We start from the raw sequence: 57671 nt of genomic DNA, 5'->3' as shown, positions 1-57671 counted from the left end.
GGAACACCTCGTGCAGGGCGGTGGCGATGTGCGGCGCGAACAGGTGCTCCCGGGTACGCGCCTTGGCCAGGTCGGTCAGCGTGCGGCACAGCGTACGGAGCACCACCGCGGAGATCTCCAGGGTGTCCAGGCCGGTGCGCAGCACGACACGGAAGAGCGTGCCCTCCTTGACGCGGGGGTTGAGCCGCAGACTGTCCTCCGCCTGCCGGAGCGCGGCGTCCACCTGCACGATGTCGTGGTCCAGACGGCGCGCCTCGTGCAGCCGGGCCGCGGCCTCCGAGACGGGGGTGTGCCCGCCCACCTCGTCCCCGAGGCACACGAGCAGCCGCCGCATCCGGCTCGCCAGGTCCTCGATGGCCGCACTGGCGGGCTGCACCCACACCGGCGGAACGAACAGGACGTTGAAGAGCAGCCCGACGACGGCACCGATCAGCGTCTCCAGCACCCGGTCCCAGGCCGTCTCGGCCACCCGGGTCACGCCCAGCACCAGCATGGCGCTGATCGCCACCTCCGGCACGAACTCACCGGCCCGTACGAAACGGCCGATCACCAGCGCGGCGAGGATGATCAGGCCCAGACTCCACCAGGTCAGCCCCACCAGCGCGCTGAACCCGATGGCGATCAGCACGCCCACCACGACCGCGTTGACCCGGCGCATCCCGGTGGTGAGCGTCGCGTACAGCGTGACCTGGACGACCAGCAGCGCGGTGAGCGGCGCGGTCAGCGGCGCCGGCTCGCTGCTCAGCACCAGGGCGACGACGTACGAGATCACGGCGGCCACGGTCGACCGGACGGTCTGGACGACCACCGGCTCACGGCGCCGCCGGACGAGGTCCAGCAGAGGGTCGGTAACTTCAGCCACGTTTGGCTTGTTCCCACTCTTGCGCACCACAGGCACCATCGGGCGCCCGATCACCGGTCTGCTCGTGACGGCACGTCAGGCCATGGACGGTGCCGGGTGGAGCGCCGGGGAGGGCATGAGCATGTCGAACGAGGTCGCGGCGAACCGGATACGGGCGTCGGCGCGGCGCAGCGCGGGCAGCCGCGCCGACCACTCGGCCACCCGCAGGGAGGCGGCCGCCGGCCGGGCGCTGAACCGTGCGGTGGCGACCGTCCGCACGCCGTCGAGAGAGCCGAAACCGGTCATCGGCAGGCGGAGGCGGGGGAGCGGCGGGCGCCTCGTCGCCACATCCAGGACGACGACCGGTCCTTCACCGTCCTGGACGCGTACGCGTGAGCCCTCCCAGCGGAACTCGGCCAGTTGCTTGGGCACACCCCAGATACGGCGGCCGCCCCACAGCGACCGTTCGTCGTCCACCCAGATCCACTGGATGCAGAGGCCGACCCGCCGGCCACGGCGTACGGGCGTGCCGACGATCAGCTCGTCGTAGCGGAGGGTTCCCGCGCGGTACCGGATGAGGAAGACGGCCAGGGTGCGCGGCAGCAGGCGCGAGAGGTCCGGGGGAGGGACCGGGACCGACTCGGCGGGGAACAGGCCACCCCACAAGTGGCCCTTCAGATGCCAGGGTGGGGGCGGATATGGGCCCGGAATCGGACCGGTTCCGGGCAGGTGTTCCGGGACGTCCACCGAGGCTCCTTCCTGCGCAGGACCGTAGGGCGTGCCCGCGCGGGTACCCCGTGGAGACCGCTCCGCACACCCGGCGCCCGTGGGCGGCAGGCCGTAGGGCAGGTGGCGTCCCTGTCAGCCGGTACGGGCACATCGTCGTTGACCTGGCCGAGCGGCGCGGGCTGCGGGCCCGGGCCCTGATCAACGCGCAGGCCTCTCCGCAGGCGCTGGCTCACCGGGCCGTGGCACGGTAGGCCCGGGGCGTGCTGCCGGTCGCTGTTCGGAAGTGCCGGCGAAAGCTCGCCGACGACGTGAACCCCGCGCGTGCGGCGATGTCCTCGACGGTGGCCTCGTCCTCTTGCTCCAGGAGGCGCCGGGCGAGGTCCAGCCGGGCGCGCAGCAGGTACTGGAGCGGGCTGAATCCGGTGTGCGCGCGAAATCTGCGGTTGAGCGTGCGCACGCTGAGCCGGGCGTGCGCGGCGATGTCGGCGGGCGTGAGCGGGCGGTGCAGGGACGCCTCCAGCCACCGGACGGTCGGCTCCAGGCCCGCGGTCCCCGCGACCGCCCGGGCGAGTTCGTCCCGGGCGGCGTCGGCCTCCTCGCGTACGGGCAGCACGAGCCGCCGCGCGACGTCGGCGGCCACCGCGGGCCCGTGGTCCTCCGCGACGAGCCGCAGCCAGAGGTCGAGCCCGCCGAAGAGCCCGGCCGATGTGCAAAACGGCCCGTCCACGACGAGCGTGCCCGCCGGGTCGACGTCCACCGCCGGGTACCGCTGGGCCAGTGCGGGCACTTCGCTCCACCCGGTGGTGGCGCGGCGGCCGTCCAGGAGACCGGCGGCAGCCAGGGTGAACGCGCCGGTGCCCACGGCAGCGATCCGGCAGCCCCGGGCCGCCGCGTCCCGCAACGCCCCGGCCACCCCCACCGGCGGCTCTCCCCGGAACCCGTCGTGTCCGGCCACCGCCACGGTGTCCGCTCCGTCCAGTCCTTCCAGTCCCTGATCGGCGGTGACCGTCAGCGCGGCGGGCTCGGCGGTGGTGACGGTGCGGGGGACGGCGCAGATCCGCAGCTCGTACGCGTCGCCACCGGGGGCCCCGTGGGCGAGGGCCTCCAGGACCAGGCCGGGGGTGGTGAGCTGATGGGCGGGGACGCCGTCGAGGACGAGCAGCGCGATGACTGACATGCAGGGATTATCCGCTCCTGCCCTGCCTGTCCTGCCTGCCCGTGCCGCCCGCGGTCACCCGCCCGGTTCGGCTCAGCGGTGGGCGGCGACAGTCCTGTCGATCCAGCCCTTGTAGGAGGCTATGGAGGTGTAGATCCCGCGTCCGCCCCCGCACTTCGGGTCGACCCGCGCTTCCCCGTCACCCGATGTGGTGCCGACGAGCTGCCAACGTCCGCCGACGCGCTGGATCTGCGGCCCCCCGGAGTCTCCCATGCACGCCATGGCGCCGGGGACCTGGCTCTGGGTGCACAGTTCCTTGCTGCCGTTGATGTCGAGGCACTTGGCCGTAGGGGCCCTGAGGGTGTCCAGTTGCTTGAGCCGCTCGGGGAACTTCCAGTCCTTGGGGTCGGAGGCGTCGACGGTCGTACCGAAGCCGAGGAGCCGGGTGTGCGCGCCGATCCGTGGCGCGTGCGCGGCCATGCGGATGGGGGCCTGCCGGGTGACGGGACGGTCCAGGCGGAGCAGCGCGATGTCGTGGAAGGAGCGCTGGTTGCCACTGATGTCGTACCGGGGGTGGATGACCTTCTTGACGATGGTGCGGACGGTGCCGCCGGAGTGCTGCCGGTCGCTGCCGATCCGCACCGTGCCGGCCGGCACGGCCGCGTAGTCGTCCTGGGCGCAGTGCGCCGCGGTCACCACCCACTGCCGGTCGATCAGGGCTCCGCCGCACACGCCTGACAAGCGGGGGCCGCCCTCCTGCTTCACGGTCATGGGGATCGACACCATGAAGGGGTACTCCTCCGTGGAGTTCTTCCCGCCCACGATCGCGTGCGCGCTGCCGCTCATGCCTGCGGCGCACAGGACCGTGACGGCGCCGACGGTGCCCGCACCGGCGAGCAGCCGCCGGACGCGGCGGCCGGATGTTCCGGGTGTGCCGGGTGTTCCGGACAGGGAGGTGCCATTCGAGAAGGTCATGGAAGTGATGCCCTTTGCGCAGTTTCACGGACGGATGGAGGCACGGATGTGGGGTTACATGGCCACATGCGCCGCGGTGCTACGGACGAATACGGAGCGCCGCTGACGGCCTGTCCTCATCTTCCGTGGGCCGGACAGGCCGGAAAAAGCGGCCCAATGCCACCTTGGGTTAAATTCTGGCCATGTCAGTGGTCGCGCTGCTCGCGCTCGACGGGATCCCCGCGCAACACCTCTCCACCCCGGCGCTGCTGTTCGGTGCCGCGTCGCGGATGTTCTACCGCCGTCCGCCCTATGAGCTGCGGGTCTGCGCGGCGACGCGCACGGTGCGGACCGCGGGCCCCGGTGCGGTGACGGTGCTGGCCGACCGGGACCTGGACGGCGTGGAGGAAGCCGACACGGTGATCGTGCCGGGCTACGGCGACTGTCCGGACCCGCCGCCGGGGCCGGTGCTCGATGCCGTGCGGGGGGCGGTGGGGCGCGGTGCCCGCGTGGTGGGGATCGGTACGGGTGTCTTCGCCCTGGCCGGAACAGGTCTCCTCGACGGCCGCAAGGCGACCACGGCCTGGACGCACGCCGCGGAACTGGCCCGCAGGTATCCCGGGGTCGACATCGAACTCGGCGACTGGGCCGTGGCGGACGGCCCGTTCCTCACGTCGGCGGGGGTGCTCGGGGGGAAGGACGCCTGTCTGCGGATGATCGAGGAGGACCATGGGGTGCAGGTGGCCCGGGAGGCGGACCGGCATCTGTTCTTGATGCTCCCGGACCCGTCACAAGCCCTCCGCGCCGACACCTCACCGTTCTCCGGCGCCCCCTCTTCCCCGCCCTCGCCTTCCCCCTCCTCCGACCTGGCGCCGCCACCCGCCGACTTCGCCACGGACCCCACCGCGCAGTGGCTGGAGGCCAACTTGCACCGCCCACTGACACTGGCGGACATCGCGGCGCACACGGGGACCAGCGTCCGTACCCTCACCCGCCACTTCCGCACCCGTACGGGCTTGACGCCGCTGCAGTACCTTCTGCGTGCCCGGGTCCACCGGGCCCAGTGGCTCCTGGAGCACACGGACACCCCCGTGGAACAGCTCCCGTCCCGCACCGGCCTGGGCACCCCCGCGAACCTGAGGCACCACTTCCACCGTTTCAACGGCACCACGCCCAGCAGGTACCGGGAGTCGTTCCGCGCCCTGGTCGCGGTTTTCGCCCCTGAACCCACCGGCCGCGCCGAACGCAGCGGCCACTGAAAGGGACTGATGCCGAGTACCTTGGTGAACCCTTTCGTCCCCGGTTCGCGCTGCACGAGAACGCCCAGTCAGGTCTTGTCCCGCTCCGCCTCCTCCTCGCGCTCGCCCTCAGCCTGGGAGGGGGTGGAGCGAGGCGTGTCCTCGCGGCCGCGGGAGGTGCCCCGCCGGTCCGCGGTCTCCTGGTCGTCGTCCCGTTCGCCTTCCGCCTGTGACGGTGTCTGATCGCTCATCTGTCGTGCCTCCAAGGCCTCGAAGATCATCTGCGGTGCGCTGACTACCCGCAACAAACGCTGGCAAACACCGACATTCGGTACGCGCTCCGGATGGCCTACGGCCGTACGGGAGGCACGCCGCACCACACACCGGCACGGACGCGGGGAACAGCGGGCGCACGGATCAGGGGTACGACACGACCTTCGACGGGACGGTGTCCGCGCCGGAGGTGGGGGCGCCGTGGTCGTTGACGACGTGGGCGTACTGGCCCTTGCCGCCGAGGGAGACCACGAGCAGATCGTGGAATCTCACCCCCGGCCTGCGCGGCGCGGCGAAACCGTGGTCCTGCACGATCGTCGGGGCGTCCTTGTAGTAGCAGTAGCTGCCCAGGCCCCAGCCTTCGTGCGCGGTGACGGAATCGGCGACCTTGTAGGCGGCGAAGCCGCGGACGGACCCGTCCTGGACGGCCGCCTGATCGGGCGCGTCGTACGCCTTCTCGTTCTGGAAGAAGACCGTACGGCCGCGCTCGCCGTTCCACCGCACGTCGTACTTGTTGAAGTGTTCCACGAACAGCCCGGTGGCCAGTACGTCGTCGCCGTTGACGACCATCCCGAAGTCGGCCCGGTTGGTCTCCCAGCCGACCCCGTCTCCGTGGTCGGCCCGCCAGATCCAGGTGTGGTCGACAATCGTGTGGTTGCTGTTGACCACCAGGCCGGCGGTGGCCTTCCCGGCGCCCGCGCCACCGATACGGACGAACACGTCCTGCACCGTGATCGGGTCGGCGGCGTGCCCGGCGGACGCGCCCGCCGGGCCGATCTCCACCAGGACCTCGGAGTTCCGCGGTCCGGCGTCGACGAGCAGACCGGCGAGCCGTACGCCGTCCACGTCCGCGACCCGCAGCGCGCTGACCCCGCCGTCCGGCACGATCGTGGGATACCCGAGGCCGAGGACCACCGTGCCGGCCCGGGTGATCTCGATCGGCCGGTCGACGTGGTAGACGCCGGGCGTGAACAGCAGGTGCAGCCCCTGCTCGACCGCGGCGTTGACGGTCGCCGCGCTCGCCCCCTCCTTGACCACGTAGAACCGGCTCAGCGGGAGCGACGTGCCCTGCGGCGTGCCCCGGCCCCAACTCGTGCCGCGGGCGCCGGTGCGCAGCGCGGGCAGGAACACCCTGTACTCCCCGCCGTCCAGGTACAGGAACGGCTTCTCGCGGGAGACCGGTGTGGTCGGCAGCGTCGTGTACGGCGGGTCGGGAAAGGACTGGGCGGGGGCGCCCTCGACACCGGAGAAGACCATGTTCCACACGCCGTTGAGCCAGCCGCCGACGGCGCTGTCGCGGGTGTACCACTGCTGCTGGGAGTACGGCTGCACGGTGCCGTCGATCCGGCTGTCGGCGATGTACCCGCCGCTCGCCCACCCGTAGCCGTCCGGCGCGAGGTTGAGGTTTCCCTTGACGTGCATACGCCGGAACGGCGACGCCTGGGAGACGGCGAAGCGGTTGGTGCCGCTGACCGGGTTGAGCGCGAGATTCTCCGCCGAGCGCCAGAAGTTCTGGGTGGCGTTGCCGCCGAACCAGCCGGCGTCGACCGTCACATCACCGTTGATGAGCGTGTCGTCGGGCGACAGGCCCAGGCCCATCACCGAGGTGTAGAAGCCCAGTTGGGCATTGAGCCCGTGGTACGTGCCCGGCTTGAAGAGCAGCGCGTAGCGGCCCTTGCCGAACTGGTCCGACTCCTGCCGCTTGAAGATCTCGTCCAGCTTGGCCTGGATGCCGGAAGTGGCGGGATCGAAGACGATCACGTTCGGCCCGAGGTCGCCGCCGCTGGGCAGCGGGGCGGCGGGGGACCGCGCCGCGGACACCGCTGCGGGCGCCGCGGAGGCCGTTCCGGCTCCGGAGAGCAGGCCGGCGGCGGGGAGAGCGGCGGCGGGCAGGGCGGCGGCCGCTGTGGCGAGGACTCTTCGGCGCGAGGGGGATGGGGTCATGACAAGTCTCCTGGGTCATCGGCTCGTTCGAACGTGGGCTCGTTGAGCGAGATGTGCCTTGGGGGGAGGAGATGGAGGAGCTGGAGGAGATGCGGGTACGGCGGATCGATCGGTCCGCCGGTCCGCCGGTCCGCTCGGGCTTCAAAGAACGAAGGCTCGTGCGGCTGAGAGCGCTCTCTTGCGTGAGGATGGTGGCGCCAACGGGGTGGGGCGTCAAGGGAATGTGCGCGATCGGGGTGGAAAAGCGCTTGAGGCGCCGACGAGAGTTCAGGAGGTGACGACAGACGGCCGGGGACCGGCTGGGCGCGGGTCGGGCGGAAGCAGTCGCGCCGGAGCCTCCGGCAGCAGCGCGAACGCCCGCGGGCCCCGGACGGAACCGCTTCCGTCCGGGGCCCGTTCGGGGCGTCCAGCTTTCAGGCGTCAGCCCTTCGACGCCACCGCCGCCAGCCGCTCGACGCCGGCCGCGAACTCGTCCGGCTCGAAGGACTGGAACGGCAGCCGCAGGAAGACCTTGCCCTCCGGCGGCGCCGCGTCGGCCGGGTAGAAGCCCGAGCCCCGGGTCAGCTTCAGGCCGTCGGCAGCCGCGGCCTTGAGGAACGTGCTCTCGTCCGTGGCGACGGGCAGGTGCACGCTCACGTAGTAGCCGCCGTTCGGTACGGCGAGGAGCGCGTCCTCGCCCAGCAGTTCGCGTACGGCCTTGACCGCGCCGTCGTGCCGGGGACCGAGCAGCTCGCGGACCCGTGCCACGTTCTCCTGGGCGAGGCCCGCCTGGAGCGCCTGCGCGGCGACCGCCTGGAGCAGCGGCGCGGGCGAGAGGTAGGTGCCCTCCGCGAGCGCGGCCAGGGCGCCGAGCGTGGCGGCCTCGCCGATGACGTACCCGACGCGCAGCCCCGGGCTGAGGATCTTGCTCAGCGAGCCCATGGTGAGCACCCGCCCGGCCGGTGCCAGCTCGAAGAAACCGGCGGGCGCCGTGCCGCCGTACCGCAGTTCCCGGTAGGGGATGTCCTCCAGGATGAGGAAGTCGTGGGTCTCGGCGAGCTGTACGAGGCGGCGGCGCTTGTCCTCGCTCATGGTGACGCCGCTCGGGTTCTGGAAGTCCGGGATGACATAGACGAACGCCGGCACCCGGGTCGCCAGCCGCGCTTCGAGGGCGTCCAGGTCGAGGCCGTCGTGCTGGAGCGTGACGCCGGAGACCCGCCCGCCGTGCCGCTCGAAGATCTGCACCGCGCGGTCGTAGGTCGGCGCCTCCACGTACACGTCCTTGCGGTCGCCCGCGAGGAGGTGCGCGGCGAGCAGGTCCAGCGCCTGCAGGGAACCGTTCGTGACGAATATCTGGTCGGCGCCGACCGAGTGGAACGCGGCGAGCTGCTCCCGCAGCGCCGCGTCACCGGTGTGGTTGCCGATCGGCGCGTACTGGAACACCCGGTCCTCGTGCTCCCGCAGGACGGCCGCGGTGTGCTCGGCGATCTGCCGCGAGGGGATCGCCTCCTGCGGGGGAATGCCACGCGAAAAATGGAACATGGTGGGTCTCCGTTCTCGGAAGGTCGTCATGTCGGTATGGGGTGGGGAAGGCGGATCGCTCACAGCGGGTGGGATCGGAACCTGTCAGGTGGTACGGGGCGTCCGGGACAGGCCGTACGGGCGGGTGCGCGGCGCGCGGCCTCTCAGGCCGCCCCGGTGCCGGTCCGGGCCACGAAGTCCGGCCCCAGCTCGCCGACGTCCGCGGCGCCCAGCTGCCGGAGTGTGTCCTCGATCTCCCTGCGCAGGAGTCGCAGCACCGCCTCGACCCCTTCGCGCCCGGCGAGCCCGAGGCCCCACAGGTACGGCCGGCCCAGGCAGACCGCGTCGGCGCCGAGGGAGAGGGCCTTGACGACGTGGACGCCGGAGCGGATACCGCCGTCGACCAGTACGGCGCACCGGCCGGCGACCGCGGCCGCCACCTCGCTCAGGGCGATCACGCTGGGCACCGCGCCGTCCAGCTGCCGCCCGCCGTGGTTGGAGACGATGACGCCGTCCGCGCCGCTGTCCAGGCAGCGCCGCGCGTCCTCGGCCCGCAGCACGCCCTTCACGAGGAGGGGGAGCCGGGTCCGTTCGCGGATCCACAGCAGGTCCGACCAGCTGAGCGCCAGCCGGTCGATGCGGGCCCCGGCCGGCACCTCGCCCTCCAGGATGCCGAGCGCGCGCAGCGTGCCGAAGTCCACATGGCCCGGGGTGGCGAACCCGGCGCGCTGGGCGTGCACCCGCAGCGCGGCGTGGCTGGCGTCGACCGTGACCACCAGGGCCGACGCGCCGGCGGACTCGGCCATGTCGAGCGTCGCGGCGATGTCGTCCCGCGACCGGTAGGCGTACAGCTGGAACCAGCAGGCCCCGCCGGACGACTTGGCGATCTCCGGGAAGGGGACGTGGCTGTCGGTGCTGACGACGGGCACGACCCCGGCGGCCTCGGCGGCGAGGGACGTGGCGATCTCCGCGTCCTCGTGCAGCAGCCGCTGCGGACTCGTCGGCGCGAGCAGGACGGGCATCGTCATGCGGTGCCCGAGGACGGTCACTTCGGTGCGGGGCTCGGTCGTCGTGCTGGCGAGGACCCGCGGTCGGAGCCAGATGTCGTCGAACGCCGCGATGTTGGCGCGCACGGTGCGGTCGGTGCCGGCCCCGCCGGCCACGTACGCCCGGCAGCCCCGGTCGAGCACCTGATCGCTGGCGGCTTCGAAATCCGGCAGGGTCAGCAGTTCATCGAGATTCCGTACGGTGTCCAAGGCTGGCCTCCGGTCTCTCGTCACGTGTGTGGCGGATGAGTTCTTTTGTGGTTCCCATCAAGTTCTGGACGTGCTGAATTGCTGGCGGTTCGGAATTGCTTGCGGTGTGGAATTGCTTGCGGTGCGGAAATGCTGGTGGTACGGAATCGCGGATGGTGCTGGGGATTTCGTACGTACGGAACCGCCGCAGGTACGGCGGCGCCCACCCCAGCCCTCACGCGAACTGGTCGAACGCCATCTTCGTCACCATGCCGATCACCACGAGCACCAGCACCGTCCGGACGAATCCGGACCCCTTTTTCATGGCCATGCGCGAACCGATCATCGCGCCGGTCACATTGCCCACGGCCATGCCCAGCCCCAGTGCCCAGAGCACGTTTCCCTGGAGGGCGAAGACGAACAGGGCGCCGAGGTTGGACGAGGCGTTGATGACTTTCGACATCGCCGCGCTCTCCAGGAACTGGGTCGCCAGGAGTGTGGTGAAGGAAATGATGAGGAAGGTGCCCACGCCGGGCCCGAACAGCCCGTCGTAGAAACCGACCACGCAGCCGCCGAGGAGTACGGCGGCGACGCGCCGCCGCCGGGTCACCTCGCGCGCGAGCTGCTGGGTGCCGAAGTTCGGCCGCAGGGCGACGAACAGGGCGACCGAGATCAGCAGCACCATGATGACCGGCCGGAAGTACGCCGTGGGGACGGTGGCCGCGGACAGGGCGCCGAGTGCCCCGGCGGGCACCGCGCAGGCGGCGGCCGGCACGAGGATCTTGCGGTCCAGTACCGTCCGCCGTGCGTACATGGCGGCGGCGGTCGCCGTCCCCGTGATCGCGGCGATCTTGTTGGTGCCCAGGGCGGTCGCCGGGGGCAGGTGGGGGAAGCTGAGCAGCAGAACGGGGATGAGCAGCACCCCGCCCCCGCCGACCACGGCGTCCACCCATCCGGCGGCCACGGCGGCGGTGAGCAGCCCTATGACGTCGAAGATATCCACGGTGTTCCGGTCCTCAGTCAAAGACGACGCGCAGTCCGGGGCGGCTGCGCGGGCAGGGCGAATGCGGAGCGGTCGGCCGCCTGCATGGGGGAGCGGCCGCGCTCGGCGGGGTGCCGCGATCACGCGGGGAGGGGGTTCGCCTCAGAGGACGCCCTGGATGTCCTCCATCGTCGGGATGACGCGCTGACGGGTCATCATGTGCTGCGTCCAGCCGAGGATGGAGCGTACGGAGTAGAACCGGCGCAGCCAGCGGTCCCGGCCGTCGTAGCGCGGGACGAACGCGCTGCGGCCGTGCGCCGCGACGTGGTTGTCCACCACGACCAGGTCGCCGGGCTCCAGTACGACGTTGTGGCAGACCGCCTCCAGCGCCTCGGACAGCGCCTTGAGGGCCACCGTCGCCTCGGCGTCCGCGGCGTGCGTGGTGTGCGAGTTGAAGCGCATGAACGGCCGGTCCTCCGGACCGAAGATGGCGGGGTGCGGGCCGGAGCGGGGTACCGGGCCGGTCCGGCCGCGGGTGAAGGAGGTCGGGTAGGAGCTGTAGAACTGCGGAGTACGCAGGACCGCCACCTGCTCGGGCGTCAGGTGCCGGACCGCCTCGCGCACCGAGGCGACGCGGGTGGCCGCCACCCCCTCGTGGTCCTGGCGCAGGCACAGCAGGCCCAGGTAGTCGGGGCGCAGCGGGTGGTGGACGTTCTCCGTGTGGAAGTCGAAGGCCACCGACCCGCTGTTCTCGATCCGCTTCTCCTCGCCGGGCACCGCGTGCACGTCGTGGATGAGGGCCCCGTCCTTCTCGTCCTGGTAGCCGACGAGCGAGCCGAGCAGGTCCGCCACCAGTGTGAGGGTGCCGTCGGTGGGGTGGCCGCGCAGGGCGCCGGAGTGGTGGACGGCGGGGGTGGCGGGAAGCTCCCCGAGGGTCACGCCGCGCAGCAGGAAGAAGCCGGAGTCGCCGCTGCCCTCGGCGAATTCCAGCAATGCGGTGCGGACGGCTTTCGGCAGATCGAGAAGGAGACCGGAAAGCGCCAGCGCGGACGCCTCGGAGGCGCCGGCGGCGAGCCGGGAGAGTTGCCAGAGCTTCTGCGTTTCGGCCTCGGACAGGCTGAGGGTCTGCTGCGCGGCGGGTGCGGCGAGTGCGGGGGTCACCGTTGCTCCTTCTTCTTGAATGCTGCGTTCGAATCGCGTGTTCAGGCCGTTCAGGGACGGAAAACCGGCCGGCAAACTTCGGAAAACGTGCGCACGTGCAAATGGTGAACGGTGTATTACCGCTCACTATCAGCTGAAAGGAGGTAGTGGTCCGGTATTTGCGCGTAACAGTAAAGAGTTGATTTATAGAGTGTCAACGAATGGTTTTGGTCAGCGTTGAGCCCCTGGTGAGCCGGCTTCGGTCAATACCGCTTGTCCTCTTGTGGTACGGATCGGAAGGTACGCCGACTTTGTCCGTCGTAGAGGTTGTGGAGGACCTGTGGTGTTTCTGTGACGCCTGCTGGGGCTGGGGTGCGGGCGTCCGGAGGGGGTGGCGGGGGGTCTGTCTCACCCACTGGACAGCGCCGGTGCGGCCGAGTTGTGACGGCTGCTTCGCGCCACCGCGGACGCATCGCTTTTGGTCACTGCGCGCACAATCGGCCAAACAGGATGGCCGGAATTGCGGTACTCGCTGTCCGGGACGCCGATGGCCGCCTCCGCAGAGGGAGACGGCCATCGGACGACCGGTCCGGAAGAGTGGCTTCCGGTCACCGGCTTCCGGTCACCGGCTTCAGCCAGCGGCTTCGGTCAGTGGCTTCCGGTCACCGGCTTCGGTCCGCGGCTTCGGTCACTGGCTTCCGGCGAGTTCGCCGCTGAGCCTGCCGTGTAGCCGGGCGCTGGGCCCGTTCAGCCCGATGATCTCCACGGTCTTGCCGCGCTCGGCGTACTTGACCCCGATCGCGTCGAGAGCGGCCACGGAGGAGGCGTCCCAGACGTGGGCGGCGGACAGGTCGATGACGACCCTGGCCGGGTCGGTGGCGTACGAGAACCGGGTGACCAGATCGTTGGAGGAGGCGAAGAACAGCTCGCCGGTGACCCGGTAGACGACCTGGGTCCCGTCCGGGTCCACCACTGCCGTCACACCGGTGGCCCGGGCGACGCGCCGGGCGAAGACCGCCATGGCGGTGACCGTGCCGACCACGACGCCGATGGCGAGATTGTGGGCGGCCACCACGACGGCGACGGTGAGCACCATGACGCCGATCTCCCCGGCGGGCATCCGCCGCAGAGTCCCGGGCGCGAGGGAGCGCCAGTCGAACGTCGCGAACGACACCATCACCATCACGGCGACCAGGGCGGCCATGGGGATGTCGGAGACGACCGGCCCGAAGGCGATGCACAGCACCATCAGGAACGCGCCGGCGAGGAAGGTGGACAGCCGGGTACGGGCCCCCGAGACCCGTACGTTGATCATGGTCTGGCCGATCATGGCGCAGCCGCCCATGCCGCCGAAGAAACCGGTGACGATGTTGGCGATGCCCTGGCCGACGGACTCCCGGGTCTTGCTGGAACGGGTGTCGGTGATCTCGTCGACGAGCTGGGCGGTCAGCAGCGACTCCATCAGGCCGACCAGCGCCATGGCGAGCGCGTACGGGGCGACGGTGGCCAGGGTGTCCAGTGTGAACGGCACGTCCGGCAGCCCCGGCACCGGGAGGGACGACGGCAGGTCGCCCTTGTCGCCCACGGTCGGCACCGCGATGCCGGCGGCCACGGTGATGACCGTGAGGACGGTGATGGACACCAGCGGGGCCGGCACCGCCTTGGTGACCTTCGGGAACAGCACCAGCAGCGCGAGCCCGCCGGCGAGCAGCGGATAGACCGGCCACGGCACACCGGTCAGCTCCGGCACCTGCGCCATGAAGACCAGGATGGCGAGGGCGTTGACGAAGCCGGTCATCACGCTGCGCGGCACGAACCGCATCAGCTTCGCCACCCCGAGCGCGCCCAGGACCACCTGGAAGACGCCGGCCAGGATGACGGCGGCGACCAGGTATCCGAAGCCGTGCTCCCGGTTGAGCGGGGCGGTCACCAGGGCGACCGCCCCGGTCGCCGCGGAGATCATCGCCCGCCGACCGCCGACGACCGAGATGGTCACGGCCATGGTGAACGAGGCGAACAGACCGATCGCCGGATCCACCCCGGCGATGACCGAGAACGAGATCGCCTCGGGAATCAGGGCGAGCCCGACGACGAGCCCGGCGAGGATCTCGGTGCGCCACACCCTCGGGTCGGACAGCCAGTCGGGCTTCAGACCGCGCAGCCGCGCGGCCGGGGAAACGGCGGGGGAAGCAGGCAAGGGAAGCGGAACCTGTCGTGGTCGGGCACGCCCGGACGGCGCGGAGCGTGCGGCAAGGCGCGGGCGGGCCGGGGCGGCCCGCCGCGGGGCCCGCCCACCGGCGGACCGAAGTCAGGGGATCATCAGGCGAGAAGTCCGCCCGGCGGGCGCTTCTCGGAGGTGGATCAGAGGCGGAGGGCCGGATGCGGGCTCACGGCGGGCAGGCGGCGGCGCGGGGCTGCATGGGCATCCGCTCGCTCTTTCCTGCCGGCGTGATCGTCTTCATCAGGGGGCGTCGTGGCCCCACGCGTTCCGGTACGGCTACGGATGTCCCGTGTCCCGCGTCATGGGCCGCGGTACCGCACAGCCGTCCCCGGCGCTCCGGGCAACTCTACCCTAACGTTACGGTAGAGATCGAAGCCGTGCCGCCCTGGCCACGGCGCGGACGAGGAAGGCAGGCGCGTGAGCGGCGAGCACATGCAGATCGGCGAGGTCGCCGCACGGACCGAGCTGTCGCTGCGCACCATCCGGCACTATGAGGAGACGGGCCTGGTCACCCCCTCGGCCCGGTCCCAGGGCGGCTTCCGCCTCTACACCGAGGCCGACGTCGCCCGCCTCATGGTCATCCGCCGGATGAAGCCGCTGGGCTTCAGCCTGGACGAGATGCGCGACCTGCTGTCCGCGACCGACCGCCTCGACTCCGGCGACGACCTGCCCGCCGCCGAACGCGAGGAACTGCTGGGCCGGGTACGGAGCTTCGAGGAGGCCGCCCAACAGCGCGTTGCCGACCTGCGGACGCAACTCGCGCGAGCCGAGGAGTTCGCGACCACACTGCAGGAGCGGCTCACCCGCACCCCGGCCGACTGACGCACGCCCGGCGGCTGGCTCCCGTCGATTCAGAAAGGCACAGCCAGCCCCGCCTCGCGCAACTTCAGCAGCGCTCTGCCCATGCACTCCGCGACCGAGCCCCGTCAGCCCTCATTCCCACAGACAGCGGCCCGCCACTCGCAGCGACGTCCACGGTTGCATGAGGCCTGATCACGAGCGGTGCGGAAAGGCGTTCTTGAAAAGGCAGGCTCAGCTTGTTCCGCACCATCTGTGCTTCCCAGAGCCCGCCACACGTACCCTGCCGTGATGACGAATGGGCTGTACCCACGGCTGGCGGAAGTGTTCCCGGCACTTGCTGCTGAGATCGCTGAGCTGCTGCGTGCTGAGGGTGAACCGCTGGCCGAGGTGGTCGCCGGTCTGCCCTACCGCGGCCCGTGCACCTGTACCGCGACATGCGTCAGCCTGCTGACCGCGCCGCCCGGTTCGTCGGGTTCCTCGATGATCCGACTCGGACGTGACGGCATGGACATCATCTGGCTGAGTCTGGATCCCTCCCGGACCACTGTCACCGACATCGAAGTTCTGGACGGACGCGACCTCGGCCCAAGCGCCCGGCGAACCGACTGACAGCGGTGGCAGCGGGGCGATCGCTACGGCCCTGTTCGCGCCCCCTCACCCCGCAAGCGCGCGGATATTCCCCCTGCCCGCACCGGCACCCGCACCCCCCGGCCCGCTCCCCTCCCGTTCGGCTGCCGAGTTACCGTCCGGGCCCAGCGGTCCCGCGAGCGCTGCCGCCTCCGTGAAGCAGCGGCGGGCCTCCGCTTCGCGGCCCAGGGACTGGAGGGCCTTGCCGTAGGTGTCGAGGAGCAGTGCCCGGCGTTCGTCCGAGGTCTGGTCCGGGGCGAGGGTCAGGGCGTGTTGGCAGTGGGGCAGGGCCTCGTCGGGGCGGCCGACGGTGAGGCAGTGGGCGGCCAGGTGGTAGAGGGCCAGGGTTTCGGTGTGCGGGTGTCCCAGGGCGTGTGCCATGCGTGCGGCCTGTTCGCGCCGGGTTCCGGCGCCGGAGAGGTCACCGGCGCGCTCAAGGGCCGCCGCCCAGTTGATCAGTGCGATCACCTGGCCGCGCGGGTCCTTGGCCCGTACGGCCAGATCCGGTGCGCGCCGCAGGTGTTCCAGCGCCGCGGCGTGCTGCCCGTTCTCCGTGAGGACCCAGCCGAGCAGCGAGCACAGCCGCGACTCGGCGTCCGGATCGTCCAGCGCGGTGGCGGCGGCCAGGGCGCGTTCCAGGGTCGGCTCCCAGCCGTCGTGCACCTGCCGTACGACCAGCGGCCACAGCTGTACGGCGATGCGCCAGGCGAGATCCGGGTGCCCGGCGTCGGCCGCCGCGGCCACGGCGGCGGTGAGGTTGGCGCGCTCGGTGACATACCAGGTCATCGCCTCGGCGCGGTCGGCGAAGACCGGCGGCGCGGCGGGCGGGGGCACGCCCGGGGGCAGCGCGGCGCAGGGCTGGCTGCCGGGTTCGGCCGCCGCCGCGGCGGCCTGTCCGGCGGACAGGTAGTGCACCAGCAGGCGCTGCAGCCCCGCCGGGTCGGCCTCGGCCGCGCAGGACCGGGCGTACAGCCGGGTCAGGTCGTGCATCAGATACCGGTCGCCGGTCCACTCCTCGACGAGGTGGGCGGCGGCCAGTTCGTCCAGGGCGGTACGCGTCTCGACGGGCGACAGGCCGCTGAGCGCCGCCGCGGCAGCGTTGTCGAGTTCGGAGCCGACGTGCAGCGCCAGTTGGCGGAAGAGCAGCGCGCCGGCCGGCGGCAGCTGCTGCACGCTCAGCCGCAGCGTCGCCGCCACACCGGCGTCTTCCCCGGTCAGCAGGGAGAGCCGCTGGTGTTCGTCGAGCAGGTCGTCGGCCATCGCGCGCAGCGTCAGCCGGGGGCGCGCGGCGAGCCGGGCGGCGGCCAGCCGCAGCGCCAGCGGCAGACCGTCGCAGAGCGCGGCCAGTTCCTCGGCCGCGGCGGGCTCGGCCGCCACCCGGAGGTCGCCGATGACGGTCCGCAGGACCCGTACGCCGTCCACCGGCGCCAGACGCTCCAGCGGCAGCAGCCGGGCGCAGTCGCTGACCACCAGTCCCTCCAGCCGGTTGCGGCTGGTCACCAGCACGGTGCACCCGGGCGTACCGGGCAGCAGCGGACGCACCTGGGCCGAGTCGCGGGCGTTGTCGAGCAGGATCAGGGTGCGGCGGCCGGTGAGCAGCGAGCGGTAGAGGTGCTCCGCGGCGCGCGCGTCGCCCGGCAGGCGTTCCTCCGGTACGCCGAGCGCCTGGAGGAAGTCGTGCAGCACGCCGGGCGGCTGCGGGCCGGTGCCGTCCGGTTCCATGGCGTGCAGATCGGCGTAGAGGATTCCGTCGGGGAAGTCACCGGCGTGCGCGTACGCCCAGTGCACCGCCAGCGAGGTCTTGCCGACCCCGGCCGGGCCGGTGACCACGCTCAGCGGCGGGTTGCCCGACCGCGCGGTCCCGGTGAGCCGGTCGAAATCTTCCGTACGGCCCACGAACCCGGCCGGGGCGCGCGGGAGGAGACAGGGGGGCGGGGGAGCGTCCGGGGCGGCAGGCCGTGGTGCCGGGGCCTCGGGCGGCGTTGCCGGGGCGGTCCGGTCGGCGGCCGGCCGGGTGCGCAGGATGGCGAGGTACGCCTCGGACAGCGCGGCCCCGGGGTCGACACCCAGCTCCTGGGCGAGCAGGCGTTGCGTACGGCGGTAGAGGTCGAGGGCGTCGGCCTGGCGATCGGCGTCGTGCAACGCCCGTACGGTGGCCGCGATCAGGGACTCGCGCAGCGGGTGCCGCTCGGTGGCGGGCCGCAGCAGACCCAGCGCTTCCGCGCCCCGGCCGCAGGCGTGCAGGACCGCGGCGAACTGCTCCAGCGCGGCGAGCCGTTCCTCGGTCAGCCGGTCGGCCGCCGCGGCTATCAGCGGCGTGCCCCCCGCCCCGCCGAGCGCCCGGCCGCGCCACAGTCCCAGGGCCTCGCGCAGCAGCGCGGCCGACTCCTCGCCGGCCGGCCCGCCCGCGGCCCGGCGCACCAGCGCCTGGAACCGCCACACGTCCGCCGACTCCGGCGGCGCGTGCAGCGCGTAACCGCCGCCCTCGGTGGCGACGCGGGCCGCGGGTTCGCTGTGCAGCAGACCGCGCAGGGCGGAGACATGGCCGTAGACGATGGTCCGGGCATGTGTCGGGGGCTCGGTGTCCCACAGCGCCTCGGCGATGCGCTCGGCCGCCACGGGGGCGCCTTCGGCCAGCACCAGCAGTGCCAGGACGGCCCGCCGCTTGGGCGGCCCGAGCGGCACCTGTTCGTCCCCCGAGAAGGCCGATACCGGCCCGAGCAGCCGGAATTCCATCAGCGTTGTCTCCCCTGGCCCAGTGGTCACCGCGAGTAGCTTACGAGGTGAAAGAGCCATGATCACGTCAGAAGCGGAACGAAGGCCGGAAATGCGCCATCCGCCGGAAGCGCCCTATCACCGATTCCGGTTCCACAGCTCGGCCGCGATCCGCGCGAAGGAGCGGACGAGCGGGCTGGTGTCGCCGCTGCGCCACGCGATGACGAGGGGGCTGGGCGGCATGTCGGTCAACGGGACGACGGTGAGCCCGCCGGGCAGGGAGCGGACCAGCGGGGCCAGCCCCACCGTTCCGCTCCACAGCACCGACTGAAGACATTCGTGGACGGTCCGTACGACGGGACCCTCACCGTGGGCGGTGCCCGGACGCCGGGCCCAGTAGGCGTTCCAGACGGGATCGGTTCCCTCGGGCAGCCGGAACCACCGGCGGTCGGCGAGCTCGTCGATGCTCAGACTGTCGCGCCCGGCCAGCGGATCGTCCGGGCGCAGGACCACGCCGACCGGGTCCGAGCGCAGGACCCGGGTGGTCAGGCCGGAGTCCTCGAACGGCGCGCGGGTCAGGGCCACATCGACCAGCCCGGCGCGCAGCCCGGCGGTCGGATCGCTCAGGTCGGCCTCGCGGATACGGATGCATACGTGGGGGTGGCGGTCCCGGTAGGCGGCGGCCAGGCACGTCCCGGCCTCCTCGACGCTGTCGGCGAGGGTGCCGACCGCCAGGGTGGCCGTACCTGCCGCCGCGGCCACCCGCACGCGCGCCCGGTCGGCCTGCGCCAGGAGCGTACCCGCCTCGTCGAGCAGCGCGGCCCCGGCGGCGGTCAGGGAGACCCCGGTGGGGGAGCGGTCCAGCAGCGTGCAGCCGAGGTCGGCCTCCAGCCGGCGGATGGCGCGGCTCAGCGGGGGCTGGGTCATGTGCAGCCGCGCGGCGGCCCTGCCGAAGTGGCGTTCCTCGGCGACCGCCACGAAATAGCGCAGTACGCGTAGCTCCATCCAGCAACGATACCGATGCGGTATCGGGCCGACGGGATCGGTGTTGGACGCCGCGGAGCGCGGGCGGTGGACTCGACGGCGTACCGGATCCGCCGCCGTAGGGGCCGGCGGACCGACATCATCGCAACGCCGAGGAGCCGACATGGCAGAGGTGGCCGCGGAAGCGGGGACGGCGGCCGGGGCGCCGGAAGCGGTCCGGCACGACGGGCCGGAGCCCGTCGTGCGGGTCGCCGGGGCCCGGGAGATCGCCGACGATCTGGTGGTCATACCCGACCAGGGAGTGCAGCTCGTGCCGAACATCGGCATCATCGGCGGCCGGGACGCCGTCCTGGTCGTGGAGACCGGCATGGGACCCCGCAACGCGGAGCGGGTCCTGGAATTCGCGGCGGACCACGCCCGGGGCCGCAGGCTCTATCTGACGACGACACACTTCCATCCCGAGCACGCCTTCGGCGCGCAGGCCTTCACCGGCGCCGCGACCTACCTGGCCAACCGGGACCAGGCCGTGGACCTGGAGACCAAGGGCCCCGGCTACCTGGAGATGTTCCGGCAGCTCAGCGAGTCGGCCGCGCGTCAGCTGGAGGGGGCCCGGCCGGTACGGCCCGACGTCGTCTACGACCGGTCGTACGACCTGGACCTGGGCGGCCGGGTGGTGCACCTGCGGGCCACCGGCCGGGCGCACAGCAAGGGCGACCAGGTGATCGACGTCCCGGACGCTGACGTGCTGTTCACCGGCGACCTCGTGGAAGCGGGACAGTTCGCCATCTTCCCGTGGTTCCCGCCGCACGACACCGATGTCTCCGGCACCCGCTGGCTCGCGGTCATGGAGCGGCTGGCGGCCCGCCGCCCGCGGACCGTGGTGCCGGGCCACGGCGAGGCCGGCGGCCCGCAACTCCTCGCCGACGTGCGCGACTACCTCGCGGAGCTGCGGTACGAGACATGGGTCCGCCGGGACTCGGCGGCCGGCGAGCAGACGATCGCCGACGAGATCGCGGACCTGATGATCCGGCGGCACCCGCAGTGGACCGGCCGCGAGTGGATCGGGAAGGGCGTCGGCTGCCTGTGCGCCGAGCATGCGGCGCACGCGGCGGAACACGCGCACGGCCATACGCCCTGAACTGGTCGAACGTCCTGACTTGCCAGGGTCGGGTGCTCCGGGTCCGCCGCCGACGACGGGCCGCTCGGCCCGGAAGCAGAGCGCCTGAAGACCGCCCCGCGCCCGGCGGACCGGAACAGCCGGGCGCCGGGGCGAGCACCCCGGGCGGCGCATGACATCCTGTGGTCTCGCAACGCGCCGGGCCGGCCCGGCGGACTACAAGGAAGATCGATGAGGCTCTGCTTCCTGGTGGAGGAAAACTACCGTCACGACGGCATGCCCAACGAGGTGATCCGTCAACTGACCGCCTGGGGCCACCAGGTGGACGTGGCGCGGCCGGGCGGTTCCCTGCTGCACATGACCGAGGCGGTGCGGGCGGGCACCCACGACGCGTGGGTGCTCAAGACGGTCTCCGGCGGGCCCGGACTCACCCTGCTCGAAGCGGCGGCCTCGGCCGGGATGACGACGGTCAACGACGCCCGGTCCATCCGGGGCGTACGGGACAAGGCGCTGGCCGCGGCGATCGGCCGCGCCCGGGGGCTGCCGGTGCCCCGGACCTGGGCCGCGGCCCGCCCCGAACTGCTGGCGGAGCTGCCCGCGTCGGAGTACCCGCTGGTCGTCAAGCCCGCCGACGGCAGCTCGGGCCGGGCCGTGCACCTGGTCGCGTCGCCGGACGAGCTGGCCGCGACGGCTCCCGAGCTGGCGCGGGAGGGCATGCTCATCGCCCAGCCATACGTGCCCAATTCGGGCATCGACATCAAGGTCTACTGCGTCGGCGGCGAGCTGTACGCCACCGAGCGCCGCTCCCCGCTCCACCCGGAGCACGCGGCACGGGAACGCCGCGTACCGCTGTCGGCAGAGGTCGCCGCGATCGCGGACCAGGTGGGGGCGGTGTACGGCCTCGACCTGTACGGCGTGGACATCCTGCTGGGGCCCGACGGCCCGGTGGTCGTCGACGTCAACGACTTCCCGAGCTTTCGGCAGGTGCCGGACGCGGTGGCGCGCGTGGCGCGGGCCGTACTGGGGCTGGCACGCGCCGGGCAGGGAGCCGCCTCCGGCCCGACGGAGCAGTGCGGTGCGGGGGAACAGCACGGTGCGGTCGGCGGGCCGTTGCCGGCGGGCCGGGCGCACCCCGATTCCGGCGCCGGCGCGGGGCCCGTGGAGGTTTCTCTTCCCGCGCAGGCCACGGCCTCCGTTCAGATTCCCGCGGCCGCGGGGGAGAGCTCGTGAGAATAGGCCTGATCACGCGCGACCCCGGCCATCCGCTGCTGGCCGCCGCCACCGCCCTGCTCAGCCCCGAGCACGACGTGGTGACGCTGGGCCCGGAGACGGCGGGTGAGGTCCCAGAGCCGTGCGCCGATGTCTACCTGCTGAAGGCCCGTACCTCTCAAGCGCTCGCGCTGGCCCGCGCCCTGGAGGAACGCGGCGCCCCCGTGGTGAACTCGGCCGCGGCGACCGCGCTGCTCCAGGACCGTACGGCGATGGCGCACTGCGCCCGGCGAGCCGGGCTCCCCTTCGCGGGCACCCGTACCTTCGCCACGCTCGCCGAACTGGCCGACGGGCCGCGGCCCACCGGCCCGGTGGTGGTCAAGAGCCGGTACAGCCGCAAGCACGACCTGGTGGCCCGCGTCGACAACGGCGGACAGCTGCGCGCGCTCGCCGCCGCGCATCCGCGGGAGCCGGTCGTGGTGCAGGAATTCGTCCCGAACAGCGGGTGGGACCACAAACTGTGGGCGGTGGGGGACCGGCTCTTCGCCGCCCTGCGCCGCTCGGAACTCTCGCCCGAGGGCCGCGGCCCCACGCTGCCGCTCGCCCTCGCCGACCTGCCGCCCGGCTGGTCCGGCATGGTGCGCCGGGCCGGTGAGGTCTTCGGGCTGGACGTCTACGGCGTGGACGTCATCGACGCGGGCGACGGCTCCCCGCTCATCGTGGACATCAACGCCTTTCCCGGCATCCGGGGCCAGGACGGCGCTCCGGAAGCGCTGGCGGCGCTGGCGCTGCGCCGCGCCGGCCGGCCGTCGGTCGCGGGTGACGGTCTCACCCCCAGGTGAGGGGGTCGAGATGCAGGTAGAACCGCTCGCGGTCCCGGTCGAGGGCCATGCCGTACCGGGCGGCGAACGCCTCCTCCGCGGCCTGTGACCGCCGCTCGTCGTCGCCCCACATCTCGCGGGCGGTGGCGAAGAGCAGCGCGAGGTCGGCGTACGGATCGGCGCGTCCGAGGCGGCCGAGGTCGATGAAGCCCGCCACGGCCGGCGTGTCCGGGTCGAGGATGATGTTGGGCAGGCACAGGTCCCCGTGGCAGACGACGGTCTGCGCGGCCTCCTGGGCGAGGCGCTGTCCGACGTACGGGACGAGGCGCGCGAGCAGTTCGGCACCGGGCGTGTGCCGCTGCTCCCGGGGGAGGAAGTCCGGATTGACCGCTCCCCGCGCGACGACATCGCGGGCCAGGGAGAACATGTCGCCGAGGCCGCGTGTGAACGGGCACCGCTCCGGCGGCAGTTCGTGCAACCGCCGCACGGCGTCCGCGATCGGCTCCCACGCCGCCCGGAGCATCGAGGCCGGGGCCCGATCGGCGGGAATTCCCCGGACGGCGCTGGTCACCAGCCCGGCCCCGGCGGCGCCGACGCGCCAGTCGAGGACCCGCGGCCCGGGAACGTCCTGCGTACCCAGCCAGCTCACCCGGTCCCGCTCCGCCTCCAGCGCGGCGGCCTGGTCGGCGGGGACGCACTTGGCGTAGCGCGAACCGTCGGCCGAACGGAAGACCGCGGCCCCGGACTCGCCGTCCGCCACGGGCTCCCACCCGGCGCCCTCGCCGTCGGCGCGCAGCAGCGTACGGAATGCAGACATCGGATCGATCACGGTCGCCAACCTAGTCAGCGCGTCCGGTACGGCGCACGGCGATTTACCGCGCGGCAGACGGCACCGCAGATCGCAGCACCGAGCAACGAACTTGTTCGTAACGAACATGTTCGCTACGGTGGAGGTATGACCCCACCCAGCCGCCGCGAGCGCCCCGCCAAGCCCGCCCTCACCCACGAAGGCATCGTGGCCACCGCCGTGGCCCTGATGCGGTCCGAAGGGCTGCGGCGGGTGACGATGCGCCGCCTGGCCAAGGAACTCGACACCGGCCCCGCATCGCTCTACGTGTACGTGGCCAACACCGCCGAGCTGCACGCCGCGATCCTGGAGGAACTTCTCGGCGCGGTGGACCTCGGCCCGGCCCGGGCGCCCGGCGACTGGCGCGAGCGGCTGGTGGACGTGCTCGGCTCGTACACCCACACCCTGTTCCAGTACCCGAGCCTCGCGCACTCCGCGCTGGTCGCCCGCCCCTCGGGGCCGAACTACCTGGCGCTGGTCGAAGCGGTCCTCGCCCTGCTGCACGAGGGCGGCGTGCCCGGCGCGCAGGCTGCCTGGAGTGTGGACACCCTGCTCCAGGTGGCCACCGCCACCGCGGCCGAGCAGTCCTCCCGCGACCGCGACCCGGGCGCGGAGGAGGAGCACAACGCGCTGGTCAGCGCGCTGCGGCAGGCCTCGCCCAGTACGCACCCGCGGATCGCCGCCCTCGGTGACGACCTGTTCTCCGGAACCCCCGAACAGCGGCTCGCCTGGACGTTCCGCATGGTCGTCAACGGCGCGGCAGCCACACCCCGGCCATCCTGAACACCTCGCCCCGACTGCCCGGCCCACCACCGAATCGAGGAACCACCATGCGCACCACACACCACCCCGTAGCGATCATCGGCGCCGGTCTCGGCGGTCTGACCCTGGCCCGTGTCCTGCACGTGCACGGCATCGACGCCGTCGTTCTCGAAGGCGAGGCCGACCGACACACCCGTACCCAGGGCGGCATGCTCGACATCCACGACGACGCCGGGCAGGCAGCCCTGCACGCCGCCGACCTCCACGAGCCCTTCCGCGCACTCGTTCTCCCGGGCGGCGAGGCGACGCGCGTGGTCGATCCGCAGGGCACCGTACGGATGGAGGAGACGGACGAGGGCGGCGGCACCCGGCCCGAGGTGGAGCGCGGACAGCTCCGCGACCTGCTGCTGGACTCGCTTCCCGAGGGCACCGTCCGCTGGGGGAACAAGGTCACCGGCGCACGCGCGCTGGGCGGCGGGCAGCACGAGGTGACGCTCGCCGACGGTACGGTCCGCACCACCGGTCTGCTCGTCGGCGCCGACGGGGCCTGGTCCCGCATCCGGCCGCTGGTCTCCCCGGCCACCCCCACCTACACCGGCATCTCCTTCGTCGAGAGCGACCTGCTGGACGCCGACACCCGCCACCCGGACAGCGCCGCCCTCGTCGGCGGCGGCTCCTTCTTCAGCCTCGGCGACGGGAAGGGCTTCCTCGCCCACCGCGAGTCCGACGGCAGTCTGCACGTCTACACCGCGCTGAAGACCGGCCCCGAGTGGCTCGACGCCATCGACTTCGGCGCTTCGGCCACCGACACTGCCAAGAAGGCCGTCCTGGCCCCCTTCGATGGCTGGGACGACCGGCTGCGGGCCCTGGTCGCCGACGCCGACGGGCCGCTCGTCCCGCGTCACATCCACGCCCTGCCCGTGGGCCACCGCTGGGACCGCACCCCCGGCGTCACCCTGCTCGGCGACGCCGCCCATCTGATGTCCCCGTTCGCGGGCGAGGGCGCCAACCTCGCCATGCTGGACGGCGCCGAACTCGGCCGGGCCATCGCTGCCCACCCCGGTGACACCGAAGCCGCCCTCGCCGCCTATGAGCAGGCGCTCTTCCCGCGCAGCGAGGCGTCCGCCGCCGAGTCCGCGGCCAACCTGGACCTGATGTTCGGCGACCGGGGGCTGGAGCGGCTGCTCGACCTGTTCGGCTCCCACCAGGGGTGAGCGGCGAACCGGCCGGCGGCATCCGCCTCAGACGGCCCGGCCGTCCGCGAAGGCGCCCGCGCCGCTGAACGCCAGGCCGGCGAAGCGCTCGCCGATACGGCGGTGGGTGGCGGCGTCCGGGTGGAGCTCGTCGGGCAGCGGCAGCTCGGCCGCGTCCGCAGCACCGTAGAGTTCGCGGCCGTCCAGGTAGTGCAGGTTCGGGTCCTGGACCGCCCGCTGCGCCACGATCCGGGCCAGCTCGTCGCGGATCACGCCCAGCGTCAGCTTCCCGCTCGCGACCTCCGCCGGATCGCCCGTGGCCCGGAACCGCAGCCGGCCGGAGCTGACGGCGGAGAAGTCCGGGGCGCTGGGGCCCGGGGTGTCCTCGTGGATGGGGCACAGGATGGGGGAGACGACCAGCAGCGGGGCGGTGGGGTGGCCCTCGCGGATGGTGTCGAGGAAGCCGTGGACAGCGGGGGTGAAGGCGCGCAGCCGCATCAGGTCGGCGTTGACCAGATTTATGCCGATCTTGACGCTGAGCAGGTCGGCCGGCGTGTCCCGCAGCGTACGGGCGGTGAACGGGTCGAGCAGGGCGCTGCCGCCCAGCCCCAGATTGACCAGTTCGACGCCGCCCAGGGACGCGGCGAGCGCGGGCCAGGTGGTGGTGGGACTCGCGGCGTCCGAGCCATGGCTGATCGAACTGCCGTGGTGCAGCCACACCCGGCGCCCCCGGTCCGGTACGGGTTCGACGGGAGCGTCGGTGCGCAGGGCGAGGAGTTCGGTGGTCTCGTTGTGCGGCAGCCAGATCTCGACGTCCTTGGCGCCCTCGGCCAGGCCGGTGAAGCGGACGGTGCCGGGCGGGCCGGGCCGCTGCTCGGCGGTCCCGGCGGCCATGTCGATGGTCAGGACGTTGCCGCGGTCCGGCACGTCGGCCCGGCCCGCCGGGCGGCCGTCGACGACCAGGTCGTACACGCCGTCCGGCCGGGGCGGGGCGCCCACGTACACCCGCTTGGTGGGCAGCGTGTCCAGCTCGACGGCGGTGGCGCGGGTACGGAAGACCAGCCGCACGCCGGACGGCTGCGACTCGGCCATGGCCAGTTGCCCGTCGAAGTACTGCGCGCGGGCCCACGCGGGCAGCCGGTGCGGCAGCACGCCGTGCTCGGTGCGCTCCAGGTCGAGGGCGCCGCGCAGGAGGTCGTCGGTGATGGGCGTGGTGATCCAGTCGGGATTGGTGTGCATGACCTTTACCTATAGGTGGGTGGAGGGTGTGTTGGGTGAGGGCCCGGCCGGGATCAGGCCGCGGGCCAGTTCCGCAGCAGGGCGTCGAGTGCGTCCAGGACGCGTGACCAGGTCTCCTGCGTGTCGGGAGCGCTGTGGCTGAAGCCGCCGCCCAGCTCCAGGCTCACGTAGCCGTGGAAGACGCTGCCCAGCAGGCGTACGGCATGGGTCTGGTCCGGTTCAGACAGGTCGTAACCGCGCAGCAGGGCCCGCGTCATCTGCGCGTGCCGGACGCCCGCGCTGGCGGCGGCCGTCGCCGGGTCCAGCCTTAGCTGCGCCGCGGCATAGCGGCCGGGGTGCTCCTTGGCGTAGTCGCGGTAGACGTTCGCCAAGGCGGTCAGGGCGTCCTTGCCCGCCCGCCCGGCCAGGGCGTCGGCGGCCCGGTCGGCCAGTTCTTCCAAGGCGAGGAGGGCGATCCGGGTCTTGAGGTCCTGCGAGTTCTTCACGTGCGAGTACAGACTCGCGACCTTCACGTCGAACCGTCTGGCCAGTGCCGAGACGGTCACCTCGTCGAACCCGACCTCGTCGGCCAGTTCCGCCCCGGCCAGGGTCAGACGTTCCGTGGTCAGCCCTACGCGTGCCATGAGCTTCCTTCCGTTTGGCATAATCGAGTATGCAGTTGCCTAAAGGCTTTAGGCAAGCTGAGGTGGAGGTTAGGTAGCTCACGAGCGGGCGGCGGGGCCGAGGCCGCGGGTGGCCGCCCGGCGAACCCGTCCCCCCGGCCCCGCCCATAAATCCGCTACGCCGTTTCCCCGACGCTTGCTAATGTGTGCCACGCGGGGCGGCTCCGCAGCGTGCTTCCTTCTCACTTTCCTCTCTCGAAAAATGAGCGCGTTCACTTCCCGCCCCGCATCAACGTCTTTTCCCCGGCGCCGATCCGAACCCGGCCACCCGCCGCTGACCAGCAGCTCTTCCTGAGCTTGACCCCGCAAAGCGGATGCAGACGGCTTCCCGGGATTGATACGTTCACCGAGGCGCGAAGCAGCGGAATCAGGCGACAGTCCGACCCGCCTTGCGCACGTATTCCGCAAGAATTCACGTGGCACCGGTCGTACGGACCGGCGTCATGCCGGCCCCGGCGTTCCCGCCGGGCGGGGGAGGAAGGCCATGACGCTCACCATCAGCTCGACCCGTACCGGCAGCCGCCGCAGCCTGGCTGCCGTGCTGCTGTCCCGCCGCGGCGCGGTCTACCTGCCGTCGGCCGGAGACGCGGCACGGCCGACGGTGGACGGCCTCGCCGGTGTCTCGCTGCTGGAAGCCGATCTCCTGGAACGCGGTCACCTGCTGTCGGCCGACCTGCGTCAGGCCCTGGCCGTACTGGACACCCGCACGCTGACCACAGCGGGCCGCGCCCTGCTGGAAGACCTCGACCACGCCCTCGGCGCGGACCGCGACCACACCCCGCTCTTCCGCGGCTTCCCGCAGACCACCCACGCGTACTACGTCGACCGCGTGCTGACCCTCCTCTTCCAGAAGCCCCGGCAGCCGTGCGTCCTGTGCGGCACGGACGGGACGGTGCACGCCCTCGCGCCGTGCGCGCACCTGGTGTGCCGGATGTGCTTCGACGGCAAGGACTTCTCCGCCTGCCCGGTCTGCCACCGCCGCATCGACGCCGACGACCCGTTCCTGAGCCCGCAGGAACCGCGCCCGGCCGCCGACCCCGGCCGTGCCCTGCCCGAGCGCCTGCGCGTCCTTGCCCACGGCGGTGACCTGGCCGCCCGTACGGCCGACGCGGGCCGCGAGTTGAGCACCCTCCTCGCCCGCACCGGAGTGCTGAGCCCGCAGGACACCGACGACCTCCAGACCCTCCTGGACACCCGGGACCGCACCGACCTGACCTGGCTGCCGCGCACCGTCCCGGGCCGCGAGACCAAGGCCCGGCTCCTCGCCTGGCTGCTCGCCGACCCGGCCGCGTACGCCGTGACGATCCCCGCGGCCACCGGCCTGACCGACACCGCGACCGATGTGCTGCGGCTGCTCGTGGTGCGCTCCGGCGGCGACGCCGGCCTGGTCGACATACCCCGCTTCGCCCAGGTGCCGCGTCCGCTGCGCCGCGCCCTGCTGTCCGTGCTCGACCGGCTCGAACCGGCCCTGGCCGTCGAGGACATGCGCCGCCACCCGACGGCCTGGAAGCACGCCGCCGAGCGCCTGCACCCCTTCGAGTACGCCGAGCGCTACCCGCGGGCCGCGCTCGCCGTCGCCGTCCTGCGCGAGGTCCGGCTCACCGACGACGCCCTGTCCGAGCGGCTGCGCGCGGCAGCGCGGACCCTGCCGTACGCCGACGCCTCCGGCGACCGCGTCCGGCTGCCGCACTGGCCCGCCCGGGTCGAAGCCGCGCTGGCCGACCGGGACGTACCCGCCGCCGTCGCCCTGCTCGCCCGGCGCCCCGGCGAACTGCTGCGCCGCCTGGACCACTTGCTGCGGCTGGCGGCCGAGAACGGCGACGCAGCCGGCGCGGTGCCGGCCGCGCTGGACAAGGCCGTACGGAAGGTTTCCCCGGCGGTGCTGCTCTCCGCCCTCGGCGAGATCCGGACCCGTACGGCTCCCGAGCAGCACGACCGCGTCTTCTTCCCCAAGGGCGGCAACGCGAAGGCGCACATCGTCGCGGACGAGCGCGGCCCGCTGCCCGCGGATGCCGTCGCCCGTACGGTCGCCGTCCTCACCGGCGAGATACTGCGCCGCGCCGCAGCCCGGCCGCCGGTGGAACTGGCGGTCGTCGACGCCGGACTCAACGGTGTCATCGCGCCGTTCGCGGAGCGCACCGCCGCACGGGCCCTGGTCACCCTGCCGCGCGGCAGTGAGCTGCCGGTGCCCGAAGGCCGTACGGTGCGCCTGTTCCTGCACTGGATGGAGAGCGGGACTTCCGGCCGTACGGACCTGGACCTGAGCGTGGCGCTGTACACCGCGGACTGGCAGCACACCGGCACCTGCGACTACACCGACCTGCGCTTCCGCAAGGACGCCGCGGTGCATTCCGGCGACCTGACCAGCGCACCGGCGCCGCAGGGGGCGGCGGAGTTCGTGGACCTCGACCTGGACCGGCTGGCGGCGGCCGGCGTCCGCTATGCGGTCGCCGTGGTCTTCTCCTACAACAACGTGGCGTTCGAGGACCTGGACGAGGCGTTCGCCGGGCTGATGGTCCGCGACCGGCCGGGGGACGAGGGGCCGGTGTTCGACCCGCGCCAGGTGGAGCAGCGTTTCGACCTGACGGGCCGGGCCCGTGCCGCGGTGCCGATGGTGCTGGACGTGGCGGGCCGTACGATGCGCTGGCTCGACGTGGTCAAGGGCGTCACCGGCACCCACCACGCCGTGCACCGCCACGCGGACGCCCTGGCCACGCTCGGCCAGGGACTGACGGGCCTGTTCGCCTCCGGCGCCCGGGTCGGCCTCGGCGAACTGGCCACCTGGCAGGCCGCCGCCCGGGCGCGCACCGTCGTGGTGCGCCACCACGACGGCTCGGCGAGCACCTACCGGCGTCGCGGCGGCGAGGACACGGCGGAGTTCGCCAACCGCATCGGGACGCCGGCGACGGACGACGGTCCGGGCCGGGATTCCGACGAGGTCCGTACGCCCGCCGGAGCCCCGGCCGCCGGGGCCTGCGACGCCGCCGGAACTCCCGACCTCGGCCGGGCCCGGCTGGCGTATCTGCTGCGCGGCGACCTGCCGTTGACGGGGCAGGCGGAGGTGTTCGCGCTGCACCCGGCGGGGCTCGACGCGGGGGAGGTACGGCTGCTGGCCGCCTCCGACTTCGTCACCTCGCTCGCCGCGGACGGGTAGCTCCCCGGCGGTCCTCCGGGGAGCCACGGACGACCGTCAGTTCCAGCGGACCAGGGACATACGGTGCTTGTCCGCCCCGTCGAGGGGCTGGTCCACGTTCGCGATCTTCACCGGCTGGGCCCCGCCCGTGAAGCCTGCGCGGAACAGCGCCCACTGTCCGCCCTCCCCCTTCGAGAGGAACGCGAAGCTCTTGCCGTCGGGGGAGGGCAACGGCGCCAGACTGACCCGGTCGTTCTTCGGGATCAGATCCTCGGTCTTCACCACCTTCTTGTAGTCGGCGCTGACGGTGATCTTCTTGAACTCGCAGACCAGGGTGGTGGCGTCGTGCCAGAACGTCGGTTCGCAGTCGGGGCCGTCCTCGCCCAGGCCCTTGGTGTCGAGGTCGGTGAGGTACCCGTCCACGCCGGCCTCGCCCTTGTCCGAGACCCGCGCCAGGCGCAGGCCTCCGGACGCCGCGCTCGTGGCCACCACCCCGCCCGCGGGGACGGCCGGCCCGTTGACCTTGTTCGTGGCCAGGACCGCGGTCGCCGTGGGGCCGTCCTGCCTGAGGAGGGACGGGATCTTCTCGTACGGAACGCGCTGCTCACTCGCGACGCCCGCCTTCGTGTCGCGTGAGACGACCGGGTCGTTCGACCGGAAGCCATGGGGCTGCTCGTCGTACCAGAGCCTGCCCGTGACCGGGTGGAAGGCGGCGCCGGTGTTCTTCGCGCGCTTGGTGAACGCGTCCGGGTCGGGCGGCGACACCTCCTTGCCGGTGGCCAGGTCGAAGGCGGCGGCCCGGTCCGTGGTGCCGGCGCGGGAGATGCCCGCCACCTGCGTGAGGTCCTTGTTGAAGGCCAGGCCGGGTCCCTTGGCGGGGCCGTCCTTCTTGCACACGGCCGTCGGTTCCACGCCGCTCGGCAGGACGGTGCTGCGTTCGGCGAGGACCGCGCCGTTCTCGGCGGAGTACGAGCGGACCGTGAGCCCGTACACCTTGCCGCCGTCGCCACCGCTGCTGCCGTCGGGAATCGGATGGCAGAAGGCCACTGTCACAGCGCCGGGCTGGGCCAGCGACGCCTTCTTCACGTCACCACCACCGGAGGCGCCGCCGCCGTTCCCCGCGGCCTTGGAACCCCCGGCCGGATCAGCACCGCCTCCGCAGGCGGCGAGCAACAGCGCGGCTCCCGCCATGATTCCGGCCTTGACGCTACGTCGTGTCACAACAGCTCCCCGTGGATGCCGCCTGGACCGGGCCGGCCCGGGCTCGGCAACGAACACAGGACGCGCCGGCCCGCCGGCAGCGGTGTCTCGGCAAAGAGCGATCATTAAAGCAGGTCTTGGCGTGCACGGATCAAGCGGCGGACGCTCGACGCCCGCGGCCTCGTGTGTGACGCCCGGCCTGCCATCAGGGGGGAGAGGACGAGCCGATGCTGCTGACGCTGACCGGGGGATCGGGCGCGGGCAAGACGACGCTGGCAGCCGCGCTGGCGGCCACCACACCGTGCGATTCCGTGCGGGTGCTGCACGCCGACGACTACTACTTCCGCACGCCGGACAGCGGTGTGTGGTACCTCGACGACAACGGCGTACCGCATCTGGACTTCGGCGATCCCCGGTCGCTGGACACCGTGCGCCTCGCCCTCGACACGGAAGCGGCGCTGGCCTCCCACGCGGTGGCCATCGTCGACGGTCTGTTCGCCTGCCGCGTCGTACCTCAGGTGACGTGCGCACGCTTCCACGTCTTCGTCGACCTTCCGGCCGACCTCCGGCTGGTACGCAAGATCCAGCGCAAGTGCCTGCGCGACGGCTTCCCCCTCGACGTCCTGCTGCGCAACTACCTCCGCCACCGCCGCGACGCCCACGAACGGCACGTCGAACCCGCCCGCCTCGACTGCGACCTGGAACTCGACGGGACCCTGCCGACCGCGACCCTGGCACAGCAGGTCTGGTCGGCGGTCCTCACCAGGGGCCTCGCGCCCGGAGCGTGAGACGCGGGCGTACGGCACCCGCGGCCGCCTCAGCCGTCCGACGGTCCAACTCCTGGATTCTGCCCGTACGGACGGTGAGTTCGCGGGGCCATGGCGTGATCTCACCATGGCAGACCACGGATAGTGGGCCCTGACGGGCCTCCACACGTAGGCACCGGCCCGCGATGCCCTTACCGTTCTCCACCATGATTCCCACCACCCGGACACCCTCCTCGTTTCCCGCCGACGCCATCGACCTCAGCGGGCGTACCGCCCTCGTGACCGGTGCCGGGAGCGGTATCGGCAAGGCGTGCGCCGTCGCCTTCGCGGCGGCGCGGGCCTCGGTCCACGTGGTCGACAAGGACGCCGCGTCGGCCGAAGCCGTCGCCGCGGAAATCGGCGGTCGAGCGCATATCGCGGACCTGTCCGACCCCGCCGCGATCGAACTGCTGCCGACCGAGACCGACATCCTCGTCAACAACGCCGGATTCCAGCACGTGGCCCCGCTCACCGCATTCCCGCCGGAGCGGTTCGCGCTGATGCAGCAGGTGATGGTCACCGCACCGTTCCTCCTGCTGCGGCGCACGCTGCCGTACATGTACGCCAACGGCTGGGGCAGGGTCGTGAACATCTCCAGTGTCCACGGGCGGCGGGCGAGCGCCTACAAGTCCGCCTACGTCGCCGCGAAGCACGCCTTGGAGGGGCTGAGCAAGGTCACGGCCATCGAGGGCGCGGAGCACGGCGTGACCAGCAACTGCATCAATCCCGGCTACGTCCGTACACCGTTGGTCGAGAAGCAGATCCGCGACCAGGCCGCCGCGCACGGGATCGACGCCGCGGACGTGCTCAACGAGGTGCTGCTGGCGCGGTCACCGATCAAGCGGCTGCTGGAGCCCGAGGAGGTCGCTGCGGCCGCGCTCTGGCTGTGCTCGCCGCACGCCGGTTACGTCAACGGTGCCTCCGTACCCCTGGACGGCGGCTGGGGAGCGGGCTGACCCGCCCGGCCCACAACACGTCTCCCCGTTTCGCGCTCCCCGCCTCCTCACCCGAATGGCCGAGTGGACGAGGCCGCGACGTGTCGGAGGGGCGACGATGGGCACGCGGAGGGGACTGTCCCTGCCAACTGCCCCGGGAGTCACCGTGACCTGTTTCGACCGACGAGACCTGGGCCTGCTGCTGCTCCGGGCCGGGGCCGGCGGCGTGCTGGCCGCGCACGGGGCACAGAAGCTGTTCGGCTGGTTCGGCGGCGGTGGGCTCGAAGGGACCGGCCAGTTCATGGAGTCCGTCGGATTCGTGCCGGGCAAGGCGAGCGCGACGGTTGCGGGGCTCACCGAGGCCGGCGGCGGTGTGCTGCTGGCCTTCGGCCTGGCTACCCCGGCCGCCGGTGCGGCCGCCGCGGGAGCGATGGCGGGCGCCGCCGCCGTACACCGGCCCAACGGCTTCTTCGCGCAGGACGGCGGCTACGAGCACCCGGCCTACCTGGGCCTGACAGCCATCGGCCTCGGCATCACCGGCCCCGGCAGACTCTCCCTCGACCACGCCTTCGGCCATGTCTTCAACCGCGGCTGGATGGTCCCGGCGGCGCTCGCGGCGACGGGCGTGGCCACGGGGCTGGTGGTGGGGGCGCGCAACAAGAGGGCGCGGCAGGAGGAGGAGCGGGGGAGCGCGGTATAGGGACGCTCGCCCCTTCGAAACGACTAGGGGACGCCCGCCCCTCCGCAACGATTAGGGGACGCCCGCCCCTCCGCAACGATGTGGAAACCCCGAACCCGCCCTCGCCGCCCCGGATCTGCACGTGGTGATGTGCTGTGCGGTGTGCACCATTACCTGTACGCGATGCTGAGCTGCACTGTCTGTGGGGAGTCGAACCCCTGCGTTGCTCTCCACGCGCCAGGAGTGGACCGGAAAACCGCCGGCCCTCGGTGTGTGCACGCCTCCGGAACGGCTACCTGCTCCACATCGGCATCCGCTGCCGACCACCTGCTCAGTCCAGCAGATCGGCCTCCCAGTTCGTCCGCTGGATCGCTACGTCGATCTCCCGGATCTCCCGCGCGATGAGGTCCGCCTGCCGGCGCAGTTCCGCGACCGGCAGCGCGGAAAGCATCATCAGCTCGGACCGGAGCTGCCGGCCGTAGCCGCGGTCGCCCGTCCCCGCCGCCGCGTCCGCGGCCGAGGTGACCACCGAGTGACGCAGCCGCAGCACGTCCCGGCGCGCGAGCGCGTCGGTGAGCGTGCCGTGCCGGCCCATGTCCACGGCGGCGTTGGTGCGGTTGATGCGCCGGATCAGCGTCTCCAGGGTGGTCAGCACCTCGTCCGCCTCGGCCAGCAGCTCGGCCGCGTCCTCGGCGGGCGTCTCGCCCTCCTGGTACCGCGCACTGCTGACGACGCGCGCACGCAGCTGTTCCGCACGCCGGGTCGCCTCCGCGCGCTCCGCCAGTGCTTCGGCAAGTTTCACTGGCCACCTCCTCCGTGCAGCTGTGGGTCCACGCAAGTATACGGATGCAAATATGCCCATTCGCACCTGGTTTTCGCGGCGAGGCCCGTCATTGCCGGACTACGGCAAGAAGAAGCCGTCATCCCTTGCCTGTTGTGCGCATGACCTGCCGGCCCCCGGCTGGGAAAGACTGGGGCGCCAGGCCCGGAGCGCCGCTTGCGAGGCCGGCGTTGCGGACCTGCAAGGAGAGACGGCGAACCATGACGACGAGAGCGGACACGTCCCCCGGAACGGACGGGCCGTCGCTGCCCCGGACCCGAGCCGGCCAAGGCCCCCGCCGGCCTCCGGGCCGGTCGCCGGTCCGGGTGAGGCTCACCGGCGTCCTCCTCATCGTGCTGGCCGCCATGTCGGCACTGGGCTGCTACTTCACCTTCGCCGCGTGGCTGCCCTCGGACATCAAGGACTACCGGGACTACGTGGCGGCCCGGCCGTGCCCCGCCGACGCCCGGGGGAAGGCGGCGTACGACTGCCTGCGCACCGTCTCCTTCACGGTCGAGAACACGGTGATCAAAGACGGGCGGAACGGCAGGCACGAGGCGACCCTGTCCGGCGCGCCGGTCGGGAACGGCGTCACGGACTTCGGTGGCTCCGAGCCGGTGCTGGAGACGCTCAAGCCGGGGGACCGGATCACGGGTACGGTCTGGCGAGGCCTCGTCATGACGATCAGCAAGGCGGGCGCGGAGCAGACCACCTCCGACGCACCGCGCGACGAGCCCCAGATAACAGCCGCCTTCGGCACGTTCCTGGGCCTGCTGACCGCCATGAGCCTCGTCTTCGGCGCGGTCCGGCTGCTCAGCCCCCGCGCCCACGAGCCCTTCACCTGGCGCCCGTACGGCAGGCCCCTGCTCATCGTCATGGCAGTCGCCTGCATCCCCGTGGGTTTCCTGTTCTGCCTGCTCGACCTACCGTGGTGGCTGGTACCGGCCCTTTCCGTACCGGCGGTGGCGTACACGGCCTGGGCGTTCTACCGGTACCGGCAGCAGCAGGCGGCCCGTGGCGCGTGACGGGGCCGCGGACGCGGGGCGGTTGTTCGTCCTCGGCGTCGATTGTCAGTGGTGCCCGCTACGGTCCGGGACATGACCTCAAGTGCTCCGCTGCTCGACACGATCCGGAACTCCCCGGACACCGCCCGGTTGCTGGCCGCCTTCGAATTCGACATCGAGCGGAAGTCGTCCGGCGCCGGACTGCGGCTTGCCTCGGGTGCGCCGTTGGAGCCCATAGCAGGGGATTTCACCGGCGGGGCGTACTTTCTGTGCGCCGAGGAGGACGGCGGCGGCCGCCGTCCGGTCGTGTTCGCGAGTTCCGAGGGGCAAGGCGGGCTCATCGCCGACGATCTGGCAAGCGCTCTGGAAATCATCGTTGGGCTGGAGTGGCGGGCCTGCCTCGGTTATTCCGGCGGTGGCGACGTGGAGGTCATGCAGGCCTCCGCCCGGCACCTCGAACGGCGCCGGGCCAGGGACGAGCCGGATATAACCGAGGACCGCGTCCGCATTGCCGCTGCCTTGTCCCTGCGAGTGCCCCCTGTCGCCGACCTCGTGACCCACTTGCACCAGGCCGCCGCGCGGAGCGAACCCGATTACGTGGTGGCGACGGAGGACGGGGAGACCTACGGCCCGCTGTTCGGCGAGTACACCGAGCCGCGGCTCGGGGGCTGGGACTGATTCACCGTCCGTGCGCCGCTCAAGCAGTGGCCGCCGGTGGGGCGTAGACGGTGGTGGGGACGCCGCGGGCGCACAGGGTCTTGCTGATGATCGGCTCGATGCGTTCCCACCTGCCGCCGGCGAGGCCGCAACCGATGCGCGGCATGTGGACGGAGGCGTGGTGGGCTAGGGCCTGGTCGGCGACGGTGTGCAGGCAGCGTTCGACGGCCTCGTAACGGATGGGCGGGCCGCCGCTGCCGGTCTTGATCCCGCGTTGCGCGACCATGTTGGCGACCCATATGTCAGGCCGGACCTGCACCAGCTGCACCGCCCCGAGCGCGAAGTCGTTCTCGGCGCGCGCACGGTGCCAGCGGCGGTACGCACGCTCCGGCTCGGTCCAACGTCGCGAGATTGCCAGGACGAAGCCCTTGCCCCAGCCGCCCAGGTCGTTGCAGACATGGGCGATGATCTTCGGGCCCTTGGCCTGGGGGTCGGTCGCGTCACCAGCAATGATCTTGAGAGATTCCACGGCGCCATGGTGTCTCGACCGACTGCCGGGCGTCCAGCGAAATCCCCGGTGGCCGGGGGAGCGGACGCGGGCGTCAGGAGCTGCGCCCGGTGCCGTCCGTCGGCGTGCCGTTGGGGCCCGCCGCGTCGACAAGGGCCCGGAAGGCTGCCGGGTCGCCGATGACCTCCTCGGCTCGGTCCCGCTTCTCGTACATCCGGACATACCGGTCGCCGATGACCTGCGGGTCGGTGTCGCCGCCGGGGACGAGGCCGGAAGCGATGGTCACCGTGGCCACGTGAATCCCTTCCGGTCTCAGCTCGGCATGGAGAGCGTGCGCCCAGTTCCACAACCCCGCCATGGCCATGCCGACATTGGCCAGGAAGGGGGCCGGGACCGTGGCGGACACGCCGGTCGTGAGGAGCACGGTGCCCTCACCCCGAGCGCGCATGTCCGGCAGCACCTGCTGCACCGCCGTCACGGCCCCCAGCACCTGCAACTCGAACTGCGCGGCGACCGAGGCGACCGTGGTGTCCGCGGCGCGGGTGATCGGTCCGGTCGGGCTGGGGCTGAACTCCAGAACATCGACAGGGCCCAGCTGATTCCGCGCGGCGGTGAGGGCGGCGGTGAGCGATTCGCGGTCACGGATGTCGGCGGGGAAGGCGGCGGCTGTGACGCCCAGCCCGGTCAATTCGTCGACCAGGACGTCCAGCTTCGCCTGGGTACGGGTGATCAGCCCGACCTGAAAGCCGCGGCGACCGAACGCCCGGGCCACCCCTGCCCCCAACCCGGGCCACCCCTGCCCCCAGCCCGGGCCACCCCTGCCCTCAGCCCGGGCCCCGCACCGCAAACAATGGCGAGACGGGTCCGGCGAGTCGGAGGAAGAGGTGTGCCGGCAGGTGCTGCAGATCCTCGCCCGGATCGGCGACAAGTGGAGCATCCTGGTCATCGGCCAACTCCGCGACCGCACCCTGCGCTTCGCGAACTGCACCGCGCGGTCACGGGCATCTCCCAGCGTATGCTCACCCTGACTCTGCGTCAGCTGGAGCGGGACGGCCTGCTCACCCGCACCGTCCATGCCTGCGTGCCACCGCGCGTCGACTACACGCTGACTGCGCTCGGTACGACCTTGCTGGACGCCGTCACCGCCCTGGGCGCGTGGGCCACCGAACACCGGACGGAGATCGGTGACAACCGGCGCCGTTATGACGAGGCTCAGGCGGCCGGTTCCGCCGCCTCCTGACGCAGGCCCGCGCCACCGCCCGCGTCGGCCCAACAGCGGTACCGGTACGGGTAGCGTGCCTTGAGGATTCGGCAGGGGCAGGGGAGATGGCAGGGGAGACACGTCTTCACGCCCATGACTAGTGAAGGAACGTGGGGAAGTACGCATGCGGATACAAGCGGCTCTGGTGGAGGCCCCCGGCGGCCCCTTCGTCACTCGGGAGCTGGAACTCGAAGCGCCGAGGCCGGACGAGATCCTGGTGCGGATCACGGCCGCGGGGATCTGCCACACCGACCTGAGCATGCGGCGGATGTGGCCTGCGCAGCGGCTGCCGATGGTCTTCGGACACGAGGGGGCCGGTGTGATCGAGGCGGTGGGCGACGCGGTGGCCGGCTTCGCGCCCGGCGACACCGTGTGCCTCACGTACCGCAGTTGTGGCGCCTGCACGCAGTGCGCGGCGGGGGAGCCTGCTTACTGCGAGGACGCCGGGGCCCTCAATGCCGGTGGCTGCCGCCCCGACGGCAGCAGCCCGCTCTCCCGTGCGGACGGCGCCCCGGTCTTCGGCAACTTCTTCGGGCAGTCCGCTTTCGCGTCGCACTGCCTCACCACCGAGAGCAACACCGTCAAAATCCCCGCGGATGTCCCCGCGGCCGTTGCCGCTCCTCTGGGATGCGGCGTCCAGACGGGCGTCGGCACGGTCCGTACGGTCCTGTGCCCGCCACCGGGCTCCACACTGGCCGTCTTCGGCGCCGGCGGCGTCGGCCTGAGCGCCGTCATGGCCGCCGTCGCCGACGGCTGCACCGTCATCGCCGTCGAACCCGTCGCCGCGCGCCGCACGCTGGCCATGGACCTGGGCGCCTCGGCGGTCATCGACCCCACCACCGAGGACGACGTGGCGGCGGCCCTCCGCGATCTCACTCACGGAGGGCCGCGCTACGCGATCGACACGACCGGAAAGGCGGCCGTGGTGTCCCAAGCAATCGGCGCCTTGCGCAAACGCGGCACCCTCGCCCTGGTCGGCATCGGTACGGCCCAGTTCGACACCCTGCCGGTTCTGACCAAGGGCCTCACCCTGCGCGGAGTGACCGAAGGCGACGCCGTACCGGCCAAGGCCATTCCGGAACTCATCGACCTTTACCGGCAGGGCCGGCTTCCGCTCGAAAAACTCATCACCGAGTTCCCATTCACGGATATCGAGGCCGCCGCGGAAGCCGCTGCCACAGGGCGCGTCGTCAAGCCTGTCCTCCTCGGGCCCGCCGCTGCCGGGCCTGCTCCCGGCGACAGGCCCTAGGCGTTGCGGGACATGACGTTGGTGACGCTCGCGTGGAGGCGTGAAGCTGGAGGACGGTTTCCGGCGGCGGTGTGAGGCCGGTGGTAGTTGTAGTGGACGTTCCAGACCGCGATCGCCCGAGCCCGTTCTGCTTGCTGAGGAACGTCACGGTGGTGGCGGCCTTCTCGTCGGGAAGGGGCTCGGTGTAGGCCAAGCGGGAGAATCCGTCGCCGGCAGAGTGCAGGTAGACGTACCCGCCCTTGGCGCCACCGGTCTTCGCGCGCTGTGCGGCCCCGGCTTGCTCGGAGCCGCGTCCGTGGGCCCGCCACCCGCCGCCGTCGGGGATCTGTCCGAGTTTCTTGACGTCCAGGTGGACCATGTGGCCCGGGTAGCGGGCCACGATCCATTTCGACGGGCGCCTGTTGGCCGAGCCGTCGGGGTCGGGGAACCGGCGGTGATGGATGCCCAGGCGTGCCGGCCACCGGCCTACGGTGCGCTCGCTGATCCGCACGCCTTGGTTCGCGAGTTCGAGGGTGATCCGGCGGGCGGACCACTTGTTGTTCCGCCGCAGATGCTCGATCCGTTCGACGACATCGGGTGGGGTCTGGGTCGGTGAGGACCGCGGGACGCTTGAGCGGTGCTGCAGCCTGACTTCGCCGTGCGTGTCGTACCGGTTCTTCCACTTGGAAAGGCAGGCGCGGGAGACACCCGCCTCGGCGGCGACGTGCGAGACCGGACGGGTGCGGCAGCGCTCCACGAGCCTTCGGCGTCCCTCGCTGTTCAAGGGGGCGTTCGCATGTGTCACCGGAGCACCTCGATGCTCCGGCCGGCCGTGATGGCGGTGAGGAAGGGGAACGCGATGAGCAGCGCGACCGCGACGAGGAGTCCACTCGCCCAGAGCGGCCCGAGGGGCCCGGCTTCGGTACTGAGGGTGGCCGCTGCGATGACGGGGCCGGCCGCGGCACCCACGTTGAGCGCCGCGGTCGCATACGAGCCGGCCATGGTGGGGGCCTCCGCGGCCTCGTAGAGGACCCGCGTAATCAGCGTGCTGCCTAGCGCGAACGACAGTGCGCCTTGCACGAACACGAGGATGAACAGGGCGACCGGCTCGTTGGCCACCATCGCCAGGGTCGGCCAGCCGATGAGCAGCAACGGACCGCCGACTGCGACGATCGGACCGGGACGCCTGTCGGACAGCCGGCCGGCGACGGTGACGCCGACGAAGGAACCGGCACCGAAGAGCATTAGTGCGACAGAGATCCACAACTCGTCCAGCCCGGCGTTGTCGGTCACCACGGGGGCGAGGAAGGTGAGGCTTCCGAAGGTCGCCGCGTTCACCAGTGCGCCGAGCAGCATCACCAGGATCAACGGCTGCCTTGTGAGCTGGGCGAGCTCCGCTCGCAACGCCGGCCTGCCAGTCGCCTTATCCTCATCACGTTCTGCTGGGGTTCCCCTCAGGATGCCGAGAGCTGCAGGCAGGCAAAGAGCGGTGACAGCCCAGAATGTGGCCCGCCAGCCGAGCAACGTGCCGAGCACCGACCCACCAGGGACACCGGCGATCGTGGCCACCGTCGTGCCTGACAGCAGCACGGCCAGCGCGCGTCCCTTCCTGTCGGGTGAGACCAGCGTGGCCGCAGCCGTCAGAGCGACGGCGAGGAACCCTGCGTTCGCGAGCGCGGCGACGACTCGGGTGGCGAACAGGGTGGGGAAGCTCGTGGTGATGGCGCCCACGGCGTGAGCTGCCGCGAAAACGAGGACGAACCCGAGAAGGCTGGAGCGCCTGGGCCAGTTACGGGCAAGCGCGGCCACAAGGGGGGCGCCGGCGGTCATGCCGATCGCGAAGGCCGAGGTGAGGACGCCTGCTGTCCCGACTGTGACGTCAAGATCTGAGGCGATGTCCGGCAAGAGGCCGGCGAGCATGAATTCCGAGGTGCCCATGGCGAAGACCGCCACGGCAAGCAGGTACAGCGGGAGAGGCATCGAGTGGCTCCGAGGTGAGGAGAGGCACGAGAAGGTCATCTCGTCACCGCGGCCAGCCCCGAGCGCACACTCGGCCTACCGCAGAAAGCGGCGGGCCGACAGGGCTACGAGCTCAGTGGTTCAGGGGGCTGACGGCGTGACCGAAAGCCCCCACCTTGTCTGACTCAGGACTCAACATGGCCCGCACGCTACCCGACCGATGCCCGTCGAAGCATCTTCGTTTCACGGGCATCGGCCTGTGTCACCAACGTCATGTCCCGCAACACCTAGGCGTCCCGGCCCGAGCGCCCCTGGCCGCGGTCGTCGCAGTCGTCGTGTACGGAGCGGATCGCGTGCACCAGTCCCGCGACCAGGCGCGCCCGCTCGGCCATGGCGCCGACCACCAGGTATTCGTGGTCGGCGTGGGCGCCGCCGCCCACCGCTCCGAGTCCGTCGAGTGTCGGTATGCCCAGGGCGGCCGTGAAATTGCCGTCGCTGCCGCCGCCGACCGCCACTCCTCCGATGCCGGGAAGCAATTGCTTTGCCAGCGCGAAAAGTCCGGCCGACGCGGATTCGGGCATCGGGGGACGGCCGATACCACCCCGGACGGTGATGTCCGCCTCGTCGAGATGGGGGGCCAGCGCCGCGAAAGCCGTCTCGACGCGCTCCTTTTCGGCGGCCGTCTCGACCCGTACGTCCACGGTGATGGTCGCCTCCGCGGGGACGACGTTGTCCAGGGTGCCGGCGGACGCGACGGTCGGGGTGACCGTCGTACCGATGCCGGGGCGGCCGAGCGCCGCGATGTCCAGCACCTGGTGGGCCGCTTCGACCAGGGCGTTGACGCCCGCCGCGGGCTCAAGGCCAGCGTGCGATGCCCGGCCCGTGACGGTGACGTGGAAGGTGCCGCAGCCCTTGCGGCCGGTCTTCAGGGCTCCGCCGTCCCCGGCGCCCTCCACGACGAGGACCGCGCCGCAGGCGCGGGCCCGTTCCTCGATGAGGCTCCGGGAGGAGTGGGAGCCGACCTCTTCGTCGGCGGTGACCAGAATTTCGACGCCTGACCGGTCATCGAGCGATGCCACGGCGTGAATCGCCTGGACCAGGCCGCCCAGCATGTCGAAAACGCCGGGTCCGGTCGCCCGGCCGTTTTCGACCGTGAACGGGCGGCGGGCGAGGGTGCCGAGCGGAAAGACCGTGTCGTGGTGCCCCACGATCAGTACGCTCGGATCGCCGCCGGCCGACCAGTGGACGTGCGGCCCGGCTTCGCTCTCGATGAGGGCGGCCCGCCCGCCCAGGCGGTCTTCGAGGACGGCGGCGACCGTGCGCGCCGATGCCGCCAAGGCGTCGAGATCGCGCGACGGGGACTCGATTTCGACGAGCGTTCTCAGGTCGGCGAGCATCGCGCCGGTGTCGATGGTGGAGCCGGTGTCCGTATCGAAGTCGGTGCCGGGGCCGGAGTGGCTACCGATGGGCTTGCGCAGCGTCATGGCGTGAGCGTACGGGGTCACCCGTTGGCGTCGACGCGCGTCATGCACAGGCTCATCAGCTCGCGGTCGTACTTGCCGAGCATCCGGTAGTAGGCCTGTCCGGGCTCGCAGCCGGTGCCCGCGCCGACCTTGGCCACCTTGTACTTCGCCTCCGGCTTTCCGCAGTCGATGATCTTCAGCTCCGGCTCCTTGTCCGTACCGCCCGTCTGCTGGAGGCAGTCGCCGACCTTCGCGGCCGAGACGCTCTGCGGGTCGGCCTTGGGCCGCTTCCTGCTCTCGGCGTTGTACTCGTCCTGGTGCAGCACCACCCACGCGCCGATCCCACCGAAGATCAGCAGGACGATGAGCGCCCGCACGATGCCGGGGATACGCACCTGCCGCGGCGGACGCCCTCCGGGACCGTTGGGCACCTGGCCGTTGGGCACCTGCCCGTACGGTGCTTGGCCGTACGGGGGCTGCGGGGCCTGTTGATACGGGGCCTGCGCGTACGGGGGCTGGCCGTACGGCGCTTGGCCCTGCGGCGGCGGGCCCTGCGGCGGCTGTGCGGGGTGGCCGTACGGGGGGTAGCCGCCGTTGTGCGGTGGGGGAGGCATGGACATGAAGGGTTCCCTCGTTGGGTGGAGACGCGCGTGCCGGGCACGCAGGCCGAAAAGTGGATCACCGCAGATTAGCCCGCGACCGTCCGCACCTTGGCATGACCCTGGCATGCACCGTTGACCCGGCCCGCCACCCGGCCACCGAAAAAAGTGCGTGCATCACTCAAATCGCACATATGATCCTCTCGCTCCGTTTTTCTGTTTGTGGGGGGACTCTGCCCTGTGGGCACATCTCTGCGCGCGCTGCGCGCACTGGTCCTGCTGGCCGGTTTCTACGTGCTCGCCTTCGCCGTACTGGCCCTGCTCGCCGGCGCCGGCCTCGCGGCCTGGGCCCTGGCTTCGCCCGCGGTCGCGCTCACGGTCACGGTCCTCTGCGCCCTGCTGGGCCTCCCGGTCCTGCGCGGCGTCTTCACCCTCGGTACGTCCGGCGGCAGCAGGAAGCGCGGACACGGAAAGCGGGGGAGCGGAAACGGCGTACACGAGACGGAGGGGCTGGCCGTCACCGACGCCGAGCAGCCCGAGCTGTGGCACGCCGTCCGTTCGCTCGCCGAACGCACCGGCACTCGCGCCCCCGACGCGATCCTCCTCACCGAAGAGGTCAACGCGGCCGTCCACGAGGACACCCGGCTGCTGGGCCTGCTGCCGGGGCGTCGCCGCCTGTACCTCGGCGTGCCGCTGCTGATCGGACTGACCGAACCGCAGCTGCACTCGGTGATCGCCCACGAGCTGGGCCACTACGGCAACGCGGACACCCGGCTCGCCGGCATCACCCTGCGCGGCCGGGACAGCGTGCTGCGTACGGTCGAGGGTTTCCAGGCGCCGCGGCGCAAGCTCAGGGACCGGGCGTGGGCGCGGCAGGGCCGGCCGGCCGGCGGGGCGGTGCGCAAGGGCCGGAGCATCGACCTGGGTGGCGGCGGCCGGACCGGGTTCGGTTACGGTTCGATGGCCCGGCCGTTCCAGGCGTACGCACGGTTCTACCTGCGCGCCACGCACAGCGTCGGCCGCCGGCAGGAACTCGCCGCCGACCGTGTGGCGGCCGGCGCCGCGGGCCGCGATGCCACCGCGTCGGCGTTGCGTGAGATCGCGGTCCTGGACGCCGTCCACGACTTCTACCTGAACGAGTACGTCGCGCTGGGTTCCCGCGCGGCCCTGCTCCCGCCGCCCGGTGAGGTCTGCGGCGGCGTACGGCACCTGCTCGCCGATCCGCAGCTGCGGTCCGACATGGCAGAGTTGCGCGGCGAACCGGGCCCCGGCCACGGGTCGCCGTACGACTCGCACCCGCCGGTGGCCGAGCGGATCCGGCTGATCGAAGCGATGCCCGACGACGGCCGGGCGGCGGATCCGGCGCGGCCCGCGCTGGCGCTGCTGCGCGAAACCGGGCGCGTACTGGTCGAGTTGGAGCGCGTCCTCCTCACGCCGGAGGCGCTGGCCATGGAACGGGCCGACTGGCCGGAGCTGATCCACCGGGCGACGCACGCGCTGGCGGAGGCGGGCGCGGAGGCCTTGCGCACCGCGCTGGTGGAGGCGGGCGGGAAGATGGTGCGTACACTCCCGTCGGACGCCCGGGATGCCAGGGACTCCGCAAGCGGCGCGAACGCGGCCGGCGCCGCCCGGGATCTGGCAGCCCTGCTGGACGCCATCGACGCGGGACGGCTGTGGCAGGTCGCGGACCACTTGCCCAAGTCGCCGGAGGCGGCGCGGGCGAGCGGCCGGGCGGCGCGGGAATTCCTGCGCCCGGCGCTGGAATGCGGAACGCAGTCACTGGCCGAGCTGGCCCTGGTGGAAGCGGCCGGGGCACGCTGGGCGCTCTCCTGGTCCACACCGCCACGGCTGTGGCTGCCGGAGGAGCGGGACCTGACGGAGCCGCTGGCGGCGGCCGTACGGGCGGCTCTCTCGGACGACCCGGACACGGCGCCGCTACGGACCCTCCTCACGTACTGACACGGGCGCTCTTCGCCCGTCGGACCGGCTCGCCGACACCTCCGCGCACCCGCGCGTCCACCGCACCGCGCGCGTGCCCCTGCACTTCGACCCATCAACTCCCGAACGGAACACGCCACTTCATGCACGGAATCATCCCCCTGACCATCCTCGTGGTCTCGCTCGTCATCTGGCTGGTGAAGCGCAGACGTACGGCGAAGCTCGCCGCGGCGGCCGGTGCTGACCTGGTGCCGTGGGAGAAGCAGAACGTGAACCGGTCCTTCCGGGACCCCGAAGCGGACGCCGTGGAAGCGGCTCTCGCCCGGGGCGAGTGGCAGCCCGCCGCCCAGGCGATCGCCGCCGCGGGCACCGACTGGGAGCGCCGCTCCTACCTGGTGGACATCGTCGCCGGCCGGGCGGCCCGGGACGACGCCTGGCTGCGGGCGTGGCAGGCCGCGCGCCCGGACGACCCGGACGCGGCGGTCGTACGGGCCGCCGCACAGGTGGCACTGGCCTGGGAGATACGCACCGGAGCCTGGGCGAAGCACGTCACGGGCGAGCAGGCCGCCGGGTTCCTGCGGGTGCTGGAGGAGGCCCGGGAGGACTTCGCGCGAGCGCGGAAGCTGGCCCTGCCGGGCGACCCCACCCCGTACCTCAAGGAAATCCCGCTCTACAAGGGCCTGAACGCCCCGCACGAGGCGATGCTCGCGCTGTGGAGCGAGGTCACCGACCGTGCCCCGTACCACTACGAGGCCCACGCGCACGCGCTCCAGTACTGGTGCGCGAAGTGGCACGGCTCCGCCGAGACCGCCCGCGACTTCGCGGGGCAGGCCGCGGCGTCGGCGCCGCCCGGCAGTCTGCTGACGGTCATCCGGCTGCTCGCCTGGTTCGAGCACCACCACGACGATGCGCCGTCCGAGGCGTTCGGCTGGCCGGAGGTCAGGGGCATGACCGACGCGGCGCTGGCGGATGTCGCGGCGGCGCGGCAGGACCACCCGAGGCTGGCGGAGGCCCGCCACCTGCTGGCGTACTTCCTGACCCGGCAGGAGCGGTACGAGGCGGCCATGATCCAGTTCCGGGACGTGGACGGTTATGTGGACGCGCTGCCGTGGCGCTACTTCGAGAACCCGGCGAAGGCCTTCTGCGGCATCCGGGACGCGGCACTGCGGGGCGCGGTGAGCGGCCAGGCGGCGTCCTGAGCACGGCACGAACAGCACGAACAGCACGAACAGCACGACCGGCAATGTCGACCGTTTGTCTTTTCCCCTCCGAATCCGAGGACTGTATATGAGTGTGTCCCCTCCGTCCGACGGCAAGCAGTCCGGCGAGCCGGCGGCCGAGGCCCGCGACCCGTGGACCCCGCCGCCGCCCGGACCGGCCCCGGACCCGGCGTCCGCACCCTGGACGCCGTACCCGATGGATCCGCTGATGGCGGCCCGGCCGCCGCGCAACGGCATAGGCATCACGGCCCTGGTCCTCGGCATCGTCAGCCTCGTACTCGGCGTGCTCGTCATCCTGTTCTGGATGACCTGGCTGCCGGGCCTGCTGGCCGTGATCTTCGGCATCATCGGGATGCGCCGCGACCGCAAGGGCCTGGCGACGAACGGGACGGTGGCGATGGTCGGCACGGTCCTGGGCGGCCTCGGCCTGGCGGTCTCGATCGCCTGCGGAGTCGCCGCCGCCGTGGTGGCGAAGAAGGCCGTCGACGAGACGCGGGCGCAGGTCAAGAAGGTGGAGGCCTCCGTGGAGGCGGAGCGGGAGAAGGCCCGGCAGGAGGAGGAGAAGGCCCAGCGGGAGGAGAAGGCCCGGCATCTGTCGTTCGGCGGGACGTACTCGTTCCCGGACGGGCTGAAGGTCACCGTCGCCGAGCCGGAACGGTTCGTTCCCGGGGGCCTGGCGGCCCGGAACATCAAGGACAGAAAGGCGATCCAGGTGACGGTGACGATCGTCAACACCGGCAGTCGGGACGTCGAACTGCACCCCGGGCTGCCCGACGTCAAGGACGCCCGGGAAGCCAGGGCGGAGCTGGTGATCGACGCAAAGCAGAAGATCATCGACGGCAAGCTGCAGTCCGGCAAGTCGACCGTGGGCAGGTACATGTTCTCGCTGGCGCCCGAGGCTGCCGACAAGGCGGAGGTCGGGTTCTGCCCTGATTTCTCGCGGTCTGATTTCTCCTACTGGAGCGGCCCCCTCGACCTGGGAAGCTGACCCGGCCGCGGCCCGTACCGGAATGACCGGCACGGGCCCCGGCATGGCCGGTTCCGCTGTTGCCCGAGGTGCTGCTGTGCAGTTGGCTGTCGCTGTTCTGTCCGGTGTCCGTGGGGCTGAGGAGGAACCGTGCGGCGATGGACCACCGTTCTGGCGGTGCTGGCGGCGGCCTGTGCCACGACGCTGCCCGCCGCGTCCGCCCTCGGCGCGGGCAGCAGTACGGGCGCGGGCAGCGATACGGCCACGGGCAGCGGTACGTCCGGGGGCAGCGTGCAGCGGATCAGCGTCGGCGCCACCGGGGCCCAGGCCGACGGTGACTCCTCCGGCGCCGTGCTCAGCGCGAACGGACGCGTCGTCGTCTTCGCCAGTCAGGCCCGCAATCTCGTACCGGGCACGCCCGAGGGGGCCGGCATCCAGCTGTACGCCAAGGACCTGTGGACCGGGCGGGTGGACCTCGTCAGCGCCAACCCGGACGGCTCCCCGGGGTACGGATCCGGTTACGTGCACGTGGTGAGCGCCGACGGCCGCTACGTCGCCTTCGACTCGCCGTCGAACACCCTGGATCCGCACGACTCCGGCGACGGCATGGACGTCTTCCTCCGAGACCGCCGCAAGGGCACCACCGAACTGATCACCCGGCACGACGGCGCGCCGGACGCCGCCCGCAGCTTCCATCCCTCCATCAGCGCCGACGGGCGCTACCTCGCCTTCACCTCGCTGCGCGACGACCTCGTGCCGGGGGACACCAACGACCGGGCGGACGTCTTCGTCCGCGACCGGCAGACGGGGACCACACAGCGGGTCAGCGTCGCCGGTGACGGTACGCAGTCCAACGCCGCCTCCGACAACGCCGTCATCAGCGCCGACGGGCGGCAGGTGGCCTTCACGACCGAGGCGAAGAACCTGTTCCCCTGGCCCCAGGGCGCGCCGGGCATCGCCAGGCCGCAGCCGCCGTACGTGTCGTTCGGCGTGCACGACCTGCGGACCGGCCGGACCAGGGCGGGCGCGTACAACCTGAACGGCATCCCGGCCCGCGTCCAGTACGGCCTGCACTTCTCGCCGGACGGCCGGTACCTCCTGTTCGACACCAGCGATGCGCTGCTGCCGGGCGACGAGTCCGGGTGGTGGGGTTACTACTCCCGTGACCTGCGCACGGGTGCGTACGCGCGGCTGGCGGCGCGGCCGGACGGCGGCCGTCCGACGGGCAGCATGACCGGCGAGGGCCTCAGCGCCGACAACCGGACCGCCTTCTTCACCACCAACGCCCCCGACCTGGTACCGGACGACACCAACGGCACCTGGGACGTGTTCGCCCGCGACCTGCGCAGCGGCCGGGTCACCCGGCTCGGCTCGACCCCGGACGGCGGACCGCCCGCAGCGGGCGCCTATGGGGCGTCGCCCGACCGCCGCGGCCGGCTGGTGGCCTTCACCAGCGGCAGCGCCGATCTGGTGCCGGGCGACACCAACGGGGCGACGGACATCTTCGTACGGCGACTGCGCTGACGACCGCCCCGCACCCGGGCGCGGCGGGCCACGGCGGCCGCGGAAAAATCCCGTACCGCTCGGACCTGCCCCTCTGCTACCGTCACCCGCATGAAGCGCGCCGGAATGACGACGACGCCGGAGGCAGTCCCGGCGCGCTGACACATGATCCAGCCGAAGCCCCGGGGCGAGTGCCCCGGGGCTTCGCCATTCGGTCACTCGCCCGTAGCACGCGAGGAGACCACCATGTACGACCACCGCAGACTCGGCCGCGAACTCGGCCTGTTCGGCAGCGACCCGCTGATCGGCTCCGGACTGCCGTACTGGCTGCCCGACGGCGCGACCGTCCGGCACACCTTGGAGGAGTACATCCGCGGCGCCGAACGCCGGGCCGGCTACCAGCACGTCTACTCGCCGGTGCTCGGCAAACGCGAGCTGTACGAGCTGTCCGGGCACTGGTCGCACTACAACGAGGACATGTTCCCCCCGATGGACCTCGGCGGCGAGCAGGTCGTGCTGCGCCCGAGCCTGTGCCCGCACCACGCGGTGATCTACCGCTCCCGTGCCCACAGCTACCGCGAACTGCCCCTGCGGATGGCCGAACTGGGCGGCATGTACCGCGCCGAGCTGTCCGGCGTGCTCGGCGGGCTGAGCCGCGTACGGGCGATCCAGCTCAACGACGCGCACATCTTCTGCACCCTGGACCAGGTCGCCGAGGAGGCGCGGGCCGCCCTCGGCATGATCCGGCGGGCGTACGGGGCGCTCGGCATCCGGCCGTCCCGCTACCGGCTCTCGCTGCCGGGCCCGGGCGGCAAGTACGTGGCCGCGCCCGCGATGTGGGAGCGGTCCATCGCTCTACTGACCGAGATCCTCGACCGCTCCGGCCTGCCCTACGAGGAGGGCGAGGGAGAGGCGGCGTTCTACGGGCCGAAGATCGATGTCCAGGTGACCGACAGCGCCGGACGGGAGTCGACCCTCTCCACCGTCCAAATCGACTTCCACCAGCCCGAGCGGTTCGACCTGCACTACATAGGGCCGGACGGCGCCCGGCACCGCCCGGTCATGGTGCACCGCAGCATCATCGGCAGTGTGGAGCGCGCCGTCGCCCACCTCGTCGAGGAGCACGGCGGCGCCTTTCCCGCCTGGCTCGCGCCCACCCAGCTGGTGATCCTGCCGATCTCCGGAAGCGAGGTGGCCGCCGCCGAGGCCGTCGCCGAGCGCTGTGCCCGCCTCGGGCTGCGCGCCCGGCTCGCCGGGCCGGAACGCGGCAGCCTGGGCGCCCGTATCCGGGACGCCCGCCTCGTGCCGTACCAACTCGTCGTCGGCGCCAAGGAGGCCGCCGACGGCCGCGTGGCCCTGCGCCTGCGTGGCGGGCGCCGGCTCGACCCGCAGCCCGCCGACGCGGTGCTGCGCCGGATCGGCGCCCTGGTGGACGCGCACCGTACCGAGCTGTGGGGGTGCGCTGAAGTGGACACCTGGTAGGGCGTGTTCCGGGCAGGCCGGTGCGCGGTGCTACCGCCCGGCCTGCTTGGGGCAGGTCTCGTCGGTGGGCGGCAGCGCGCCGGTGGCCAGGTAGCGGTTGACCTTGGCGTCCACGCAGGCGTTGCCGTAATCAGCGTAGAGGCCATGGTGGTTGGCGCCCTTGAGGGTGAGCAGCTTCGAGCTGGGCGGCAGGCCGTGCAGCGCGACGCTGCCGCGGTACGTGGTGCGCGGGTCGCCGGCGGCAGCCACGATCAGCGCGGGCGCGTCGTGCCCCACCTGGGTGGGCCGCTCGTGCGGCCGGTCCCAGAAGGCGCACACGAGCTGTGCCTGCCCGTCCTCAACCTGGCTGCGGGGCGCCTTTTGTGCCTCATGTCCGGTCCCGGTCGTTCGAGCCCGTGAGAGGCGCGAGACCGAGCTGGCGGACTTCGACGCAGTGTCTCGGCACCAGACGTAGTCGGCCCGCAGCGGTAACCAGAAGTACACCGCAGGGCCACCTTCGGGGCGTCGGTATCCGGCCATGTTCTCTACGACCGGGCTCGGGCCGCGCGTCCGGCCCGCGCCGCTGGTGGTTGCCGTACGGGGCCCCGGACGCGCCTCGTCCACTTCTGTATCTGACATGTCCAGTTCCGCTGAGAAGCGGTGTGGCACTTGGTGTGTACCGATGCCACAGGGGCACACAGCGATGATCCGACCGAAGGGAACCGCGGGATGATCAGTCGTACCCCGAACGCCCCCCTGGCTCCGTACGACGGCGCGGCCAGCCACTACACCTCGACGAAGCGGCGGGACCCCGTCAAGCGTCTGTGGGAGGAGCCCGTCACCCGGAAGTTACTGTCCAAGTCCTTGCAGTACGTGGGGCCGTTGGAGACGACCCGGATCCTCGATGTGGGCAGCGGCGCGGGCGAGGGGGTCAACTTCCTGCTCGCGATGGAGGAGAACCGGTCCTGGCACAGCGCAGAGAACCGGTACCGCTACTGCGGCCTCGACCTGGACGAGACGCTGCTGGACACCGCCCGGGCGCTGCACCGGCGGCGTCCCGAAGTGAGTTTCGTCCAGGCCGACATGCGGGAGTACATCCCCGACGAGCCCTACGACCTCTACTTCTCCAGCGGGGTGCCGTATTCGCATCTGGAACCCCGTGAGCTGAGGGACGTCCTGAGCAGGATCTTCACCGCCGTGCGGCGCAACCGCACCCGCTCTGTGGTGGTCGTGGATGTGCTGGGCCGGTACTCGATCGAATGGGCCGACCGGTGGGACCGGCAGCGCTGGGACTACACGATGAGCTTCTTCCAGAGAGGTCCGGCGGAGGAGGCAACGGCGCCCACCGTCCCGATGACGTTCTGGGACGCGTGGGGACTGCGCAGGATCATCGACGAGGCCTGCGCGCAGGCTGACCAGCACTACGAGGAGCTGTCCTTCCACGACCGTTCGATCATGGTCGGCCGGCACACGCAGACCAGGGAGTTCAACCCCGACATCCCGCCCTACCGGCTGCTGGTCAACCGCCTGGAGCGCGGGGACGACACGGTCGAGCCCATGGACCTGCGTTTCCCGTATCTGCCGACGGGAACGGCCCCCGATCGCGTCCTCAACTTCTTCGACGCCTTCCAGGAGCAGTGGCAGGCAGTGCTGGAGACCGACTTCGGCCGGCTCCCCGAAGGGGTGGCGGCCGCGATGCTGGCCCGTGGGCTGCGCCGTCTTGAGCACCGCATGGCGCCGGGGCTCGGTGTGGGGCATTCGCTGACGGCACTCGTCCATCTCGACGGCACGCAACCGGTTCGGAACGCACGATGACCGGTGTGGCGGCCGCCGCGCTGATCACCGATCTCGACGGCACGCTCGTCGACAGCCAGGCGCACTACCTGGCGACGGTCCGCGCTGTCTTCGCGTCCTACGGGGTTCGCCGGGTCGAGCGGGACGTCTATAACCGCTGCACCGGGCTGAGTACCCGCGACATGCTCGTTCTGCTGCGCCGCCACTATCACGTGCCCGCTCCCGCCGACGCCCTGATGGATGACATCGTCCGGGTGTACCGGGCGGGGCTGCCCGAGCGGGTGCCGCTTTTCCCGGCAGCCGCCGCGCTGCTGCTGCGGGCCCACGCCGGCGGGCTGCCTACCGCCGTTGCCTCGGGTTCACCCGCACGGATCGTCGCGGCGGTGCTTGAAGGGCACGGGCTGAGCCACGCCGTCGACGCCCGGGCAGCCGCCGAGGACGTACGCGCGGGAAAGCCCGCGCCGGATCTGTTTCTGCACGCGGCCCACTCTTTGGGGATCGCCCCCGAGCGATGCCTTGTCCTCGAGGACTCCGTGCCCGGGGTGGAGGCCGCGGCTCGGGCGGGGATGCGTTGTGTGGCCGTGCCGGATCCCGCGACGGCACACGCCCCCTTCTCGTTCGCCTCAGCCGACCTCGTCCTGCCCCGCGACGACCTCGCGCGTGTCTGGGAACTGCTCGACTGCAGCACCGACACGCCGACGCATGTCAGGAAACAGCACACCCCACGGCTCCCGGGAGCCGTACCCACCGGAGGTTGAAACCGCAGATGAGCACAGCACCTCGTCCGACGTCCCCCACAACAGAAACGGCAGGAACGACAGGAACTGCGCGAACGACAGGATCGGCGGATGCAACGGGAACCGCAGGCACCTTCGCGGATGCGGCCACCAAGCCGGTCGGCGACAAGGTGGCCGCCTTCAACGACAGCCTGGGACGGTTACGCCGCTCGATGCGCCGATCGGCGTGGAACGAGGGCCCGCTGCCGCCTGCCCAGGACATGGCCTGGCAGACCTCCCTCGTTCACAGCGACCCCGACCCGGCGGTAACGCGGCTGACCGCGGCCGACTTCGGCTACCTGCGGGCCTCACGCGGGCCGGCCGCCCGCAGCGGACCCGCGCCGGAGCAGACCGCGTACTCCGGGCCGCACCGGCTGCTGACGGACGAGGGCGTGGCCCGATTGCGCCGCGTCTGCGAGAACCTCGCCGACCGGGCGCCGGACGACGACTACATCGTCAGCCGCCGGGTGCGCAACGTCTTCGGTGCCTCCCGCTTCGTACGCGCCATGGTCAGCGACCCCGCCTTCCTGGGCCGGCTGTCCGCCATCGCGGGACAGCCCCTCATCCCGCACCCGCTGACCACACCGTCGATCTGCGCCAACTACTTCGACACTCAGGAGGTGTGCGTCGGCGACCGCAAGGAACCGCAGACCGCCCGCTGGCACTACGACGGCATGACCTACGTCTTCGTGATGCAACTGGCGGACCGAACGGAGTTTGCAAACGGCAGGCTGATGCTCTACCGCGGTACACGGGCGGACTTCGACCAGGACCGAGAGGCGGTCGCCGAACAGGGCAGCAGCCACCCGAAGGTCTTCGAACCTCCGTTGGAGCGGGCCGGGGACACCGTCTACACCCTGGGCAGTTCGCTCTGGCACGCGGTGCAACCGGTGTCGTCCGGCGCACGGCTGAGCATCATCCTCTCCTTCTTCGCGCCCATGGAGCGACACGACAGCAACCCGTTCTGGCACCTGGCAGCCGAAGACGGCATCGTCGAGGCACTCTCGGGATTCGCCAAACTCCGCAGGGCCCAGAACGATCCCCTCGGCTACTGCGCTCGCACCGGCATCGACTTCCCCCGCGTGATCGCTGAGGCGGAGCGAGCCGCGCCACTGGTCTCCCCGCACTGACCGCCTCTCCCCTCCCTCCACAGCAAGGAGCCGCCCTCCGATGCGTCACCTCTCCTGGACCAGCGGACCGCTGCCGGCGGCCGCGCTCATCGTCATGTGGAGTTCGGGATTCATCGGAGCGCGGCTGGGGACCGACACCGCGGACACGCTCACCGTCCTGATGTGGCGATTCCTCCTTGTGACCGCGCTGGTGGTGCCGTGGTGGCTGCTCGTACGCCGCCGTCGGCACCACCTCAGCGGCCGTGATATCGCGATCCAGGCGCTGGTGGGCCTGCTCGCGCAAAGCATCTATCTGATCAGCTCCGTCAAGGCCATCGAGTTGGGCGTTCCCACAGGGACGACCGCCCTGATCGAGTCGCTGCAGCCGCTGTTCGCGGGCGTCCTGGTCGGCCCGCTGCTCAAGGAACGGGTGTCCGGACCGCAGTGGGCCGGGCTCGTGCTCGGACTCATCGGCGTGGTCATGGTCATCGGCGACGGCCTGAGTCTGGCGAGCGGGCGGCCGGGATGGGTCTACGCCGTACCGTTCGTCGGCATGATCACGCTGACCGCCGCGACGCTTCTCCAGCGAGGAAAGGCCAGGGCCGTCGCGCTGGCGGACTCACTGACCATCCAGTGCTGCACCAGCGCCGTCCTGTTCGTGATCCTGGGCGTCGCCACCGGCAACGCCCAGCCGCCCCGGGACGGGGACTTCTGGCTGGCGCTGGCGTGGATGGTGATCCTTGCGACCTTCGGCGGCTACGGCCTCTACTGGCTCAACCTCAAACACCGCACGGTGACCCGGGTCAACAGCCTCATCTACCTCTGCCCGCCCACTACAGCGTTCTGGGCGTTCCTGATGTTCGGCGAGCCGGTCGGCCCCCTGGCCATGGCCGGCTTCGGCGTGAGCCTGGTCGCCGTACTGCTCGTCAACAGAGCCGAATCACCGGGTGACGCCGTCCTTGACACACCGAGGAGACCGGACGCGTCGGCCGCCGCCCCCGCGGCGGGGGGCCGCCCCCGGCCCGGGCCCGCCGTGCCACCGCACAGGACGACCGGCGAACGCAAGACAGACTCCTCATAGTGCTTCGATGCCTTAGCCATCTCGCTCGTGTGCACAGGCATTCTCGCCCACGGCCCGTTCGTGCTCGCCGACCCCGGCCAAACCTGGGTCCTGCACTACGGGCTCACCGGTACTGCGGCGGCTCTCCTGATCGTCACCTGCCGGAGCGGTGACCAGCTGACGGACGAAGACGAACCCGGCCGCCACCATCGCGTTCCGCTGTGCGTGCTCGCGGTCGGGCTGCTGCTGTGGCCCTTCCTCGGCGCGTCGTTCAGCCCGGCCGCCGTCGGTGGGGGAGCTGCCTCGGCCGCCGTGTTCGCCCTGCTCTACAAGACCCTGGCGATCGGCCCGATGCACGTGCTCTCCCCGGTGACCGCGCTGGTGTCCGCCGCCCTGCCCGTCGGCGTCGGCCTGCTGCAGGGCGAGCACCTGGGCAGGACCGGACTGGTCGGCCCGCCGCTCGCGCTCATCGCCGTCGTCCTGGTCAGCGCCGGGCTCGGCGCGTCCCTCGCGCCCCGCGCTGCTGCCGACGCTCGGCGCGGGCGCCGCCAGCACCCTGCAGCTGATCTGCCTGCACCAGGGGTCGTCCGACAGCGGCGTGGCCCCGCTGATCATCGGCAGGGCCGTCTCCTCGGCCGTCACCCTGACCGCCGCGGGCCTGACGTACCGCAGGCTGGGTACGGAGAAGCCCGCCTACGGGCTGTCGGCTGCCGCTGGCGTGCTGGAATCGATCGCGGACCTGCTGTTCCTGTACCTCAGACCGCGTTTGAGATCTCTGGCCTGGGACGATCCTTCGGTGACTCGACTTGTGAACCGTGACCGCTCCCTTGAGGAGCTTGAGCGCGATCGTTGGCCGGCCCCGTCGGGCAATGTGACCCGTCTTGTGGCGACCGTGCACGCGCTTCGGCGTAAGCCGATCGGCGAGCTGACCGTCGAGGACCTGCGCCTGCTGGTCAGGCAGGACGTGGGCCTTGCCGATGTCTTGCCGGTGGCACTGGAGGTACTCCGGGACGACCCGATGGCGGAGGGCGACATGTACGAGGGTGATCTGTTGGCCGCCGTACTCACCAGGAGTCCGGAGGTCTGGAGCGGATCACCCGAGCTCGGGCGTGAGCTTCGTCTGATCCTCTCGGAGCTGAGCGACCTGACACCGTTTCTGAAGCAAGACGTAGAACGGTTCCTGGCTCTGTAGGCCGCCGCCAGTGCCCGGCTGCCGGTGCCCGTGAGCGGGCCGCTTACGACGGTAGCCGCACGAGCGGGCGCGGGCCCGGGCGGGCTGCGGGACGGCCGCGGGTGAGACGGCGGACCATAACGCCGATCATCGCCCAGCGGATCATGGACTCCGAGTGAGCCGGACCGGTCTCGTAGTCCCGCGCAAGGCGCCGGGAGGCGGTGATCCACGACAGCGTGCGCCCGATCGCCCACCGCTTAAGCAGCGGATGCTGCGCACCATCACGGTCCTGCACATTCGCAGCGACGACGTGGACTGCCGGGAGCAGGCCGAGCGTATCGGTCAGGAGGAACCGCTTGCGGCCCTGACCTTCTTGCCGGCATCGAAGCCCCTGGTGGCGATGGGGACGGTGTCGGTGGTGCGGACGGACTGCGAGTCGATTGGCCCCGCGCTCGGCTCGGCCTTGCGGCTGTCGGCTTCACGGACCTGGCCGCGAAGAGTGTCATGGATCCGCTCGACAGTCCCGTCGTCGTGCCACCACGTGAAGTACCCGTACACGGTGGGCCACGGCGCGAAGTCCTTCGGGAGCTGCCGCCAAGCGCAGTCCGCCCAGGCCACTGGACACGGCAGGTCTCAAACACGGTCTGAGGCGTCCGGCAAGGGCACAGGGCCTCACAGACGTCGTGCACCGCCGTGGTCACGTGCCCCTCGGTGCCCTGCGCGAGCGCGCCGTGCCCCGGCCGCAGGGGTGGGCCGGAGGCCCGCGAGTGACAAGGTCGGCAGTGTCACGTGCCAGCGGTACGAGGAGCTGGTGGCCGAGGACCGGCAGTTCGTCCTGGGCGAGACGAAAATCCAGGTCATGATCGGGGACGACGCTCTGGAGGTCTTTACCGACCGCAGGAGCCGGCGCTCACGGGCGCCCGGCATCCGCGGGAGGTGGATCAGACGGCGACGGCGGCGCGGCCGGCGGCGTAGACCGCGGCCTGGGCGGCGACCCGGCGGCCGAGGTGGTCGGCGGTGGCTATGTCGGCCTTGTGGACGCCGTCGGGGCCCCGGTCGGTGTCGGTCTGGGCGCCGGCGCCCAGGTAGAAGCCGAGGCGGTTGAGGTCGTTCTCGGAGGCGGTGGTGGAGTGCCAGCCGGGCAGCAGACCGAGGTTGATCCAGTGCATGCCGTGCTGGGCGGCCAGTACGGAGAAGAACTGCAGGGTGTGCAGCTTGTCGCCGCTCTTG

At 71.8% G+C, this 57671-nt stretch carries 49 protein-coding genes and 5 pseudogenes (1 of these 54 running past the window's edge); 27 read left to right on the top strand and 27 right to left on the bottom strand.

Annotated features, from left to right (window positions below; all coding sequences use genetic code 11):
* The 4 genes from IH45_RS0125095 to IH45_RS0125080 all read right to left on the bottom strand — a co-directional run.
* On the bottom strand, positions 1-862 hold the 5' portion of the coding sequence (locus IH45_RS0125095; protein WP_030672682.1) for an FUSC family protein. It extends 380 nt beyond the left edge of the window; 862 of the gene's 1242 nt are visible here — the first part of the coding sequence; the start codon lies at positions 860-862; its stop codon lies beyond the left edge, outside the window.
* Between the two features lie 75 nt (positions 863-937).
* Positions 938-1588 (bottom strand): acetoacetate decarboxylase family protein, encoded by a 651-nt coding sequence (locus tag IH45_RS1000000145435; RefSeq protein WP_050515163.1) that lies wholly within the window; start codon positions 1586-1588, stop codon positions 938-940.
* A gap of 211 nt (positions 1589-1799) precedes the next feature.
* Positions 1800-2747, bottom strand: coding sequence for a GlxA family transcriptional regulator (locus IH45_RS0125085; protein ID WP_030672676.1), 948 nt, complete (start codon positions 2745-2747; stop codon positions 1800-1802).
* A 72-nt stretch (positions 2748-2819) separates the two neighbouring features.
* Positions 2820-3701: a S1 family peptidase gene (locus IH45_RS0125080; RefSeq protein WP_078897768.1), complete on the bottom strand. Its 882-nt coding sequence runs from the start codon at positions 3699-3701 to the stop codon at positions 2820-2822.
* A gap of 182 nt (positions 3702-3883) precedes the next feature.
* Here IH45_RS0125080 and IH45_RS0125075 point away from each other — a divergent pair, with 182 nt between their 5' ends.
* Positions 3884-4939 (top strand): GlxA family transcriptional regulator, encoded by a 1056-nt coding sequence (locus IH45_RS0125075; protein WP_030672671.1) that lies wholly within the window; start codon positions 3884-3886, stop codon positions 4937-4939.
* A 68-nt stretch (positions 4940-5007) separates the two neighbouring features.
* Here IH45_RS0125075 and IH45_RS1000000149465 read toward each other — a convergent pair whose 3' ends face one another.
* From IH45_RS1000000149465 to IH45_RS0125040, 7 genes are all read right to left on the bottom strand, one after another.
* Entirely contained in the window at positions 5008-5169 is a 162-nt protein-coding gene (locus IH45_RS1000000149465) for a hypothetical protein (RefSeq protein ID WP_199810717.1), read from the bottom strand.
* A 166-nt stretch (positions 5170-5335) separates the two neighbouring features.
* Entirely contained in the window at positions 5336-7135 is a 1800-nt protein-coding gene (locus IH45_RS0125065; protein ID WP_030672668.1) for a hypothetical protein, read from the bottom strand.
* Positions 7136-7555: 420 nt separating this feature from the next.
* Positions 7556-8656 carry an aminotransferase-like domain-containing protein gene (locus IH45_RS0125060; protein ID WP_030672665.1) on the bottom strand — a complete coding sequence of 367 codons (1101 nt, stop codon included), beginning with the start codon at positions 8654-8656 and terminating at the stop codon, positions 7556-7558.
* 143 nt (positions 8657-8799) lie between these two features.
* On the bottom strand, positions 8800-9891 hold the full coding sequence (locus tag IH45_RS0125055) for an alpha-hydroxy acid oxidase (protein ID WP_030672662.1): 1092 nt from the start codon (positions 9889-9891) through the stop codon (positions 8800-8802).
* 214 nt (positions 9892-10105) lie between these two features.
* Positions 10106-10873, bottom strand: coding sequence for a TSUP family transporter (locus IH45_RS0125050; RefSeq protein WP_030672659.1), 768 nt, complete (start codon positions 10871-10873; stop codon positions 10106-10108).
* A 141-nt stretch (positions 10874-11014) separates the two neighbouring features.
* Complete coding sequence (locus IH45_RS0125045) at positions 11015-12013, bottom strand: TauD/TfdA family dioxygenase (protein WP_030672656.1); 999 nt, start codon at positions 12011-12013, stop codon at positions 11015-11017.
* A gap of 667 nt (positions 12014-12680) precedes the next feature.
* On the bottom strand, positions 12681-14189 hold the full coding sequence (locus IH45_RS0125040; RefSeq protein WP_030672653.1) for a SulP family inorganic anion transporter: 1509 nt from the start codon (positions 14187-14189) through the stop codon (positions 12681-12683).
* A 441-nt stretch (positions 14190-14630) separates the two neighbouring features.
* Here IH45_RS0125040 and IH45_RS0125035 point away from each other — a divergent pair, with 441 nt between their 5' ends.
* Together IH45_RS0125035 and IH45_RS0125030 are read left to right on the top strand one after the other, a co-directional pair.
* A complete protein-coding gene (locus IH45_RS0125035; protein WP_030672651.1) occupies positions 14631-15035 on the top strand; it encodes a MerR family transcriptional regulator in 405 nt (134 codons plus the stop codon).
* 267 nt (positions 15036-15302) lie between these two features.
* The gene (locus tag IH45_RS0125030; protein ID WP_030672648.1) at positions 15303-15623 is read left to right on the top strand and encodes a hypothetical protein; all 321 of its coding nucleotides are present in this window, start codon (positions 15303-15305) and stop codon (positions 15621-15623) included.
* Positions 15624-15668: 45 nt separating this feature from the next.
* Here the strand turns inward: IH45_RS0125030 and IH45_RS0125025 are convergent, their stop codons facing one another.
* On the bottom strand, positions 15669-18407 hold the full coding sequence (locus IH45_RS0125025) for an AfsR/SARP family transcriptional regulator (protein WP_158813263.1): 2739 nt from the start codon (positions 18405-18407) through the stop codon (positions 15669-15671).
* Positions 18408-18494: 87 nt separating this feature from the next.
* Positions 18495-19361, bottom strand: a complete 867-nt coding sequence (locus tag IH45_RS0125020) for a LysR family transcriptional regulator (RefSeq protein WP_030672642.1) — start codon at positions 19359-19361, stop codon at positions 18495-18497.
* Between the two features lie 142 nt (positions 19362-19503).
* Between IH45_RS0125020 and IH45_RS0125015 the strand changes: the two genes are divergently transcribed.
* The 3 genes from IH45_RS0125015 to IH45_RS0125005 all read left to right on the top strand — a co-directional run bounded on the left by IH45_RS0125015 (position 19504) and on the right by IH45_RS0125005 (position 22508).
* On the top strand, positions 19504-20478 hold the full coding sequence (locus tag IH45_RS0125015; protein ID WP_078897767.1) for an MBL fold metallo-hydrolase: 975 nt from the start codon (positions 19504-19506) through the stop codon (positions 20476-20478).
* A gap of 210 nt (positions 20479-20688) precedes the next feature.
* The gene (locus tag IH45_RS0125010; RefSeq protein ID WP_030672638.1) at positions 20689-21687 is read left to right on the top strand and encodes an ATP-grasp domain-containing protein; all 999 of its coding nucleotides are present in this window, start codon (positions 20689-20691) and stop codon (positions 21685-21687) included.
* The gene (locus IH45_RS0125005) at positions 21684-22508 is read left to right on the top strand and encodes an ATP-grasp domain-containing protein (protein ID WP_030672636.1); all 825 of its coding nucleotides are present in this window, start codon (positions 21684-21686) and stop codon (positions 22506-22508) included. The genes IH45_RS0125010 and IH45_RS0125005 overlap by 4 nt, the downstream gene beginning before the upstream one ends.
* Here the strand turns inward: IH45_RS0125005 and IH45_RS0125000 are convergent.
* On the bottom strand, positions 22495-23304 hold the full coding sequence (locus tag IH45_RS0125000) for an APH(3'') family aminoglycoside O-phosphotransferase (RefSeq protein ID WP_030672632.1): 810 nt from the start codon (positions 23302-23304) through the stop codon (positions 22495-22497). The two genes, IH45_RS0125005 and IH45_RS0125000, sit on opposite strands and share 14 nt — an antisense overlap.
* Positions 23305-23442: 138 nt before the next feature.
* Here IH45_RS0125000 and IH45_RS0124995 point away from each other — a divergent pair, with 138 nt between their 5' ends.
* Positions 23443-24117, top strand: coding sequence for a TetR/AcrR family transcriptional regulator (locus IH45_RS0124995; protein ID WP_030672630.1), 675 nt, complete (start codon positions 23443-23445; stop codon positions 24115-24117).
* A 47-nt stretch (positions 24118-24164) separates the two neighbouring features.
* The gene (locus IH45_RS0124990; protein WP_030672627.1) at positions 24165-25310 is read left to right on the top strand and encodes an FAD-dependent oxidoreductase; all 1146 of its coding nucleotides are present in this window, start codon (positions 24165-24167) and stop codon (positions 25308-25310) included.
* A 27-nt stretch (positions 25311-25337) separates the two neighbouring features.
* Here IH45_RS0124990 and IH45_RS0124985 read toward each other — a convergent pair whose 3' ends face one another.
* Both IH45_RS0124985 and IH45_RS0124980 read right to left on the bottom strand, forming a co-directional pair.
* A complete protein-coding gene (locus IH45_RS0124985; protein ID WP_030672624.1) occupies positions 25338-26528 on the bottom strand; it encodes a GDSL-type esterase/lipase family protein in 1191 nt (396 codons plus the stop codon).
* Between the two features lie 53 nt (positions 26529-26581).
* Positions 26582-27151, bottom strand: a complete 570-nt coding sequence (locus tag IH45_RS0124980; protein ID WP_030672621.1) for a TetR/AcrR family transcriptional regulator — start codon at positions 27149-27151, stop codon at positions 26582-26584.
* Between the two features lie 523 nt (positions 27152-27674).
* On the opposite strand from IH45_RS0124980, the gene IH45_RS0124975 reads away from it, so the two are divergent.
* A complete protein-coding gene (locus IH45_RS0124975) occupies positions 27675-30344 on the top strand; it encodes an MXAN_6230/SCO0854 family RING domain-containing protein (RefSeq protein WP_050515161.1) in 2670 nt (889 codons plus the stop codon).
* Between the two features lie 36 nt (positions 30345-30380).
* Here the strand turns inward: IH45_RS0124975 and IH45_RS0124970 are convergent, their stop codons facing one another.
* Complete coding sequence (locus tag IH45_RS0124970) at positions 30381-31544, bottom strand: TolB-like translocation protein (protein ID WP_158813261.1); 1164 nt, start codon at positions 31542-31544, stop codon at positions 30381-30383.
* A 206-nt stretch (positions 31545-31750) separates the two neighbouring features.
* On the opposite strand from IH45_RS0124970, the gene IH45_RS0124965 reads away from it, so the two are divergent.
* From IH45_RS0124965 to IH45_RS0124955, 3 genes are all read left to right on the top strand, one after another.
* Positions 31751-32311: a hypothetical protein gene (locus IH45_RS0124965; RefSeq protein WP_030672613.1), complete on the top strand. Its 561-nt coding sequence runs from the start codon at positions 31751-31753 to the stop codon at positions 32309-32311.
* A 185-nt stretch (positions 32312-32496) separates the two neighbouring features.
* Positions 32497-33285, top strand: a complete 789-nt coding sequence (locus tag IH45_RS0124960) for a 3-hydroxybutyrate dehydrogenase (RefSeq protein WP_030672610.1) — start codon at positions 32497-32499, stop codon at positions 33283-33285.
* A gap of 145 nt (positions 33286-33430) precedes the next feature.
* Complete coding sequence (locus IH45_RS0124955) at positions 33431-33964, top strand: DoxX family protein (protein ID WP_030672608.1); 534 nt, start codon at positions 33431-33433, stop codon at positions 33962-33964.
* Between the two features lie 310 nt (positions 33965-34274).
* Here the strand turns inward: IH45_RS0124955 and IH45_RS0124950 are convergent, their stop codons facing one another.
* Positions 34275-34745, bottom strand: a complete 471-nt coding sequence (locus tag IH45_RS0124950; protein ID WP_030672605.1) for a DIP1984 family protein — start codon at positions 34743-34745, stop codon at positions 34275-34277.
* 239 nt (positions 34746-34984) lie between these two features.
* Here IH45_RS0124950 and IH45_RS01000000144075 point away from each other — a divergent pair, with 239 nt between their 5' ends.
* Positions 34985-35788, top strand: a complete 804-nt coding sequence (locus tag IH45_RS01000000144075) for a hypothetical protein (RefSeq protein WP_158813259.1) — start codon at positions 34985-34987, stop codon at positions 35786-35788.
* 72 nt (positions 35789-35860) lie between these two features.
* Positions 35861-36445 (top strand): hypothetical protein, encoded by a 585-nt coding sequence (locus IH45_RS0124940; protein ID WP_030672599.1) that lies wholly within the window; start codon positions 35861-35863, stop codon positions 36443-36445.
* A 19-nt stretch (positions 36446-36464) separates the two neighbouring features.
* Here the strand turns inward: IH45_RS0124940 and IH45_RS0124935 are convergent, their stop codons facing one another.
* On the bottom strand, positions 36465-36953 hold the full coding sequence (locus IH45_RS0124935) for a macro domain-containing protein (protein WP_030672597.1): 489 nt from the start codon (positions 36951-36953) through the stop codon (positions 36465-36467).
* A gap of 73 nt (positions 36954-37026) precedes the next feature.
* Entirely contained in the window at positions 37027-37716 is a 690-nt protein-coding gene (locus tag IH45_RS0124930) for an SDR family NAD(P)-dependent oxidoreductase (RefSeq protein ID WP_234440658.1), read from the bottom strand.
* Between the two features lie 231 nt (positions 37717-37947).
* Between IH45_RS0124930 and IH45_RS1000000151085 the strand changes: the two genes are divergently transcribed.
* Positions 37948-38172 (top strand): winged helix-turn-helix transcriptional regulator, encoded by a 225-nt coding sequence (locus IH45_RS1000000151085; protein WP_394298710.1) that lies wholly within the window; start codon positions 37948-37950, stop codon positions 38170-38172.
* A gap of 145 nt (positions 38173-38317) precedes the next feature.
* The gene (locus IH45_RS0124920; RefSeq protein ID WP_050515158.1) at positions 38318-39442 is read left to right on the top strand and encodes an NAD(P)-dependent alcohol dehydrogenase; all 1125 of its coding nucleotides are present in this window, start codon (positions 38318-38320) and stop codon (positions 39440-39442) included.
* Here IH45_RS0124920 and IH45_RS1000000146850 read toward each other — a convergent pair.
* The 4 genes and pseudogenes from IH45_RS1000000146850 to IH45_RS0124905 all read right to left on the bottom strand — a co-directional run bounded on the left by IH45_RS1000000146850 (position 39439) and on the right by IH45_RS0124905 (position 43463).
* Positions 39439-40226: pseudogene (locus tag IH45_RS1000000146850) on the bottom strand (helix-turn-helix domain-containing protein). The gene IH45_RS0124920 and the pseudogene IH45_RS1000000146850 sit on opposite strands and share 4 nt — an antisense overlap.
* Complete coding sequence (locus tag IH45_RS0124915) at positions 40223-41401, bottom strand: Cmx/CmrA family chloramphenicol efflux MFS transporter (protein ID WP_030672587.1); 1179 nt, start codon at positions 41399-41401, stop codon at positions 40223-40225. Before IH45_RS0124915 ends, IH45_RS1000000146850 begins: the two are co-directional and overlap by 4 nt.
* A 266-nt stretch (positions 41402-41667) precedes the next feature.
* Entirely contained in the window at positions 41668-42777 is a 1110-nt protein-coding gene (locus IH45_RS0124910) for a M20 family metallopeptidase (RefSeq protein WP_032918284.1), read from the bottom strand.
* A gap of 104 nt (positions 42778-42881) precedes the next feature.
* Positions 42882-43463, bottom strand: coding sequence for an LppU/SCO3897 family protein (locus IH45_RS0124905; RefSeq protein WP_050515157.1), 582 nt, complete (start codon positions 43461-43463; stop codon positions 42882-42884).
* A gap of 219 nt (positions 43464-43682) precedes the next feature.
* Between IH45_RS0124905 and IH45_RS0124900 the strand changes: the two genes are divergently transcribed.
* From IH45_RS0124900 to thrS, 5 genes are all read left to right on the top strand, one after another.
* On the top strand, positions 43683-45401 hold the full coding sequence (locus IH45_RS0124900; protein ID WP_030672578.1) for a M48 family metallopeptidase: 1719 nt from the start codon (positions 43683-43685) through the stop codon (positions 45399-45401).
* 122 nt (positions 45402-45523) lie between these two features.
* Positions 45524-46579 (top strand): DUF4034 domain-containing protein, encoded by a 1056-nt coding sequence (locus IH45_RS0124895; RefSeq protein WP_234440657.1) that lies wholly within the window; start codon positions 45524-45526, stop codon positions 46577-46579.
* A gap of 88 nt (positions 46580-46667) precedes the next feature.
* Positions 46668-47588 carry a DUF4190 domain-containing protein gene (locus IH45_RS0124890; protein WP_030672571.1) on the top strand — a complete coding sequence of 307 codons (921 nt, stop codon included), beginning with the start codon at positions 46668-46670 and terminating at the stop codon, positions 47586-47588.
* Between the two features lie 129 nt (positions 47589-47717).
* Entirely contained in the window at positions 47718-49091 is a 1374-nt protein-coding gene (locus IH45_RS0124885) for a TolB family protein (RefSeq protein ID WP_030672568.1), read from the top strand.
* Between the two features lie 144 nt (positions 49092-49235).
* On the top strand, positions 49236-50552 hold the full coding sequence (thrS, locus tag IH45_RS0124880) for a threonine--tRNA ligase (protein ID WP_394298709.1): 1317 nt from the start codon (positions 49236-49238) through the stop codon (positions 50550-50552).
* A gap of 30 nt (positions 50553-50582) precedes the next feature.
* Here thrS and IH45_RS1000000150155 read toward each other — a convergent pair.
* A pseudogene (locus tag IH45_RS1000000150155) lies at positions 50583-50867 on the bottom strand (alpha/beta hydrolase); the annotation flags it as partial.
* A gap of 393 nt (positions 50868-51260) precedes the next feature.
* Here IH45_RS1000000150155 and IH45_RS0124870 point away from each other — a divergent pair.
* The 6 genes and pseudogenes from IH45_RS0124870 (at position 51261) to IH45_RS1000000150665 (ending at position 56462) form a co-directional block, all read left to right on the top strand.
* Positions 51261-52346 carry a class I SAM-dependent methyltransferase gene (locus tag IH45_RS0124870; protein WP_030672558.1) on the top strand — a complete coding sequence of 362 codons (1086 nt, stop codon included), beginning with the start codon at positions 51261-51263 and terminating at the stop codon, positions 52344-52346.
* Positions 52343-53083 (top strand): HAD family hydrolase, encoded by a 741-nt coding sequence (locus tag IH45_RS0124865; RefSeq protein ID WP_050515156.1) that lies wholly within the window; start codon positions 52343-52345, stop codon positions 53081-53083. Before IH45_RS0124870 ends, IH45_RS0124865 begins: the two co-directional genes overlap by 4 nt.
* A gap of 191 nt (positions 53084-53274) precedes the next feature.
* Positions 53275-54231 (top strand): 2OG-Fe(II) oxygenase family protein, encoded by a 957-nt coding sequence (locus IH45_RS0124860; protein ID WP_158813257.1) that lies wholly within the window; start codon positions 53275-53277, stop codon positions 54229-54231.
* A 40-nt stretch (positions 54232-54271) separates the two neighbouring features.
* Positions 54272-55291 (top strand): DMT family transporter, encoded by a 1020-nt coding sequence (locus IH45_RS0124855; protein WP_063763048.1) that lies wholly within the window; start codon positions 54272-54274, stop codon positions 55289-55291.
* A gap of 207 nt (positions 55292-55498) precedes the next feature.
* A pseudogene (locus tag IH45_RS1000000150865) lies at positions 55499-56021 on the top strand (EamA family transporter); the annotation flags it as partial.
* 45 nt (positions 56022-56066) lie between these two features.
* Entirely contained in the window at positions 56067-56462 is a 396-nt protein-coding gene (locus tag IH45_RS1000000150665) for a contact-dependent growth inhibition system immunity protein (RefSeq protein ID WP_032918279.1), read from the top strand.
* Between the two features lie 43 nt (positions 56463-56505).
* Here IH45_RS1000000150665 and IH45_RS1000000150150 read toward each other — a convergent pair.
* A pseudogene (locus IH45_RS1000000150150) lies at positions 56506-57059 on the bottom strand (transposase); the annotation flags it as partial.
* Positions 57060-57382: 323 nt separating this feature from the next.
* Positions 57383-57671, bottom strand: a pseudogene (locus IH45_RS0124835) (NADPH-dependent FMN reductase); the annotation flags it as partial.

Origin of the sequence: Streptomyces rimosus subsp. rimosus, assembly GCF_000720725.1 — a bacterium.
GTDB lineage: Bacteria > Actinomycetota > Actinomycetes > Streptomycetales > Streptomycetaceae > Streptomyces > Streptomyces rimosus_A.
This window is presented reverse-complemented; position numbering and strand designations above follow the sequence as displayed.

Coding starts and splice junctions, on each gene's coding strand:
- IH45_RS0124920 (WP_050515158.1), top strand. CDS start 38,318: ATGCGGATACAAGCGGCTCTGGTGGAGGCCCCCGGCGGCCCCTTCGTC.
- IH45_RS0124895 (WP_234440657.1), top strand. CDS start 45,524: ATGCACGGAATCATCCCCCTGACCATCCTCGTGGTCTCGCTCGTCATC.
- IH45_RS1000000151085 (WP_394298710.1), top strand. CDS start 37,948: ATGCTCACCCTGACTCTGCGTCAGCTGGAGCGGGACGGCCTGCTCACC.
- IH45_RS0124910 (WP_032918284.1), bottom strand. CDS start 42,777: ATGCTCGCCGACCTGAGAACGCTCGTCGAAATCGAGTCCCCGTCGCGC.
- IH45_RS0125085 (WP_030672676.1), bottom strand. CDS start 2,747: ATGTCAGTCATCGCGCTGCTCGTCCTCGACGGCGTCCCCGCCCATCAG.
- IH45_RS0125075 (WP_030672671.1), top strand. CDS start 3,884: ATGTCAGTGGTCGCGCTGCTCGCGCTCGACGGGATCCCCGCGCAACAC.
- IH45_RS01000000144075 (WP_158813259.1), top strand. CDS start 34,985: ATGACGACGAGAGCGGACACGTCCCCCGGAACGGACGGGCCGTCGCTG.
- IH45_RS0124990 (WP_030672627.1), top strand. CDS start 24,165: ATGCGCACCACACACCACCCCGTAGCGATCATCGGCGCCGGTCTCGGC.
- IH45_RS0125080 (WP_078897768.1), bottom strand. CDS start 3,701: ATGACCTTCTCGAATGGCACCTCCCTGTCCGGAACACCCGGCACACCC.
- IH45_RS0124890 (WP_030672571.1), top strand. CDS start 46,668: ATGAGTGTGTCCCCTCCGTCCGACGGCAAGCAGTCCGGCGAGCCGGCG.
- IH45_RS0125065 (WP_030672668.1), bottom strand. CDS start 7,135: ATGACCCCATCCCCCTCGCGCCGAAGAGTCCTCGCCACAGCGGCCGCC.
- IH45_RS0124975 (WP_050515161.1), top strand. CDS start 27,675: ATGACGCTCACCATCAGCTCGACCCGTACCGGCAGCCGCCGCAGCCTG.
- IH45_RS0124860 (WP_158813257.1), top strand. CDS start 53,275: ATGCGCCGATCGGCGTGGAACGAGGGCCCGCTGCCGCCTGCCCAGGAC.
- IH45_RS0124905 (WP_050515157.1), bottom strand. CDS start 43,463: ATGTCCATGCCTCCCCCACCGCACAACGGCGGCTACCCCCCGTACGGC.
- IH45_RS0124985 (WP_030672624.1), bottom strand. CDS start 26,528: ATGCACACCAATCCCGACTGGATCACCACGCCCATCACCGACGACCTC.
- IH45_RS1000000149465 (WP_199810717.1), bottom strand. CDS start 5,169: ATGAGCGATCAGACACCGTCACAGGCGGAAGGCGAACGGGACGACGAC.
- IH45_RS0124995 (WP_030672630.1), top strand. CDS start 23,443: ATGACCCCACCCAGCCGCCGCGAGCGCCCCGCCAAGCCCGCCCTCACC.
- IH45_RS0124870 (WP_030672558.1), top strand. CDS start 51,261: ATGATCAGTCGTACCCCGAACGCCCCCCTGGCTCCGTACGACGGCGCG.
- IH45_RS0124960 (WP_030672610.1), top strand. CDS start 32,497: ATGATTCCCACCACCCGGACACCCTCCTCGTTTCCCGCCGACGCCATC.
- IH45_RS0125060 (WP_030672665.1), bottom strand. CDS start 8,656: ATGTTCCATTTTTCGCGTGGCATTCCCCCGCAGGAGGCGATCCCCTCG.
- IH45_RS0125015 (WP_078897767.1), top strand. CDS start 19,504: ATGGCAGAGGTGGCCGCGGAAGCGGGGACGGCGGCCGGGGCGCCGGAA.
- IH45_RS0125020 (WP_030672642.1), bottom strand. CDS start 19,361: ATGGAGCTACGCGTACTGCGCTATTTCGTGGCGGTCGCCGAGGAACGC.
- IH45_RS0124940 (WP_030672599.1), top strand. CDS start 35,861: ATGACCTCAAGTGCTCCGCTGCTCGACACGATCCGGAACTCCCCGGAC.
- IH45_RS0124855 (WP_063763048.1), top strand. CDS start 54,272: ATGCGTCACCTCTCCTGGACCAGCGGACCGCTGCCGGCGGCCGCGCTC.
- IH45_RS0125030 (WP_030672648.1), top strand. CDS start 15,303: ATGACGAATGGGCTGTACCCACGGCTGGCGGAAGTGTTCCCGGCACTT.
- IH45_RS0124980 (WP_030672621.1), bottom strand. CDS start 27,151: ATGGCACGCGTAGGGCTGACCACGGAACGTCTGACCCTGGCCGGGGCG.
- IH45_RS0124965 (WP_030672613.1), top strand. CDS start 31,751: ATGCTGCTGACGCTGACCGGGGGATCGGGCGCGGGCAAGACGACGCTG.
- thrS (WP_394298709.1), top strand. CDS start 49,236: ATGATCCAGCCGAAGCCCCGGGGCGAGTGCCCCGGGGCTTCGCCATTC.
- IH45_RS0125000 (WP_030672632.1), bottom strand. CDS start 23,304: ATGTCTGCATTCCGTACGCTGCTGCGCGCCGACGGCGAGGGCGCCGGG.
- IH45_RS0124865 (WP_050515156.1), top strand. CDS start 52,343: ATGACCGGTGTGGCGGCCGCCGCGCTGATCACCGATCTCGACGGCACG.
- IH45_RS0125010 (WP_030672638.1), top strand. CDS start 20,689: ATGAGGCTCTGCTTCCTGGTGGAGGAAAACTACCGTCACGACGGCATG.
- IH45_RS0124915 (WP_030672587.1), bottom strand. CDS start 41,401: ATGCCTCTCCCGCTGTACCTGCTTGCCGTGGCGGTCTTCGCCATGGGC.